Genomic DNA, 57671 nt, shown 5'->3' with positions numbered 1-57671 from the left:
GAACGCGTCGCGGTGTCGAGCAACGCCGAAGCGGCCAAACGGGTCAAGGGTGAGTGGAATTCGGCAGCGATCGCTGGCGACATGGCGGCAGGGCTATATGGCCTGACGCGTCTGGCCGAGAAGATCGAAGATCGCCCGGACAACTCGACCCGCTTCCTGATGATCGGTAATCAGGAAGTGCCGCCGACCGGCGACGACAAGACCTCGATCATCGTGTCGATGAGCAACAAGCCCGGCGCGCTCCATGAGCTGCTGGTGCCGTTCCACGACAATGGCATCGACCTGACCCGCATCGAAACCCGTCCGTCGCGCAGCGGCAAATGGACCTACGTGTTCTTCATCGACTTTGTCGGCCACCACCGTGATCCGTTGATCAAAGGTGTGCTGGAAAAGATCAGTCAGGAAGCAGTAGCACTCAAAGTGCTGGGTTCCTACCCGAAAGCAGTTCTCTAAGGGGCGGTAGCAAATGAGTGGCAACTTCCTCGCTCTGGCACAGCCGGGCGTGCAACAACTTTCGCCGTACGTTCCGGGCAAGCCTGTGGACGAACTGGCGCGCGAGCTGGATCTGGATCCGGCAAAGATCGTCAAACTGGCGAGCAACGAAAACCCATTGGGCGCCAGCCCGAAGGCATTGGCGGCGATCCGCGAAGAGCTGGCCGAGCTGACCCGCTACCCGGACGGCAATGGTTTCGCCCTGAAGTCTCTGCTTGCCGAGCAGTGCCGTGTCGACCTGAATCAGGTCACGCTGGGCAACGGCTCCAACGACATTCTTGAGCTGGTCGCCCGTGCCTATCTGGCGCCGGGCCTGAACGCGGTATTCAGCGAACATGCATTCGCTGTGTATCCGATTGCTACCCAAGCTGTCGGTGCGCAGGCCAAAGTCGTTCCAGCCAAAGACTGGGGCCATGACCTGCCGGCGATGCTTGCGGCCATCGATGCCAACACCCGCGTGGTGTTCATCGCCAACCCGAACAACCCGACCGGTACCTGGTTCGGCGCCGAAGCGCTGGACGAATTCCTGCAGGACGTTCCCGAGCATGTGCTGGTAGTCCTCGACGAGGCTTACATCGAGTACGCCGAAGGCAGCGATTTGCCGGACGGTCTCGACTTCCTCGCGGCGTACCCGAACCTGCTGGTGTCGCGCACCTTCTCCAAGGCCTATGGTCTGGCCGCGCTGCGCGTCGGTTATGGCTTGTCGACGCCTGTGGTGGCAGACGTGCTGAACCGCGTTCGCCAGCCGTTCAATGTCAACAGCCTCGCCTTGGCGGCGGCGTGTGCGGCGCTGAAGGACGAGGAATATCTGGCGCAAAGCCGTCAGCTCAACGAAGCCGGCATGCAGCAGTTGCAGGCGGGTTTTCGTGAGCTGGGGCTGAGCTGGATCGAGTCCAAAGGCAACTTCATTTGTGTCGATCTCGGCCAGGTCGCGGCGCCGATTTTCCAGGGCTTGCTGCGCGAAGGCGTGATCGTGCGTCCGGTGGCCAATTACGGCATGCCGAACCACCTGCGGGTGACCATCGGTCTGCCGGCCGAAAACAGCCGTTTCCTCGAGGCGCTGCGCAAGGTTCTGGCTCGTGGTTGATGTCACTGCGCTGCAACCTGCTGCACCTATGATCGGTCGCCTTGTGGTGGTCGGTCTGGGGTTGATCGGTGGTTCGTTTGCCAAGGGTTTGCGTGAAAGCGGCCTGTGCCGTGAAGTGGTCGGCGTCGATCTGGATCCGCAATCGCGCAAGCTCGCGGTCGAATTGGGTGTGGTTGATCGCTGCGAAGACGATTTGGCGGCGGCTTGCGTCGGTGCCGATGTGATTCAGCTGGCGGTGCCGATTCTGGCCATGGAAAAGCTGCTCGCGCGTCTGGCTGTCATGGATCTGGGGCAGGCGATTCTCACGGATGTCGGCAGTGCCAAAGGCAACGTGGTGCGCGCCGCGACTGAAGCGTTCGGCGGCATGCCGGCGCGCTTCGTCCCGGGGCACCCGATTGCCGGTTCCGAGCAGAGCGGGGTGGAAGCTTCGAATGCCGAGCTGTTCCGTCGGCACAAGGTGATCCTGACGCCGCTCGAGCAGACCGATCCTGCCGCACTGGCGCTGGTTGATCGGCTCTGGCGCGAACTGGGCGCCGATGTCGAGCACATGCAGGTCGAGCGTCACGACGAAGTGCTGGCCGCGACCAGCCATCTGCCGCACCTGCTGGCCTTCGGTCTGGTCGATTCGTTGGCCAAGCGCAATGAAAATCTGGAGATCTTCCGTTACGCTGCCGGTGGTTTTCGCGATTTCACAAGAATCGCCGGAAGCGACCCGGTGATGTGGCACGACATCTTCCTCGTCAACCGCGAGGCTGTCCTGCGCACACTCGATACATTTCGCAGCGACCTCGACGCCTTGCGCGACGCGGTCGATGCAGGGGATGGGCACCAATTGTTGGGCGTTTTCACGCGCGCCCGGGTTGCCCGCGAGCATTTCAGTAAAATCCTGGCCCGCAGGGCCTATGTGGACGCTATGAACTCCAACGATCTGATCTTCCTGGCTCAACCTGGTGGCCGCCTGTCCGGTCGGATTCGCGTACCGGGTGACAAATCGATTTCCCACCGTTCGATCATGCTCGGCTCGCTGGCCGAAGGCGTCACCGAAGTCGAAGGCTTCCTTGAGGGCGAAGACGCCCTGGCGACCTTGCAGGCATTCCGCGACATGGGCGTGGTCATCGAAGGCCCGCACCACGGCCGCGTTACCATCCACGGTGTCGGCCTGCACGGCCTGAAACCTGCGCCGGGCCCGATCTATCTGGGCAACTCTGGCACCTCGATGCGTCTGCTCTCTGGCCTGCTGGCGGCGCAGAACTTCGACAGCACCTTGACCGGCGACGCTTCGCTGTCCAAGCGTCCGATGAATCGCGTGGCTAATCCTTTGCGAGAAATGGGCGCCGTGATCGAAACCGCTGCCGAAGGTCGTCCACCGATGACCATTCGCGGTGGCCATAAGCTCAAGGGCCTGACCTACACCATGCCGATGGCCAGTGCCCAGGTGAAATCCTGCCTGCTGCTTGCCGGTCTCTATGCTGAAGGCAAGACCACGGTGACCGAGCCGGCACCGACCCGCGATCACACCGAGCGCATGCTGCGTGGCTTCGGCTACCCGGTCAGCGTTGACGGCGCCACGGCTTCGGTCGAGTCCGGCGGCAAGCTCACCGCGACTCACATCGAAGTGCCGGGCGATATCTCGTCGTCGGCGTTCTTCCTGGTCGCAGCCTCGATCGCCGAGGGTTCCGAACTGGTGCTCGAGCACGTGGGCATCAACCCGACCCGTACTGGCGTGATCGATATCCTGCGGCTGATGGGTGCCGATATCACTCTGGAAAACCAGCGTGAAGTGGGCGGCGAGCCAGTGGCTGATTTGCGCGTGCGGGCAGCTAAACTCAAAGGTATCGAGATTCCGGAGGCGCTGGTGCCGCTGGCGATCGACGAATTCCCGGTCCTGTTCGTTGCTGCCGCGTGCGCCGAAGGGCGTACCGTGCTCACCGGCGCAGAAGAGCTGCGGGTCAAGGAATCCGACCGGATTCAGGTCATGGCGGACGGTTTGCTGGCGCTGGGCGTCAAGTGCGAACCGACCCCGGACGGCATCATCATCGACGGCGGCCAGATCGGCGGCGGTGAAGTGCACGGTCACGGCGACCACCGTATCGCCATGGCCTTCAGCGTTGCCTCGTTGCGCGCTACCGCACCGATCCGCATCCATGATTGCGCCAACGTCGCGACCTCGTTCCCCAACTTCCTCGCGCTGTGCGGGCAAGTCGGCATTCGTGTGGCACAAGAGGCTCAGTCGTGAAAAACATTGCACCGGTCATCACCATCGATGGGCCAAGCGGCTCCGGCAAAGGCACGGTCGCCGGGATTCTGGCCAAGCGTCTGGGCTGGAACCTGCTGGATTCCGGTGCGCTTTATCGCTTGCTCGCGTTTGCTGCGCATAACCATGGCGTCGACCTGACCAATGAAGAGCTGCTGAAGACATTGGCCGCTCATCTGGATGTGCAGTTCATCGCCGCGACCGAAGGTCAGCTGCAGCGGATTATTCTCGAAGGCGACGAAGTCAGCGATGTCATTCGCACCGAAAGCGTCGGTTCCGGGGCCTCGCAAGTGGCTGCGCTGCCCGCCGTACGCGAGGCGCTGCTGCAGCGCCAGCGTGCGTTTCAGGAAGCGCCGGGTCTGGTGGCGGACGGTCGCGACATGGGCACGGTGGTATTTCCGGGTGCACCGCTGAAGATTTTCCTCACCGCCAGTGCCGAGGAGCGGGCGCGCCGTCGATATTTGCAGTTGAAGGGCAAAGTCGAGGGTGTTAGTCTGTCGAGTCTGCTAGATGAGATCCGTGCACGCGATGAGCGTGACACCCAGCGCGCAGTAGCCCCGCTCAAGCCGGCGGCCGACGCGATTCAGCTGGATTCAACGGAGCTTTCCATCGATCAGGTGCTTGAACGCATCATGAGCGAGATCGCCATTCGCGATATCGCCGGGTGACCAAGAAGGCCGCAGGGGACCAGTCATAGTCCTGCGGTGCTTCTTTTAAATGAAACTAACCCACACCGTCTGGGGTGTGGAGATGGGCGTTTACTTCGCCCTCATCTACAGGAATTAAAATGAGCGAAAGCTTTGCGGAACTCTTTGAAGAAAGCCTGAAAACCCTGAACCTTCAGGCAGGCTCCATCATCACCGGTGTTATCGTTGATATCGATTACCAGGCTCGCTGGGTAACCGTTCACGCTGGTCTGAAGTCTGAAGCACTCATCCCGCTTGAGCAGTTCTACAACGATGCTGGCGAACTGAACATCAACGTTGGTGATGAAGTTCACGTTGCTCTGGATTCGGTTGAAGACGGCTTTGGCGAAACCAAGCTGTCCCGTGAAAAAGCCAAGCGCGCTGAATGCTGGATCGTTCTGGAAGCAGCCTTCGCAGCCGAGGAAGTGGTCAAGGGCGTTATCAACGGTAAGGTTAAAGGCGGCTTCACTGTCGACGTTAACGGCATCCGTGCGTTCCTGCCAGGTTCCCTGGTTGACGTCCGTCCAGTGCGCGACACCACGCACCTGGAAGGCAAAGAGCTGGAATTCAAGGTCATCAAGCTGGACCAGAAGCGCAACAACGTTGTCGTTTCCCGTCGCAGCGTCCTCGAAGCCGAGAACTCCGCCGAGCGTGAAGCTCTGCTGGAATCCCTGCAGGAAGGCCAGCAAGTCAAAGGTATCGTCAAAAACCTCACCGATTACGGCGCATTCGTCGATCTGGGTGGCGTGGACGGCCTGCTGCACATCACCGACATGGCCTGGAAGCGCATCAAGCATCCTTCCGAGATCGTCAACGTTGGTGACGAAATCGACGTCAAGGTTCTGAAATACGATCGCGAACGCAACCGTGTTTCCCTGGGCCTGAAGCAACTGGGCGAAGATCCATGGGTTGCTATCAAAGCCCGTTACCCAGAAGGCACTCGCGTTACCGCTCGTGTTACCAACCTGACCGACTACGGCTGCTTCGCTGAGCTGGAAGAAGGCGTTGAAGGTCTGGTACACGTTTCGGAAATGGACTGGACCAACAAGAACATCCACCCTTCGAAAGTCGTACAAGTCGGCGACGAAGTGGAAGTCATGGTCCTGGACATCGACGAAGAGCGTCGTCGTATCTCCCTGGGCATCAAGCAGTGCAAGTCGAACCCATGGGAAGACTTCTCTGGCCAGTTCAACAAGGGCGACAAGATCTCCGGCACCATCAAGTCGATCACCGATTTCGGTATCTTCATTGGTCTGGACGGCGGCATCGACGGTCTGGTTCACCTGTCCGACATCTCCTGGAACGAAGTGGGCGAAGAAGCCGTACGTCGTTTCAAGAAGGGCGACGAGCTGGACACTGTCATCCTGTCGGTTGACCCAGAGCGCGAGCGCATCTCCCTGGGCATCAAGCAACTGGAAAGCGATCCGTTCTCCGAGTACGTCTCGGTTAACGACAAGGGCGCTATCGTGACCGGTACCGTGAAAGAAGTTGACGCCAAAGGCGCCATCATCGTTCTGGCCGACGACATCGAAGCTACCCTGAAAGCCTCCGAAATCAGCCGTGACCGCGTTGAAGACGCGCGCAACGTTCTGAAAGAAGGCCAGGAAGTTGAAGCCAAGATCATCAGCGTTGATCGCAAGAGCCGCGTAATCCAGCTCTCGATCAAGTCGAAAGACGATGCTGAAGAGAAAGAAGCCATCCAGAGCCTGAAAGCAGCTCCGGAAGGTGAAGCAGCTGACACCACTATGGCGGCACTGCTGCGTCAAGCAATGGCCAAACAGAACTAAGTTCTGCTTGATCATTAAAAAGGGCGACTTCGGTCGCCCTTTTTTGTGCCTGCGATTTGGCTCTTGTACGTCCGTGCATGAAACCAATGGCTTCGCCTGTGGGTCTGTTTCTTTAATCGGATCAATCGCCTATTCGCGACTAAGCTTGATCTTGAGTATTAGTCGTCAGGCTTGCCTGGCATAAGGAAGTGGATGAACAAGTTATTTGTTGTTGCGGTGGTCCTGGCGCTGGCAGGTTGCACCACCAGCGCGAAAACCCATGCGGTGCGCGGCGTCAGTGGTATCGAGGTCGATTGCTCCGGGTTGGGTTCCGGTTGGGAAAAGTGCCAGAAGCGTGCAGCGAAGGAGTGCAAAGGTAAGGGCTACAAGGTCATCACCCGCTCTGATGATGCGAAAGATGAAGATGAATACCCGTTTGGCTTCAATCCCGCAGGCTTTGTAACCCGGACCATGCTGGTGATGTGTCGTTAAGTGAGCAGCGATCCGACTCGCTAGGAAATGCCCTGAAAATGGGCGTTTTGACCGCGGGAGATATATGTCAATCCCTGGGCTGTTCAAATTCTTCCGGGCATGCTAAAACCTTTCAAGCGCTGATCTAGCTGCTTGAAAAAGAAGGGAAAAATATGACGAAGTCGGAGTTGATCGAACGAATTGTCACCCATCAAGGGCTACTCTCATCCAAGGATGTGGAGCTGGCCATCAAGACCATGCTTGAACAAATGTCTCAGTGCCTCGCCACCGGTGATCGTATCGAGATCCGTGGTTTCGGCAGCTTCTCCCTGCACTACCGCGCGCCGCGCGTCGGCCGCAACCCGAAAACCGGCCAGTCGGTAAGTCTGGACGGTAAATTCGTGCCGCATTTCAAGCCGGGCAAGGAATTGCGTGATCGCGTGAACGAGGAAGAGGAGGAGGGCGCTTGATCTTCGCTATTCAAATTCGAGGGCGCGTGAATGCGTAATCTGAAACGCATACTGCTTGGCGTTTTTCTTCTGCTGATGGTTCTGGTTGTTCTAGCGTTTGTGCTGGAGAATCAGCAATCTGTTTCGCTTTTGTTTCTGGGTTTTTCCGGCCCGCAGTTGCCGGTGTCGGTTGTTGCAGTGCTAGCGTTGCTGATCGGTATGCTCATCGGTCCTGTATTGGGCTGGTTTCTAGGGCGTACATCGAGAGCGGCTCGTAAACGTCTGGTCTAAAAGCGACAGGCGCACGGCATCTGTCGAAATTGCGCCTCAGCCTGTCTTTATCCATTAGTAAAAGCATCATTAAGCTGTAAAATGCGTCCCTTGTTCGATCGTGCCTTAATGCATGTCGATTCAGACTGACTCTGACGGATGCCAACTGGTAGTGGCCTCTGCATTCATGGATTAGACCGCGCTCGCTGGCAGCGCTGTCCGCAGCTCAAGGGTATCGTTTCGCGTGAAAATTCTAGTTACCGGCGGCGCCGGCTTCATTGGCTCGGCAGTCATCCGTCACATCATCTCTAGCACTGCCGATGCGGTCGTCAACGTCGATAAGTTGACTTACGCCGGCAATCTGGAGTCGCTGGCGGAAGTCAGTCAGAGTTCTCGCTATGCCTTTGAACGCGTCGATATCTGCGATCGTGATCAGATCGACCGCGTTCTGCGTGAACATCAACCGGATGCAATCATGCACCTGGCCGCTGAATCCCACGTTGACCGCTCGATCTCCGGCCCGTCCGAGTTCATCCAGACCAACATTATTGGCACTTACACACTCCTAGAAGCTGCGCGCCATTACTGGGCTGCTCTGGATGACACCCGCAAAGCCAATTTCCGCTTCCACCACATCTCGACTGACGAAGTTTACGGAGATCTCGAAGGTCCGGAAGACCTCTTCACCGAAACCACGCCTTACCAGCCAAGCTCGCCATATTCGGCTAGTAAAGCCAGCTCCGACCACCTGGTTCGTGCCTGGGCCCGCACTTACGGCCTGCCGACACTGGTTACCAACTGCTCGAACAACTACGGCCCATGCCATTTTCCTGAGAAGCTGATCCCGCTGATCATTCTCAATGCGCTGGAAGGCAAACCCCTGCCGGTGTACGGCAAAGGCAACCAGGTTCGTGACTGGCTGTATGTCGAAGATCACGCGCGCGCGCTTTATAAAGTCGTCACTGAAGGCGTCATCGGCGAGACCTACAACATCGGCGGTCATAACGAAAAACAAAACATTGAGGTAGTGCATACCCTGTGTGCGTTGCTCGATGAGTTGCGTCCTGATTCTGCCCATCGTCCGCATGCCAGCCTGATTACTTATGTTCAGGATCGTCCTGGACATGACGTGCGTTATGCAATCGATGCGAGCAAGATTCAGCGTGAGCTGGCTTGGACTCCGAAAGAGACTTTCGAGACTGGCATTCGCAAGACTGTCGAGTGGTATCTGACTAACACCGAGTGGGTTGAGCATGTGAAGAGCGGCAGCTACCAGCAGTGGATTGATCAGAACTATACGGATCGCTCGAATAAAGCATGAAGATCCTACTCCTAGGAAAGAACGGTCAGGTGGGCTGGGAGCTGCAACGTTCCCTGGCTCCGCTAGGTGAACTGGTCGCTCTTGATCGTCACCTTGTTGATGGCCTCTGCGGTGATCTGTCGAATCTTGAATCCTTGCGTGCAACGATTCGTCAGATAAAGCCCGACGTTATTGTTAATGCTGCTGCTTATACGGCGGTTGATAAAGCTGAGTCGGAAACCGAATTGGCAGATCGCGTAAACGGACTCGCGAGCGGCGTCATGGCGGAAGAAGCCGCAGCGTCGGGCGCATGGCTGGTTCACTACTCAACGGATTACGTCTTCAGTGGCCAAGGCGTCACGCCATGGCAGGAAACAGACGCTGTTGCGCCAGTGAACCATTACGGCGCCAGCAAGCTCGCCGGCGAGCAGGCAATTATCGCGGCGGGTTGTAAGTATCTGATCTTTCGTACTAGCTGGGTTTACGGAGCTGGCGGCAACAACTTTGCGAAGACCATGCTGCGCTTGGCCAAGAATCGCGAAACATTAAATGTGATTGCGGATCAGATTGGTGCTCCAACCGGTGCTGATCTGATTGCTGACGTTTCGGCGTTGGCTATTCAGCGAGTTATCAGTCGTCCAGAGTTGGCTGGCCTCTATCACTTGGCCGCTGCGGGCGAAGTGTCTTGGCATGGGTATGCCAGTCACGTCATAGACTTCGCTAAAGCCCAAGGTGAGGAGTTAGCTGTAACGGCGGTCAACCCGATTGAAACCACAGCCTATCCTACACCTGCACGTCGCCCTCTGAACTCACGATTGAATACTCAGAAGCTGCGCGACAATTTTTCTCTACACTTGCCGGATTGGCAAAGTGGTGTAACCCGAATGCTTAGGGAAGTTCTGAACAAATGACCACGACAAATCGTAAAGGCATCATCCTCGCTGGTGGTTCGGGCACGCGCCTGCACCCGCTGACTCTTGGTGTTTCCAAGCAAATGTTGCCTATTTACGACAAGCCGATGATTTTTTATCCGCTGTCCGTTTTGATGCTGGCGGGTATGCGAGAAATCCTAATTATTTCCACGCCGGAAGATTTGCCGTGCTTCCGTAAACTGCTGGGTAATGGAAGCGTGTACGGGATCAAGCTTACTTATGCCGAGCAGCCTAGTCCGGACGGCCTGGCCCAGGCGTTCATTATTGGTGAAGAGTTCATCGGTCAGGATCCATGCTGTCTGATTCTGGGGGACAACATCTTCTACGGTCAGCATTTCTCGGACAACTTGCGCTCCGCCAGTACCCAACAAAAGGGAGCTACCGTATTTGGCTACCACGTCTCCGATCCTGAACGCTTTGGTGTCGTCGAGTTTGATAAAAGTGGCAAGGCTTTGAGTATCGAAGAGAAGCCGCTGAAGCCAAAATCGAACTATGCGGTCACCGGTCTGTATTTCTATGATAACGATGTGGTCGAGATCGCCAAGAACATCAAGCCCTCCGAGCGTGGCGAGCTGGAAATCACCGACGTCAACCGTGCGTATCTGGAGCGCCAGACCCTGAGCGTGGAAATGCTCGGTCGCGGGTTTGCCTGGCTGGATACCGGTACTCACGACTCTCTGCTTGAAGCCAGTCACTTCGTTCACACGATCGAACAGCGTCAGGGTCTGAAAGTGGCGTGTCTGGAAGAGATCGCCTATCACAATGGCTGGATTTCTGCCGAGCAGCTTAACGCACAAGCGCAAGCACTGAAGAAGACGGGTTACGGTCAATACCTTCAGAAGTTGCTGGACTCGCCGTCTGCCTGATCGAAAGTTCTGACTTTCGCAATGCTATGTTTAACGCTGCAAGCAGGAATGGCATGCCAGTAGAACATCCCAAGGTTGCGATTTTGCTGGCCGCCTACAATGGCATGCAGTGGATCGAGGAGCAGTTGGCCTCGATCCTCGGTCAGACAGCTGTCGACGTAACCGTTTATATAAGTATTGATCCCTCCACTGACGGTACTGAGGCATGGTGCGCCGATTATGCTGCACAGCATCCGAACGTAATCGTCCTGCCCGACGCCGGTGCGTTTGGTGGGGCCTCCCGCAACTTCTTCCGTTTGCTTCGAGATGTTGATCTTGAAGGCTACGATTTCATCGCGTTCGCTGATCAGGATGACGTCTGGTATCTGGACAAGATCGAGCGCGCTATCCGGTCGATCAAATCTCTTGGCGTGGATGCTTACTCGAGTAACGTAGTTGCGTTCTGGCCTGATGGTCGTAACCAGGTACTGGACAAGGCCCAGCCGCAAACCCGCTGGGACTTTCTCTTTGAGGCTGCCGGACCGGGCTGTACGTATGTCATGAGCCAAAGGATGATGCAGTTGCTGAAGGTCTCATTGTTGAAACATTGGGATGCCTTGCAACAGGTCAGTCTGCATGACTGGTATTGCTATGCGTTCGCACGCAGTCGTGGTGTACGCTGGTTCATTGATCCGCAGCCATCCATGTGTTATCGCCAGCACGAAAGTAATCAGGTCGGGGCCAATTCAGGTATAAATTCACTGATTGCGCGTTATAAAATTATCCATGACGGTTGGTGGTTTTCTCAGATTCGAATGATTGCGCAGTTGGTGGGTCTCGCCGATGATCCATTCGTCCGGCAATGGTTACCTTTGGGGCGTCGACAATTATTGCGGCTGTCGTTAAAAGCCGGTGAATGTCGTCGTCGAACCAGGGACAAGCTGTTCTTTTTCTTTATTTGTTGCGCGACTGCCGTGATCGGGAAGAAAAACAAATGAAAGGTGCTCGGGTATTGGTGACCGGGGCGACGGGGTTTGTCGGCGAGGCCGTGGTGTTCCGCCTGCTTCTCGACAAGATCTACACACCAGTTGCGGCTGCACGTAGCGAAACTCGGTTGAGTGGTTTGTGTGATGTCGTGCCTTTTGATTTGGATGAGCGCGTTTTATTGCCGCCATTGAATAATATCCAGACGGTGATTCATTGTGCGGCCAGGGTTCATGTAATGAACGAGTGTGAGGCTGATCCGCTTGCCATGTTTCGGCAAATGAATGTGCAGGGCACTGCGCGGCTGGCCCGTCATGCGGCAGCGTCCGGGGTAAAGCGCTTCATCTTTGTCAGTTCGATCAAGGTCAATGGCGAAGAGTCACCCGCCGGGAGACCCTTTACCGCAGCCGATATTCCCGCGCCTGTTGATCCTTACGGTATTTCCAAGTGCGAGGCAGAGGAAGTCGTGCGTCAAATAGCACTGGAAACCGCAATGGAGCTGGTAATTATTCGACCGCCCCTGGTTTACGGGCCGGGCGTCAAAGCTAACTTCCTAAATATGATGCGCTGGTTGCAAAAAGGATTGCCACTGCCATTGGGCGCATTGGGCAATCGCCGCAGCTTGGTGGCAATCAGTAATCTGGTGGATCTTTTGGTGACCTGCATCGATCATCCACAAGCAGCCAATCAAACTTTTCTGGTAAGTGATGGCGAAGATCTTTCGACCACTCAATTGCTTCAAAGGATGTCGAGCGCCCTGACTGTGCGAGCGCGATTGTTGCCCGTGCCTCCGTTTGTTCTGCGCCTTGGGGCAGCTTTATTGGGTAGGAGAGCCTTAGCTCAGCGACTCTGCGGCTCGTTACAGGTCGACATGGAAAAGACGCGCACAATACTGGAGTGGACGCCGCCCATCAGCGTGAGCCAGGCACTTCAGGCCACTGCCAACCATCTCCGGGAGCGCTAAATGTGTCAGTATTCTTTATGGATGTCACTTTTTCGCTAAGGCTTGCTCGATAAAGCACAGCAATTGATCTGACCCTCGATGGATTGGCAGATTGCCACCCTTTTGCCAATTAGGGCGCCTTGATACCCTACGCAGCCCAAATCCGTACGCCTTGGCAGGATTTTTCCGGCTCAAGGCAACATTCTGATTACTCTTTTCATACCATGACCACCGCCTTGTGCTGTTGAAGGTGGTGATGTTACTGGGCTATCAAATTGGTATGACTTATAATGGCAAATTTTTCGCTGTCGGGAGCGGTCCATGAGAGGGGCATGTAATTTTCATGCTGCCAAGGCTGTACCTCTTGATGTTGAGCGAAACGACATCGTCATTATTTTTTCTTCAATGCAATGGAGTGCTCGGTGGTAGCCCCTCTTCCACAATTTGATCAGACAGGCGAGCAGCCTGGCGGCGATTCTGACTTTAGTATTCAAGGTCATGAAACGCAATCGGCCCGCGTAACGATTCTGATGTGTACCTACAACGGTGAACGCTTTCTCGCACAACAACTGGATTCGATAGCTCGCCAGAGTTATCGCGAATGGACCGTCGTTGTTTCTGATGACGGTTCTACCGACGCGACACTGGATATTCTGCGCCAGTACAGCGCGATCTGGGGAGAAGGCCGGTTGACCATTCTGCAAGGGCCCAAGCGAGGGTTCGCGGCTAACTTCATGTCCGTTGCCTGCGATGCGCCCGTGCAATCGCAATTTTATGCGTGGGCCGACCAGGACGATATCTGGCAAGCCAATAAACTTGAGTCTGCCGTAAAGGTATTGGAGGCGCTGCCGTCCGGTCTTCCTGCTTTGTATTGCGGCCGGACCGAGTTGATTGGTGACTCGGGAACGGTCATCGGTCGCTCGCCACTATTTTCTCGCCCCGCCAGTTTTGGCAATGCACTGGTACAAAGTCTGGCCGGGGGGAATACTATGGTATTCAATCATTTGGCTCGGGACGTACTCTGTCATGCTGGCGGCCAAGTGGATATCGTTTCCCATGACTGGTGGGCCTATCTACTGATTACCGGGGTGGGTGGCGAGGTCGTCTATGACGCCTCGCCTTCCATTCTGTACAGGCAGCATGAAGCGAATCTGATTGGCGCCAACTCAGGAGTGCGCGCACGGATCATGCGCTTGCGGATGATGTCTACGGGTCGCTTTCGTGACTGGAATGACAAAAATATCGCTGCACTTGAAACGGTTCGCTCAAGCTTGAGTGCAGACAGCTTGCAGACCTTTGAGCAATTCAAGAAAGCCCGTGATTCAAAAGGATTCGGCCGTTTCGTCTGGCTTTACCGCGCGAAGGTCTATCGGCAGACGTGTTTGGGTAATCTTGGGCTGCTGCTGGCCGCGGTGCTCAACAGAATTTGATGCCCTCATCGTGCAAGGCAGGACGTGAAATTGCTCCGTGGCGTCCTCCCGGTATCTCAACAAGAGAGTTTTTGTATGAAGTCTGTCTCCCTCGATTTATCTCAGGTGTGTGCATAATGCTTAATTTTTCCACGTCGCCAAAGGAAATGGTCAACAGTTTCTGGCGTAATCGGAGCCTGATCGCGGCGCTTGTACAGCGAGAAGTCGTTGGGCGTTATCGTGGATCGTTCATGGGAATTCTCTGGTCGTTTTTTAACCCCGTGTTCATGTTGGTTGTCTACACCTTTGTCTTTAGCGTCGTTTTCAAGGCACGCTGGAGCGGCGGAAGTGACTCGAAAACCGAGTTTGCACTTATTCTGTTTGCGGGACTTATCGTCTTCAACTTCTTTGCGGAGTGTTTCAATCGAAGCCCGACGCTGATTCTCTCGAACGCCAACTATGTGAAGAAAGTCGTGTTTCCATTGGAGATCCTTCCTTGGATCACAGTCGGTTCGGCGCTCTTTCACATGGTGATCAGCCTGACTGTGTGGTTGCTGGCCTATTTGATACTGTTTGGCACGCCGCACCTGACCGTCCTGTTGTTCCCGTTGATTATCCTGCCGTTGATGCTGATGATCATGGGTTTGACGTGGGCCTTGGCGTCGCTCGGCGTTTACTTAAGAGATGTCGCGCAATTCATCGGCATCCTGACCACAGTCCTGATGTTTCTGTCGCCTATTTTTTACCCTGCCAGTGCGCTACCTGAGAAGTATCAACATCTACTGATGCTCAATCCGCTGACGCCTGCAATCGAGTACGCCCGGGACATTCTGTTTTGGGGAAAACTGCCTGACTTTACCGTATTGGGCATTTATCTCGCCGGCTCGGCGTTGATTGCATGGCTTGGATTCGCCTGGTTTCAGAAAACACGAAAAGGATTCGCCGATGTCATCTGAGGTCGCTATCAAGGTTCAAAATCTCAGTAAGTGCTATGAGATTTACGACAAACCGCGCGACAGACTGCTTCAGATGCTCAGTCGCGGGAAGAAAAAATATTGCCGTGAGTTCTGGGCGCTACGCGACGTTTCCTTCGAAATTCGCAAAGGCGAGACGGTCGGTATCGTTGGCCGCAACGGCAGTGGCAAGTCCACCTTGCTGCAAATTCTTTGCGGTACGTTGAATCCAACCAGTGGTACGGTTGAAACCCATGGCCGGATCGCTGCATTGCTCGAACTGGGCTCCGGATTCAATCCCGAGTTTACTGGACGCGAGAACGTCTACCTGAACGCCTCGATTCTGGGTTTGAGCAAAGAAGAAATCGACGCACGATATGATGCGATCATCGAATTCGCGGACATTGGCGATTTCATCAATCAACCGGTCAAGACATATTCGAGCGGTATGTTGGTGCGACTGGCGTTTTCCGTTCAGGCGCAAGTCGAGCCCGATATTCTTATTGTCGATGAAGCGCTGGCAGTGGGGGACGCAAAATTTCAGGCCCGTTGCTTTGATCGGTTGAAAAAGCTCAAGGAAAACGGCACGAGCATTCTGCTGGTAACGCACTCCAGCGAACAAATCGTTACGCACTGTGACCACGCCTTTCTTTTGAACAACGGTGTGCAGCTCGCTGAAGGCGAGCCGCGCATGGTCGTCAACCGTTACCTTGATTTGTTGTTCGGCAAGACTCAGCAATCGGCCTCTGTCGAAAGTGCAGAAGCGTCTGACCAGTTGGCAGCGTATCAAACGCCTGAAGGCGGCCTCGATGTATTTGAAACGCATCCGAACTACAACCCGAACGAATATCGTTGGGGTGACAGATCGGCCACTATCATCGACTTCCACCTGAGCGCAGAAGGGCTTGAGTACCCGATTGCCCTAGACACTGGCGTGCAGATCAAACTATCGGTATTTGTACGGTTTGATACTGATCTGGTGTGTCCGATTCTCGGGATGACGATCAAGACCAAAGAGGGCGTTACCCTCTATGGCGTGAATAGTGAAACGCTGGATTGCCTGGAATTTAGAACGTGCGGGCGCAAGGGCGAGATCGTCGAAGTTGAGGTACTTATATCTTGTGATCTGGCCCCAGGTGACTACTTCATTTCTGTCGGAGTGTCGACCAAAGATGGCGAAGAGGTTACTCCCCGTGACAGGCGTTATGATTCGATCCACTTCCAGGTTCGTCCGACTGACAAATTTTTTGGGCTTGTAAATCTGGACTCCAGCATTCGTGCCAAGAAGGTTTCAAATTGAATATTTTATTGAAACAAGCGGGCTATCAGCTTAATGACGAGCTCAACATCTGGTCGAGGCCGGATTATTCGAGCATCAACTACAGCGATGGTGATAGCACCGAACTGCGCATAAAATTCTTGATCGATCAGGCCAGTGACGTCAGTGTTTTTTCTGATGAGCTGCGAAGATCGTGCACCGATTGGCCATCGCTTTATTACCTCTCAAGTACCCGTTCGAACTTGTTGCGGGTTTTCGATGCCGATCTGCGTGGCGATGTGCTCGAGATCGGCGCCGGTTGTGGTGCAATTACCCGGTATTTAGGTGAGCAGGGCGGCAGGGTGCTGGCGCTGGAAGGTAGCTCGCGTCGCGCCAGCATCGCCCGTGCACGCACCCGAGACTTGCCAAACGTCTCGGTTCTGGCTGAGTCGTTCGAGAAGTTCAGCATTGATACCCAATTCGATGTCATCACCCTGATCGGCGTTTTTGAATATGCCAACCTGTTCGTAGCCGGTGATAACCCGGGTGCGAGAATGCTTGAGAAAGTTCGCTCACTGCTTAAGCCTGACGGTTTGCTCATCATCGCGATCGAAAACCAGCTCGGCTTGAAATATTTTGCTGGAGCGCCTGAAGATCACGTGACGACGCCGATGTACGGTGTCGAGGGGCGCTATAACAGCGCTACCGTGCAGACCTACGGGAAAAAAGCTCTCGCGTCGTTGTTGGCGACAGCCGGGTTTACCTCGAGTGAGTTCTTTGCGCCGTTTCCCGATTACAAGTTGCCCGTTTCGATCATCACCGAAGAGGGGTTCAAAGATCCTGATTTCGATGCCAGTGCATTCGCATCACAAAGTGTACAGAGAGATCCGCAATTGCCGGATCTGTGCACCTTCTCACTGGAATTAGCCTGGTCGCAGATTTTCAGGAACGGCTTGGGCATGGATATGGCCAACTCCTTTCTTGTAGGTGCTTCGACGGTCTCGCGCAGCGCAGTCGACCCGCAGACCCTGGCGTATCATTACAGCTGCGATCGACGCTCGACGTATTGCAAACGTTCGGAATTTCGTCGCGATTTCGAAGATGCGATCAATGTGCATTACCAAAAACTCGGGAAGACTATCGATGAGGGTGAAGGGCAATCGCTCGTCACTTTTAATCTTGCTGCGTCCGAGCCTTACATCAATGGTTATGTGCTTGGCACTAAGCTGATCGATATAGTCAACGCCGAGGGCTGGACTTACGCAGGTATCGGCGCCTTCCTCAAAAATTACCTGAGCATGCTAAACGTGCTCTGTGATAACGCCGAGAGCCAGCCGGGTGAGGTGTCGGGAGCGTTGATCGATGCGGTCCCGCAAAATATTGTGATTGATCTGGACGGCCGTCCGCAGTTGATCGACAAAGAGTGGACGCTCAACACGAATGTTCGCTACGAGTACCTGCTGTTCAAAGCGCTAACGCAGTTGCTGGGTTCGATTACACGTATCAGCAAGGGCGCAGAGGCTGGCCCGGTTACACGCAAAGACTTTGTATTCCGAGCTTGCGAAGCCGCCGGGTACCCACTTTGCGAAAAAGATGTGGAAGAGTTTCTGGCCATCGAGGCGCAGATACAGAATGCGATTAACGGCCGAAGCCCGAGTGAATTTACGGCGTGGGGCGAAGATCGATTGATTGTCGAAGACAATCTGTTTTCTGCTTTCAGCAGTTCGCAGATTGCATTGGCTCAAACCCGTGAAGCGCTTGCAAGCGCTGTCACTGACGCCAGGCAGAAAATCGAAACGCTGAGTGCAAAACTGGACCAGCGTGAAGCTGACTATAATCAAGTCATTAACTCCAACTCTTGGTTCATCACGAAACCTGTACGCTTCCTTGTGCGCTCGTTGCGGCAGGGAAAAGGCGTGTTGCGCAGCAAAGTGGAGACTTCCAAGCAGGCGCTGACGGCCTATCTGCGCGGCCAGGAAGCCAATCTGCCACAGCCGGTTGACGACGTAATTGAAGCGCCTGTCGCGCGCACTCGCTCGGTCAGCGTCATTCTGCCAATCTATAAAGATGTCGAAATGACTCGTCGCTGCATCCTTGCCGCGATGCCAGGGATTATTGCTTTCGACTCCAAACTGGTCGCGATCAATGATGCGAGCCCAGATGCAGGCATGCAGGCCATGTTGATCGAATTGCAAATGCAATGGCCGCAGGTGATGACCGTTCTCGAAAACGAAGTCAATCTTGGCTTTGTCAAAACCGTCAATCGCGGCATGCGCCATGCCAGCCAGGACGATATCGTTTTCCTTAACAGTGATGTCATCGTGCCTGTTGACTGGCTGGAGCGGCTGACCGCTGAGGCGTACATCGCGCCAAACATCGGTACCGTTACACCGTTTTCCAACAACGCGACTATTTGTAGCTTCCCGGCGTTTCTTTACGAAAACCAGCCAGCCTTTGGTTTAAGCGTCGAGCAGATCGATGCTGTGTTTTCCGGCCCGCGTTTGCCGGTCAGCCAGGCACCGACAGGTGTAGGTTTCTGCATGTACATTCGCCGCGATTGTCTGGATGTCGTGGGGCTGCTGAACGAGGACAAGTTCGGCAAAGGTTATGGTGAAGAGAACGATCTGTGCCAGCGCGGGCTAAAAGCCGGTTGGCTCAACATCGTGACCCCTAACCTGTATGCATTTCATGAGGGCGGGGTCAGCTTCTCCTCTTCCAAGCAGGCGTTGACCGAGCATGCAACCAAGGCCATCACCGAGCTGCATCCGGATTATCACTTGGATATCCAGAGGTTCATCGCAGCTGATCCGCTGAAAGCATTACGGGTAAAACGTCTTGCGCAATTGATCGCATCGTTGGACCGGCCAAAGGTCTTGCACATTTCGCATGAGGCTGGAGGCGGTGTGCAGCAGCATCTGGACGAGTTGGCAGACGCTCTTGAGTCCGATGTTTGCTGCCTGTTCCTGGCGCCTCGTCGTGGCCAGTCCGCCGTTACTTTGCGGATGGGGAGTTTCCCGGGGGCTGACGAGCTTCTTTTCCAGTTGCCGGAAGAGCACAACCTTTTGGTCGAGTTCTTGAAGGGCTGTGGTGTCGGCTTCGTGCACTTCCATCACACGCTCGGTCTGAATTCGCAACTGGTTCAATTGCCCGCTGAGTTGGGCACTGAATATGCATTGACGGTTCATGATTATTACTGGCTATGCGGCAACCCTACACTGACCGATGCGCAGGGCGTTTATCCGGGCAGTTATGCCGACGACATCGTCAATCCTGACTTCCCTCTGCCGGATGGTGTATCGCCGGCACAATGGCGTGAGCAATTGCGCGGCTTTATCGACGGGGCGAAAGCGGTAATTTTCCCTTCGGCGTACACCCTCGCCAATTATCGACTCAACTTCGAGTTACGTAACGCTGTCGTTGCAGGTCACGTAGAGCACAAACGCAATATTGGGCAGGGTGTCGCGGCTGTCGCGCAAAAGATCCGCTACAACGTGGGTGTTATTGGTGCTCTTGGTAAAGAAAAGGGTGCCGATTATCTGGAACAAGTGGCGGAGGCGGCAGCGACGGTCAATGCACCAATCAACTTCCGGCTGGTCGGTTTCGGCTACAGAGAGTTGGGCGGTGTCCTGACTACAGGTCGTTACGATGCCAGTGAGCTGTCTTCCCTAATGGCCGCAAATGAGTTTGATGTCGTCCTGTTTCCAAGTCTGTGCCCGGAAACCTACAGCTATACCCTCAGCTATGCGCTGGAAGCCGGGTTGCCAATTATTGCGCCAAACATTGGGGCATTCCCGGAACGATTGTCCGGACGTGAAAACACTCTTGTTTATGATTATGGGCTCGAGCCAGCCGAGTTGATGCGGCGAATCAGCGACTTTGTGAAAAGGCTCGCTGCCGGTGAGCAGTTGACTGCGCCTGTCGTGGACACCCACCTGCAGCAGCCAGCGTTTTATAGCGTTGATTACCCGGCCTTATGCGGCGTGGGCAGTGATAAGCACAGCAAACCAAAAAACGGTTTCGAACTGCCGAAATTCTCGGCCCCGACAACTGTGTATGAGGCGCCGCTGACGACCAAGGAAATCGCGCTATTGGCCATCTGGACGCTTTACCGTCATCCACGCATGGAGCGCATCAGCCATGCGGTGCCTTACTCACTACGGCAAAAAATCAAACGCGTGCTGAGCAAGCGTCCGCTGCATGAGATCGTGGATGTGAACAAAAACTGATGCAGTGCGCCCGCCTGGCTTATCGAACCCCTTGATCGGCCAGGCGGGTGCAATGGTTTTTGTTTGCCAGTGACGAATGCTGGCTTTTATTTGGAGCTACTGCCGCGATGAATTTCAGCTGGTTTGTGCTGATCGCTTTAATTATTTCGTTCCTTCTGACTGCTGTTTTGCGCCGGTATGCCCTTGCCAGAAGTCTGATGGATATTCCCAATGCCCGTAGTTCGCATACGGTCCCCACGCCAAGGGGAGGGGGGGGTGCGATCGTCGTGACGTTCCTTATCGCCATGTGCTCGCTGTATGCTGCTGACTTGATCGCATTCAGAGATTTCGCTGCGATCGTCGGTGCTGGCAGCCTGGTGGCGATCATCGGATTCATGGATGATCATGGCCATATTGCTGCGCGCTGGCGTTTACTTGGGCACTTTTGCGCGGCGATCTGGGCGTTGGCCTGGTTGGGTGGCCTACCGCCCGTCAGTGTGTTCGGACAGGTCTTCGATCTGGGCTGGGGCGGGTTTGTATTGGCTAGCCTCTACCTCGTCTGGATGCTCAATCTCTACAATTTTATGGACGGTATCGACGGGATTGCCGGGGTCGAGGCGGTAACTGCGTGTGTCGGGGCGTGCGTGCTGTACGCCCTGGACGGGTATGTCGGGCTGATGGGGCCGGCCCTGCTACTGGCTGGTTGTGCGGGAGGATTCCTGTTGTGGAACTTTCCGCCAGCGAAGATTTTCATGGGCGATGCGGGCAGCGGCTTTCTGGGTATCGTCTTGGGCATTTTGTCGATACAGGCCGCCAATGCCTCATTTGAGTACTTCTGGGGTTGGTTGATCCTGCTCGGGGTGTTCATCGTCGACGCAACTTTCACCTTGTTGCGTCGATTGCTGCGCGGCGAGAAAGTGTATGAAGCGCATCGCAGTCATGCTTACCAATTCGCCTCGCGCCGTTATGGCAAGCACCTGCCGGTGACCCTTGTCGTGGGCTTGATCAATGTGTTTTGGCTCCTGCCGATTGCAGTGGCTGTCACGCACTTCAAGCTGAATGGCTTTGTCGGTGCCGTGGTGGCTTACGTGCCACTATTCATTCTGGCGTTGCGGTTCAGCGCGGGAAAATCCGAAAAGGATGTTGCGGCATGAACATCGAGGCGGGATCAGCCTGATTGCGCTGATAGCGTTCAGCAATTAAAAAAGGCAGACGGATTATTCCGTCTGCCTTTTTTAGCGAGTAATCGCTCCGGGTTTGACGAATACCAGCTTCGTCAATACGTATGTAAGTGGTAGCGACAGAATGATCGCCGCCAGTGGAGCCAGGTATTCAGGCAGCGACAGCTGTTTGACCCAGAACCAGACGACAAACATCCCCAATACGTATTGCGCGACGTAGACGAGTGGGAACAGCAGGATCGATTTGATCCCCTGGTGTTCTTTGAAGACAAGGAACCGGCTCATCACGAACGCGAAAACAATCCCGCAAACATAGCTGATCGAATAAGCCCATGTGTAGGGAAGTACACTGAGCAATATAAGATACAGCGCATACGTAATTCCGGTGTTCAGCCCGCCTGTCAGGAGGAACCGGAAAAACCTGATTTCCATCAGTTCGGAAATTTTCACGGCTATTAACCAATCTGCGCTTTTTTCTCGATCAGGAATTGATCGTAATCGCGGATGTAGTCGTCAGCAGCGTAATGCTCGGAAGCGAAAACCAGCAGAACCGCGTCCGCCGAGTACTTGTACTGGATACCCCAGGTCATTGCTGGCAGGAACAGGCCCAGTGTGTGGTGGTCCAGAACAAACTCCTGGCGGTGCTTTCCATTGTCGGCAACTACGTGAACGGTGCCTTTGACCGCTACCAGAAACTGGTGGCATTCGCGGTGAGCATGTTCACCACGTGTTTCAGCAGTCGGAACGTTGGTTACCAGGAAGTAACGCTTCACTTCGAACGGAACGTCCTTGCCGCATTCGCCAACGCTCAGGCTGCCGCGCATATCGACGGCTTCCATCATGCGGTGCAGCGTAACGCCACAAGGATGGACATCTGATTGGCCGACTTTTACCGGGTTGTCTACGACTGTGCCTTCGGTAGGCTTGGCATCGACGTAGCCGATGATCTTCGCCGGGTTACCGACCACGATAGCATTCGGTGGAACGGATTTGGTGACGACCGCGCCTGCGCCGACCATTGCCGAGGTGCCAATGGTAATTCCGGGCAGGATCGTCGAATTGGCGCCCAGAGATGCACCTTTGCGGATGATGGTGCGAGAAAACGCTTCCGGATAGATTTTGCTGCGTGGAAACTTGTCATTGGTGAACGTGACGTTCGGTCCCACGAAAACATCGTCTTCTATGGTGATGCCGTCCCAAACCTGAACGCCGCATTTGAGTGTTACCCGGTCACCAATGATGACGTCGTTCTCGACAAACACGTTGTCGCACACGTTGCACTCGGCGCCGATACGAGCGTTCGGTAATACGTGTGCAAACGCCCAGATACGCGAGCCTTTACCGATAGTGGACGATTCACAAATCGCACGGTCATGAACAAAAAAATCGCGCGAATCAATCATTTATTGGCTCCAAACTCAGAAACTTTCATAGGGATCGCCAAAGGGCGCCCTTTGGTATTTTCATATGTACGCCAGGCGTACGAACCGATCACGCCGAGCCCCAGCAGATTGAGGCTGCCCAGCAGGGTAATGGTAAACAGTGTCATGGCATAACCAGGGACATCGATCAGGCCGCCTATCTTCGCGAGGATTACACTGACGCCGTATAACGCCGAGAGTGCTGAGCCGGCTGCACCTACACGAATAAGCAGGCGAATGGGCAAGTCCGTGAACGAGAAGACACTGTCCATCAGATAGTTCACTTTCTTTCGCAATGTCCACGCCGACTTGCCGTGTTCCCGGGCAACTCGAGTGTAACTGACTACCTGTCGGCGGAAACCCAGCCAGAAAATCTGCGCGATCAAAGAGCTGTGGCGTTCTTCGAGTTTGAGCAGGTTGTCGCGAAACTCCAGGTTGCAGCCGAACATGTCGACGCCGCCGTCAGGCATTTCCGGGATAACGTAACGTTTGTACAGACCCCAGAAGGTTTTCGATGCCAGTTTCGACAGGAATGGGTCGTCACGACCCTCGCGGACACCGACTACTACATCCACCGGCTCGGTATTCAACACCCGGTTCATGGTCAGCACCAGGCTTGGCGGCTCTTGCAGGTCGGCGGCCATTACGGCAAACGTGCGACCCTTGCCATGCTGCAAACCTGTACGTATCGCCATGAAAGAACCGAAGTTCTTCGACAGTAGAATCAGCTGGGAGGCAAAACGTTGCTCGGGCAGGCGGTCTCGCAGGATCTCGTAACAGCGATCCGGGCTGCCATCGACCACGAAAACCACCTCAAGCGCGCCTTGAAGCTCGACGTTCAAATCATCGACGGCTTTGAGCAATGACGGCAGCGATTCCTCGTTACGGTAAACCGGAATAACCAGCGAAAGCACCCTAAATCTCCTGCTTGAAGTAGGCGCAAACCACTTCAATGACACGATCGACTTGCTGATCGGTCAGCCCAGGGAAGCAAGGTAAGGAGACCAGTCGGGTGCATGCTGACTCGGTCACCGGAAGATTGAATGTTTCGCGCGGTGTGTACGCTGTTTGCCAGTGGTCTGGAACTGGATAGTGAATGTCGGTACTGACGCCATACTCTTTTAGGTAGGCAGTGAACGCTTCACGATTTTCGACACGCATTACAAACAGGTGGGCAACGAAGTCGTCGCCCAGACTTGCAGGCAATTTGACTGGCAGTTGGCTGAAGGCTGCACAGTAGCGGCTGGCAATCGAGCGGCGCTGCTCGTTCCATTGGTCGAGTAGAGGCAGTTTGACCCGCAGGATTGCAGCCTGCATTTCATCGAGTCTGCTGTTACGTCCGTGCGGAACGGTAACGTGATATTTGGTCGACCAGCCGTATTGGCGAAGCGTGAGCAGGCGGGCGGCAATCTCGGAGGATGAAGTTACGATCGCGCCACCGTCGCCCAGTGCGCCGAGGTTTTTGGTGGGGTAAAAGCTGAAGCAGGCCAGGTCGCCGAACGATCCACAAAGCCGATTATCAGAGCGCGCACCGTGGGACTGGGCGCAATCTTCGAGCACGACCGCCCCGGCCGAGCGAGAAATGGCTGCCAGAGTTTCGATGTCTGCCAACTGTCCGTAAAGGTGCGTGACAATCACGACCTTCGCCGGTTGGGCCAGCGCCTTCTCCAGTGATTTCGGGCACATGGTCAAGGTGCTCTCATCGACATCGACATATACCGGCTCGGCGCCGACAGCGTGGATGGCGGTGCTGCTATAAAACCCGGCGTTGGCAACGGTGACAACACGATCACCCGGGCCCACACCCATGCCCAACAAGGCGATTTCCAGTGCTTCCGAGCCGTTCGCGACCGAGATGCAATGTTCTGCGCCGACATAGTTGGCGAACTCTCGTTCGAAGTCCTTTACTTCTTCACCCAAAATGTACCAGTGCCGATTAACGACGCGCATAAGCGGTTCGGAAAAATCAATACCGGAATTCGCCGCCACTGCAGAAAACAAAGGAATTTGATGATTTGCGTCCATGATCCATCCAGAATTTTTGACTGCGCACATGATAATGGCCGCAATTTTACTACACATTCAGACAGTGATGTCGGCTCAATCTGGCAGGTCTGAGCCGACGTAATCCGCCGATTTAGGGGTGGTTGGCCGTGTCAGCCACCATGCAGCCATGAAGATCATGCACGCAATCGCAGTGATCAGGTACGTCGAATGCGACATCCATGGTCCCTGACGCCCAAAGTACAGCTGCCACAATGGATCACTCATGGGTAAGCCCGATGCAAAGGCGCTGGCTATGGACTTGGCCAGCCAGAATAATGGGGTCGCCATCAGCAGGGAAAAATAAAGAATCAGCTTCGTGGTTTTATCCGAAACTCCGGATTGCGCAACGTACGCTACCAGAAATGGAAGAATGGCGATCCATTGGCGGCTTTCGGAACCGACGACCAACAGTGGCAAGAATCCCAATATGGCAATTTGTACGGCGCGCACCGTGCGCGCGCTTCGATTGCTGGTCCACACTAGCTGCAAGGCAATAAGCAAGCATGGGCCAAAATAACTAAAGTGCGAGAGGATGGGTTTGAATGGCGTATTCAAACCTTGATAAAACATGTTCTGCACTAAGTCCGGGCCTCGGAATCCCTGGCTCCAGTCCAGTCCGAAGTAGAGAATGGCATGGCCGCACGCCGTCGCAATGGCGGCCAGGAAAAACCACTTGATGGACAATACTGGCAACGCACCATCACGCCCCAGAAGTCGACTCCAAAGCCAGGCAACGCCAATCAGGGCCAGAATCAAGTAAGTGGAGCTAAGCCATCTGAGTCCAGGAATGCCCGAGGCAAGTGTAGAACCGACATGTAATAGTTCGCTGTCTTCGATACGTGTGAACCACAGGCACGCATAACCTACCATGGCGGCAGCCAGACCTAGAAAAACCAGCATCCTGACTTTCATGCCGAAAGTCAGACGGTTGATGAAGGAAGCTTGCGTTTCTGGCTGTGAGAAGGTGAGAAGCGTCAGCGGCAGGAGAAACAAGCCTGGCATGATCAATGGTGCTATCAGGCAGGTTGCCAGTAGCCATTTGAAGTGTTTGTGCGAAAAGCACCACAAGCTCCAGCACGACAGCACTATTGCCAAATGGTCGCTTAAAAGGGGGTAGTAAGTCGACATGACCAGGATTGGCCACGTCAAAAGTAAGGCAGTTGTGTAGTGCACTGCCCGCCTGGTCGGGATGCCGGACTTCATCAAGTAGTCAGTAAATAGCCCGGCGGCTGCGCTGATACCGAGCACATTGAAAGACATCTGTACATATAAAAGCTGTTGTCTGGTCAGATCTAGCAGGAACTCTGCTACTACTGTTGGAAAAAAGCCGGTGAGGCGACTGATACGGTAGGGATCCGTGACAGGAATATGCCCGGAATTTTTCCAGTCGAACAGAAGATTCAAATAGGCGTTGCCGTCCCAGCCCGCACCATCGCCCACAGCAATAAGTCCGGTTAATTGATATACGGCTATCAAAAGAAGCGCCGCCAATACCGACATGCGATAGGCGATGCTTTCGTCGAAAATTATTTTCCCGAGGATGAACAGCGTGCAGCTCAGGATCAGCCAATAAGCGAAAGTCAGCAGCGCTGCGCTATAAGCTATTTCCTTGAACCTGACCGACTCGCTGATTTCGAACTTGATTTGCGGGTCGTCATTATCAAACGTCAATGTGACCGAAGACGCTTCGGTCGACAATGACGTTGGTGCATTGGCAGGAGCCAGAACGCTTAGCGGCAGCGCTTGCCGCAGCCCCCAAAAGTTTATTTCGCCTTGGCTGACACGCATCTCGGACGCAACGTTGTTAGGATCCCAGCGCAGGAAGCGCTGACCTGTCGCGACCGAGAAGCAAACACGCTGAGTACCGGCGTCGATTCTGTGCGAATCCGATTGTGATTCACTGAAAGCGCCAGATTCGCTGGGCCAGAACAGTTGCGTCACGCCTTTGGATGACGAATCAATGCTCAAGCAAATGTTGTGTCTGGTGGCGTCGAACGTACCGGTTGCCTTGGCGAGATAAAGGGACGCAAGTGCTGCCAGCAAAGACAGCCCGGCAAGCGCAAGGTAGGCGAAAAAGGGTCGCATGCCTGCCTTGTTAATCATTGCGACTCGACTCGCTTGTACTGTGCGTGCGTCGGGTCGGCAACTTCGCTCAACTTGACAAGATAAACGCCGTTTTCATATCGCACGGAGCCTTCTGCCGGCCATACCGGCATGTTGTCAAAGTGCGGCGTCAACGGAATACGCAGCGCGTTGCCCATGGCATAAACATTCGAGAAACCGATCAGGCGCATGTATTCCAGCATGCGATAGACGTTGCCTTGGTCCCAATCGAAAAACGAAGAACTCATGGTCGAGGTTTCCGGGCCTGGATAGCGGCTCGCGAATGGCATTCGCCCATAAACATCGACCATGATGCGTTCATTCTTGTCAAATTCGGGGTTGGCCTTGCTGATTCGATCGTAAAGCGCCTCGGCGGTGAATCGGTCGTGGGTCGTGGCCATCATTGTGCTTGCCGAGTATTGACCATTTACCGAAATCATCTGGAATAGCAGTGTGACTGCGAGCACAGCGCCGAGGATCCGCAACAGCCCCTGTTTTTCCAGAACGATGATCGTGGTGAACCACGCAACAAAGGAAATGGCCAGCATGGCGCGCAGAGGCAAATAAATACCTCCGGCGACGAAGTTCAGCAGGAATGGGGAGATCAACAATGCTCCGATGAGGAGAGTCATCCACAAAGCAGCTTTCCAAGTATTCTGTGTGACTAGGAAGAGGGCTGCAAATCCCAATGCGACGGCCGCACTGAAGAATGAAACGCCGTAGCTCAGAGGGGAGCCTGAGTAAAGTTTCCACGCTTCTAACAAAACCAGTTTGGTAATTAGAACAGGATCCGCGATCAGTTCGTTGATACGTAGAAAATTATCGATGTAACCACGGTCGGAAGGGTAAGCCAGTTGGGCAAGTTTGTTTATGATGACATAGAAAGCAACGCCGCCAACGAGGGTGCCGAGCAACAAGGCTGCACGCTGGATTGTCGGATAAATTGATAGTACGGCTGTCGGGTTGTCTTTTCGGAAGTTGAAAAGAACGACACCGAGACCGGCAACAATATAGAACATGACCAGTGATTGGTAGGCGCCGATTGCCACGGACAGCAATACGCTGGAAAGCAACGCCAAGCGGGCAGTTTTGCCTTTCAAGTCGTCGCCGATACGGCATTTTGAAAATACAAAGATGCCGATCGACAGTGCCAGTACGCCTACACCGATCGAAGGAATGTTGGAGTAGAACTCGCCAATGAACCACCAAATCGGGTGCGCAATGAAAATGCAGTAGGCCAGGGCGGCAATCCAGCCGAATGTAAGACGGTGTGCCCTGATCAGGAACATGTACGCCAGCGCTACGCAGGCGTAAAAGAAAAGATTAGGAACGAAAGGCATTACTGGCTGAGGGAAGATAAACTTCTCTACCAGATAGGCTGTCCATCGGCCATCGGCGATCCAGATGGATGGGTCGGTACGGAAGGCGCCCCGTTCATCATCAACAGACAAAAAGAAATTGACGACCGGGATTATATTAAGAAAAACCCCGATGCCGAGTAACTTTGTGAATTCGTTAAGACTGAAGTTTTCTTGTCTGAAGAATGATTTCAATTGTGCGGTACAACCGCGATCACCCTGCAGGAAGTCTAGGATCCGTGAATGCCATTTGATCCAGGAAAGAATGGCAAATGCGCTGGCCAGTCCGAGCAAGAGCGCGAAAACGTAGCGCACTTTGTCGAGTAGCTTGTAGTTAAGGTGAATGTTTATCTGTGGGTCAGTCGCACCCGACGGCGTTGTGAATTTGACAATTGTCGTTTCGCGGGCGGACGCCTCAATCTGTGCCATCGGCGTCAGGTTGTCGAGTTCAATAGAGCGGGTATAAACCAGCACGCTGATTGTCACAGCCTTGACATAGAAGGAACCGGATTTTTCCAATGGGTCCCAGCGCAGATTCTCATCGTACTTTGGCAACGCAAAGCTAAAGGTATGGTTCTCCATATCCAGTTTGCTGATTTTGGAATTTCTTTCCTTATAGTCATCCATGCGTTTGTAAAACAACTGGGACTGCGTCGCAGGGAATTGGCTGGTGCTAATACTGACGACAGGATCCAGTGCAGGGCTTTTCAACAGAATAAAAGCGATGACCAACGTCATGAAAATGCAGGGAAGGACCCATTTGACAATGTTTTTCAAGTTAATGCCGCGCCCTGTTGTCGTCACTTGCTTTCACTTCCTTTTCGTCATTCTGATTGTAATGTCTTCACTTTCGCTGTTACTGGCCGTACACCAGCGAGCAGTCGCGTCAACAACAAAGCCTTTTCGTGCCCGGGGCATTGGAAAAATCATCCCAGGTCGGGTTTTCTTTTTTGATCCCGAATTCGCGGTGGCGAGGTGCAGGAAATTTGCTGCGCAGTATACTCACTCGATCATGATGTCGCAGCACAGACATCGCATGGTGCAGGTGACGGGTGATAAACGAATGGGGGCGGTGAGATCACCGTAAGATTCAGTGATGGCGGCTCGTTAGGGGCCACGTCCTCATCACATTCTTTTTTCTGTAACGAAGTTCACTACCTCCGTACAATGTACCCGCCGATTAACCAAAGGGAGCAGGCCAGATTGGTACAGGGGAATATGGACAGAATGCGCGAGTTCTTGCTGGGTTTACCGCGCCGCCAGAAGCGATTGATTCAGGTGCTTACAGATGTTTTGCTCGTCTGGGTAGCCTTGTGGTTGGCGTTTATCGTCCGTCTGGGTATCGACGAGATGGTCAATCCGTTGAAAGTGCACTTGTGGTTGTTTGTCTGTGCTCCGCTCGTCGCCATTCCTCTATTCATACGGTTCGGCATGTACCGGGCAGTGATGCGTTATTTCGGTAATGACGCGCTGGTGGTGATCATTAAAGCAGTCAGTCTGTCCTCGCTGATCCTGGCTTTGGTGGTCTATTGGTACAGTAATCACGAAGCCATCGTGCCGCGCTCGATCATCTTCAATTATTGGTGGCTCAGCCTTGTGATCATCGGCGGGCTTCGTCTCTGCATGCGCCAGTACTTCATGGGGGACTGGTTCACCGCCGCTCAGCACGTTCCTTTTGCCAATCGTGATGATGGTCTGACCAAAGTGGCGATCTACGGGGCGGGCGTAGCTGGCAATCAGCTTGTCGCTGCGTTGCGCATGGGAAGGGCGATGCGTCCCGTAGCCTTTATCGATGATGACTCAGGAATCTCGGACCGCTCAATCTCCGGTCTCCAAGTCTATAAACCCAAACATATTCAACAAATGATCGACGTCACCGGTGCGCAAGAAATTTTGCTGGCACTGCCGTCTTCGACCCGTGCTCGACGCAGGGAAATCCTCAATATGCTGGAGGGTTTTCCTTTGCACGTGCGCAGTGTTCCTAATTTTACCGACCTGGCCAGCGGTCGCGTGAAGGTCGATGACATTCAGGAAGTCGATATTGCGGACTTGCTCGGGCGGGACGCGGTCCCGGCGCAGCATGATTTGCTTGAGCGCTGCATTAAGGGCAAAACGGTGATGGTGACTGGGGCGGGGGGATCAATAGGTTCCGAGTTGTGCCGGCAGATCTTTTCACTGGGGCCAAAATCGCTTTTGCTGTTCGAGCACAGCGAATTTAACCTTTACAGCATTCTTTCCGAGTTGGAGCAGCGTGCGGATCGTGAGTCGGTATCGACAAAGTTGCTGCCCATTCTGGGTTCGATTCGCCACCCGGAAAAAATACTGGATGTCATGAAGACCTGGAGCGTGGACACGGTCTACCACGCTGCGGCTTACAAGCATGTGCCGATGGTGGAGCACAACATTGCCGAAGGCGTGCTGAACAATGTGATGGGAACACTTAATACGGCTCAAGCCGCATTGCAGGCCGGTGTTTCGAACTTTGTGCTGATTTCGACCGACAAGGCTGTCCGGCCCACCAACGTGATGGGCAGCACCAAGCGTTTGGCCGAATTGATCCTTCAAGCCTTGAGTCACGAAATCGCCCCTGTCCTGTTTGGCGACAAGGCCAATATTTCCCGGGTCAACAAAACCCGCTTCACCATGGTCCGTTTCGGCAACGTACTGGGCTCGTCCGGCTCGGTGATCCCGCTGTTTCACAGTCAAATTAAGTCCGGCGGTCCGCTGACGGTTACCCACCCGAAAATCACTCGCTACTTCATGACGATTCCGGAAGCTGCGCAACTGGTGATTCAGGCAGGATCCATGGGGCAGGGCGGTGATGTGTTCGTGCTGGACATGGGCGAACCGGTGAGAATCGTGGAACTGGCCGAGAAAATGATTCATCTGTCCGGGTTGAGTATTCGTTCCGAGCGAAACCCTCAGGGCGATATTTCCATCGAGTTCACAGGGTTGCGTCCCGGAGAGAAACTCTACGAGGAACTGCTGATCGGCGACAATGTTGCAGCCACGCCGCATCCGATGATCATGACCGCCAATGAGGATCATCTGCCATGGGATGTTCTGAAGTCACGTTTGGGTGAGCTGCTCGCGGCTGTCGACGTGGATGACTACTCCCGCGTCCGCCAGGTTCTGCGCGAAACGGTGAGCGGCTACACCCCGGACGGCGAGATTGTCGACTGGATCTACCAGCAACGCCGCCTCGAACCCTGATTATTTCACATCCTGTAACGCTCGCATTTTTGACTTCCCTCCATCATGACCTACGTTTGGAGAGCAGCTTGGGAAAAGCTGCTCTCTAAAACGATGATGGAGCGTCACTTATGCGTACCGGTTATTTCTACTCGCTGATTTTTGCTTTCCTCACCAGCGCCTCGATTGCTGCGATTGCTGCCCCTGTAGCGCCTTCGGAGACGACGAAGGCGCCTTTGCTGATGGATGCCGCGGCGCCTTCTCAGACTGCCAAGGTCGATCTCAACGGTGCGGATGCGGCGACGTTGCAGAAGGAGTTGGCGGGTGTGGGTGAGGCGAAGGCGCAGGCGATTGTTGCGTATCGCGATACTAATGGGCCGTTCGCGTCGGTGGATGAGTTGCTGGAGGTGAAGGGGATTGGCAAGGCGATTCTGGATCGCAACCGTGAAAAGCTGGAAGTGAACTAAGCTGACAGTTCAACGCCGAGAGGCCGGTCATTGACCGGCCTTTTTATTTGGTGCCGATCGGGTGGATGCCTGAGCGCTTAAAATTACGGGTGTCATATTGCGCCTTGATTATGCCTATAATAATTTCGCTCGGGACTGATTCAGCAGTCGAATCGCAGCACACCGGTGCATGTCGAATTTTGAATTGATAAGGGGTAACCACGGTATGAACCAACGTCGAGTCGTCGTCACGGGCATGGGCCTGGTTTCACCCTTGGGCAGTGATGTTGAAATTGTCTGGCAGCGTTTGCTGGCCGGTCGTTCCGGGTTGCGCAACTTGCCCGATGCGGTTGTGGCTGATCTGCCGACCCGGGTCGGCGGGAGTGTGCCGACGGTGGAGGAGGATGCCGAGGCCGGGTTTGATCCGGATCGTGCGACGCCGCCCAAGGAACAGAAGAAAATGGATCGCTTCATCATGTTTGCCATGGAAGCGGCGCGGCAGGCGCTGGAGCAGGCCGGCTGGCATCCGGGGGACGCTGAAAGCCAGGAGCGCACTGCAACAATCATCGGCTCGGGTGTCGGTGGTTTCGGTGCGATTGCCGATGCGGTGCGTACCACCGACAGCCGTGGTCCTCGGCGTTTGTCGCCGTTCACCATTCCATCGTTTCTGGTCAATCTCGCGGCGGGTCATGTCTCGATCCAGCATGGCCTCAAAGGGCCGTTGGGCGCTCCGGTTACCGCATGTGCCGCCGGGGTTCAGGCGATCGGCGATGCAGCGCGGTTGATCAGGGCGGGGGAGGCGGACATCGCTGTATGTGGCGGTGCGGAGGCGTCGATCGATCGCGTCAGTCTCGCCGGTTTCGCGGCGGCGCGGGCGTTGTCCAGCGGCTACAACGACACCCCGGAAAAAGCTTCGCGTCCCTTCGACAGTGGGCGTGATGGTTTCGTGATGGGCGAGGGCGCTGGTTTGTTGGTGATCGAATCGCTCGAGCATGCGCTGGCACGCGGTGCGACGCCGTTGGCCGAACTGGTCGGCTATGGCACCACGGCCGATGCCTACCACCTGACCGCCGGACCTGAGGACGGCAGTGGCGCTCGCCGGGCGATGCAATTGGCACTGGCTCAGGGCGGTGTAACGCCGGAGCAGGTGCAGCATCTCAACGCACATGCGACGTCGACGCCGGTCGGTGATCTGGGCGAGTTGGCGGCGATCAAGGCGTTGTTTGGCACGCAGAACAAGATCGCCGTGACTTCGACCAAATCTGCTACCGGTCATTTGCTCGGCGCGGCGGGTGGGCTGGAGGCGATTTTCACGCTGCTGGCGATTCGTGATCAGGTGGTGCCACCAACGCTCAACTTCGAAAACCCGGATCCGGCGAGCGAAGGGGTAGACATCGTGCATGGCGAGGCGCGCTCCATGTCAATCGAATATGCCTTGTCCAACGGCTTTGGTTTTGGCGGGGTCAATGCGAGCGTGTTGTTCAAACGCTGGGAAGGTTAATCGCTCGATTGCTTGAGATGTTCGCGGGTGACGTCGAGGATGCGCTGAGCGAAGTCGGCATCCGCGACGCTGCGTGACAGCAGCAATGCGCCAGCCAGGGTGGCCATGATGACAATGCTGCGATCGGCGCTATTCTCGCCTTCGAGCGTGCCTTGAATTTGTTCGAGGCGAGCATTGAGGACTTCGTCGCTGGTGGGGCTTGGCTGGCCGCGCAGGCCCAGCTCCGAGGAAATGGTCAGCAGCGGGCAGCCTTCGTCGGGCGAGGTCTGATGCCACTCTGACAGGTAGGTGTCGATGAACACTTGCAGAGGGTTTTCCTGCGCGAAGATTTCTTCGCACAGGCCCGCGACTTGCTCGCCGGCCTCTTGCAGGGCTTTTTCGACCAGCTCTTCCTTGGATTTGAAGTGCGAGTAGAAACCGCCATGGGTCAAGCCCAGGGCTTTCATCAAAGGCTGCAGGCCGGTGCCGCCGATACCGTCCTTGCGAAATCGGGCGGAAGCCTCCTTGATGATGCGTTGATGGGTCTGGGCTTTGTGATCTGGCGAGTAACGCATGTGGAGCTCTCCGCGACGATGCTGCCATCTTAACCACGGAAGATTAAATGGTGACTGTACTTCTAAAATCTAAACAGCCTGCGGGTAAGTCCGATTGTGCTGAAAAAACTAACCCCGCCATTGCGGCGGGGCTCGTATCAGCGGTCTTGCGCATCCTTGGCATCCGCTTCGGCATTGCGCTGTGCGACGCGCTTGCGTTCTTCATCGGTCAGTTCGACCTTGTTGGCGGTGTCGCGCAACATCATCAATCCGCCGACAATCGAGCCGATCGCAACGACCAGAATCAACCAGGCATACCAGGGCATAACGGCTCTCCTTAATGGCAGCTCGACGGGCGAGGACTTCGCCGTGCGATGCTGCATACCACCTTTGAGCGAAACGACTTCGCAGTGGTTCCATTCTAGGCCGCTTGCACCCGGTGCATCCGAAATTCCTGTAGGAGCTGCCGAAGGCTGCGATCTTTTGATCTTGAAAAGCAAAGATCGCAGCCTCGTTTCACTCGTCAGCTCCTACAGGGGACGAGTCGTTACAGGCCTGTGAGCATGGCATCCGCCGGCGCATCGGCGCGCAGTTGCCCGGTGAGCATGAAGTAGCAGAACCCCACCGCCATGAAACCGAGGAAAATCAGCCCGATCAGTGTGTTGAACCACGCCATCGCCACCAGGCAAACCACCGCCAGCACCAGCGCGATCAGCGGAACCAGCGGATAGCACGGCGCGCGGAAAGTACGCTCCAGATTCGGTTCTGATTTACGCAGTTTGAACAGGCTGAGCATGCTCATGATGTACATCACGATGGCGCCGAACACGGCCATGGTGATCATCGCGGCGGTGAGTGTCATGCCGCCGAGGTTGATCAGTCCGTCGCTGTAGATCGCCGCGATGCCGATCAGGCCGCCAGCGATGATTGCGCGGTGCGGGGTCTGGAAGCGCGAAAGTTTTGCCAATGAGGCGGGCAGGTAACCGGCGCGGGCGAGGGCGAAGAATTGCCGCGAATAACCAAGGATGATGCCGTGGAAACTGGCGACCAGGCCGAACAGGCCGATCCAGACCAGCATGTGCAGCCAGCCGGAGTTGTCGCCGACCACGGTTTTCATCGCCTGCGGCAGTGGGTCGTTGATGTTGGACAAGGTGCGCCAGTCGCCGACGCCGCCCGCGAAGAACATCACGCCCATTGCCAGCAGCACCAAGGTCAGGATGCCGCTGATGTAGGCTTTCGGGATCGTGCGTTTCGGGTCCTTGGCTTCTTCGGCGGCCATGGCGGCGCCTTCGATGGCGAGGAAGAACCAGATCGCAAATGGAATCGCTGCGAACATCCCGGCAATCGCCGGCGCGCCGAAGACGTCGGAACCGGCCCAGCCATTCAGCGCGAAGTTGCTGAAGCTGAACGCCGGCGCGACCACACCCATGAACACCAGCAACTCAGCCACCGCCAGCACGCAGACGATCAGCTCGAACGTCGCGGCCAGTTTCACCCCGAGAATGTTCAGGCCCATGAACACGACGTACGCGCCGACCGCCGCGTGTTTCGGGTCCAGTGCCGGAAATTGCACATTCAAGTAAGCGCCAATCGCCAGAGCAATTGCTGGCGGGGCGAAGACGAATTCGATCAGTGTGGCCAGTCCGGCGATCAATCCGCCTTTTTCGCCAAACGCGCGGCGGCTGTAGGCAAACGGCCCGCCAGCATGGGGAATCGCGGTGGTCAGTTCGGTAAAGCTGAAGATAAAGCAGGTGTACATGGTCGCGACCATGAATGAGGTCACCAGAAAACCCAGCGTACCGGCCACGCCCCAGCCGTAACTCCAGCCGAAATATTCCCCGGAAATCACCAGCCCCACGGCAATGCCCCACAGGTGCAACGTGCCCAGCGTGGGTTTGAGTTGTGTGTTCATGCGCTTGCTCCCTGAAGGATTGGAAAGCTTCGGGAAGGGCGTGTGCAGTGGGCGTGCCACTACGCTGAAACAAGTCGTAATGAGTTCAAAGCTGTCGCAGCGGGGATGATTGGCGCTGGATGTGCGGGTTTTGTGCGCCAGTTGGGAGCAGCGGAGTCTGTTATGCCGCCTTCGCGGGCAAGCCCGCTCCCACAGGTTTCTGCGTCGTCCGCTGAATTTGATTCCACCGCATAACCTGTGAGAGTCGGGCTTGCCCGCGATGAGGCCCGACCTGACGCTGCAAAAACCTGCTGTAACGCCGGCATAAACCCACTCTTTACGCTTTCTTTATGACCCACGCCGCGCCTCGCTCTCGTTCCTTTACAGCCTCCTTCCCGACAATCGCTGCACACACGGCAATACGCCGTTACACGGAGATCTTCCATGAGCGTTCTGGACGGGGTGTCACTGCTGTTGGCAGTGGGGCTGTTCATTTATCTGTTGGTTGCGCTGTTGCGCGCGGACCGGAACTAGGAGCGGCTATGCACAGTTATGACTATTGGCTGATCCTCGGGTTTTTTGCGCTGGTCCTGCTGCCGGCGCCGTTCCTTGGGCGCTTCTATTACAAGGTCATGGAGGGCCAGCGCACCTGGCTGACGCCGATTCTCGGCCCGGTAGAGCGCGGTTGCTATCGTCTTGCCGGGGTCGATGCGCAGGCGGAGCAGAGCTGGCAGAAGTACACGCTGGCGCTGCTGGCGTTCAACCTCGCTGGCTTCTTGTTGCTGTTTGCGATTCTGCTGTTCCAGGATCATCTGCCGCTGAACCCGCAAAACCTGCCCGGCCAGGAATGGACCCAGGCGTTCAACACCGCGGTCAGTTTCATGACCAACACCAACTGGCAGTCCTACAGCGGTGAAGCGACCCTCAGCTATCTGAGCCAGATGGTCGGTCTCACCGTGCAGAACTTCGTCAGCGCCGCCACCGGCCTCGCCGTACTGGTCGCGCTGTGCCGTGGCATCGGCCATAAGTCGGCGCAGACCCTCGGCAACTTCTGGGTCGACATGACCCGCGCCACGCTCTATGGCCTGCTGCCGCTGTGCCTGCTGCTGGCGCTGTATCTGGTCTGGCAGGGCGTGCCACAAACCTTCGCCCAGTATGTAAATGCCGTGACGCTGCAGGGTGTTGATCAGGTAATTCCGCTCGGCCCGGCGGCCAGCCAGATTGCGATCAAGCAGCTGGGCACCAACGGTGGCGGTTTCTTCGGGGTCAACTCGGCGCATCCGTTCGAGAACCCGACCGCGTGGAGCAACCTGTTCGAAGTCGCCTCGATCATTCTGATCCCGGTGGCGCTGGTGTTCACCTTCGGCCACTACGTCAAGGATCTGCGTCAGAGCCGCGCGATCATCGCCTGCATGCTGGCGTTGTTCCTGATCGGCGGTGCGACGTCGTTGTGGGCCGAGTATCAGCCGAATCCGACCCTGAACAATGCCGCCGTCGAGCAGACCGCGCCGCTGGAAGGCAAGGAAGCGCGCTTCGGTACTACCGCGACGGTGCTGTGGTCGGTGACTACCACGGCGGCGTCGAACGGCTCGGTGAACGGCATGCACGATAGCCTCAACCCGCTGAGCGGCATGGTCGCGCTGGTCAACATGATGGTCGGCGAAGTGATCTTCGGCGGTGTCGGTGCCGGGCTCTACGGCATGTTGCTCAACGTGCTGATCGCGGTGTTCCTCGCCGGGCTGATGATCGGTCGTACGCCGGAATACCTCGGCAAGAAGCTTCAAGCGCGTGAGGTGCAATTGCTGGTCGTAACCTTGTTGGTGATGCCGGTCGGCGTGCTGGTGCTCGGCGCGATTGCCGCCACGGTTCCCAGCGCTGCGGCAACCATCAGCAACCCCGGTCCGCATGGCTTCAGTCAGTTGCTCTACGCCTACACCTCGGCGAGCGCCAACAACGGCTCGGCGTTCGGTGGCCTGGGCGCGAACACGCCGTTCCACAACCTGATGCTCGGCCTGGGCATGTTGATCGGCCGCTTCGGCTACATCCTGCCGGTGCTGGCACTGGCCGGTAGCCTGGCGATGAAGAAAAGCGCACCGGTCGGCCAGAACAGCTTTCCGACTCACGGCCCGCTGTTCGTGACCCTGTTGACCGTGACCATTTTGCTGGTGGGCGGCCTTACGTTCTTGCCGACGCTGGCGCTCGGTCCTGTCGCCGAACATTTAAGTATGGGCTTCTAAGGAATCCATCATGAATATGCCTGCAATCAAACCCGCCGCCGTCAAGGCGCCGGAACAAGCCAAAACCGCGATCTCGGCCCTGTGGCGTCCGGCGCTGGTGCAAGCCTTCGTCAAGCTCGACCCTCGGCAATTGGCGCGTTCGCCAGTGATGCTGGTGGTCGAACTGACGGCGATTTTCACCACCGTGCTGTGCTTCCTTCCGGACGCTGATGTGCCGACCTTCGTCGCCGCGCAAATCGCCCTGTGGCTGTGGTTCACCGTGCTGTTCGCCAACTTCGCCGAGGCCTTGGCCGAAGGTCGTGGCAAGGCTCGCGCCGACAGCCTCAAGGCCGGCAGTGAAGGCCTCAGCGCCCGTTGCCGCCAGGCTGATGGCAGCTTCAAGATCGTGCCGGCTGCCAATCTGCGCAAGGGCGACGTGGTGCGAGTCGAAGCCGGGGAGATGATCCCCGGTGACGGCGAAGTCATCGAAGGTATTGCGGCGGTCAACGAAGCGGCGATCACTGGCGAATCGGCGCCGGTGATCCGCGAGTCCGGCGGCGACCGTTCCGCCGTCACCGGCAACACGCGGCTGGTGTCCGACTGGCTGCTGGTGAAGATCACCACCAACCCTGGTGAATCGACCCTCGACCGCATGATCGCCCTGGTCGAAGGCGCCAAGCGTCAGAAGACCCCGAACGAAGTCGCGCTGGATATCCTGCTGATCGGCCTGACCCTGATCTTTCTGCTGGTGGTCGTCACCCTGCAACCGTTCGCGCACTTTGCCAATGGCAGCCTGCCGCTGGTGTTCCTCGTGGCGTTATTGGTCACGCTGATTCCGACCACCATCGGCGGTCTGCTGTCGGCCATCGGTATCGCCGGGATGGATCGGCTGGTGCGCCTGAATGTGATCGCCAAATCCGGCCGCGCTGTGGAAGCGGCGGGTGACGTGCACGTGCTGTTGCTCGACAAGACCGGCACCATCACCTTCGGCAACCGTCGTTGCAGCGCGGTGTATGCCGCGCCGGGTGTGACCGGCCGTGAACTGGCCGAAGGCGCGCTGTTCGCCTCGCTGGCCGACGAAACCGCTGAAGGCAAGTCGATCGTCGAGTTCCTCCGTGGCCTGCATCCACAACCGGAGCCGGCCCCGGAAACCCTGACCGCCGTGCCGTTCAGCGCGGAAACCCGCTTGTCTGGCGTCGATTATCAGGGCCGCGTGTATCGCAAAGGGGCGGTGGATTCGCTGCTGGCGTTTCTCGGTCAGCAGCGCACCGATCTGGCCCCGGCGCTGGCGCGGGAAATCGACAAGATCGCCCAAAGTGGCGGCACGCCGTTGCTGGTCTGCGCTGACGGCAAATTGCTTGGCGCGATCCATCTCAAGGACGTGGTCAAGCCAGGCATCCGTGAGCGTTTTGCCGAGTTGCGCAAACTGGGAATTCGTACGGTGATGGTCACCGGCGACAACCCGCTGACCGCTGCTGCGATCGCCGCTGAAGCAGGCGTCGATGATGTGCTCGCCGAAGCCACGCCGGAGAAGAAACTCGCGCGCATTCGTCACGAGCAGAACGACGGTCGCCTGGTCGCCATGTGCGGCGACGGCGCCAACGACGCCCCGGCGCTGGCCCAGGCAGACGTCGGCATGGCCATGAACGACGGCACACAAGCGGCACGCGAAGCGGCGAACATGGTCGATCTCGATAGCGACCCGACCAAGCTGCTCGACGTGGTGCAGATCGGTAAGGAATTGCTGGTGACCCGTGGCGCGCTGACGACCTTTTCCATCGCCAACGACATCGCCAAATACTTCGCGATTCTGCCGGCGCTGTTCGCCTCGATTTACCCGCAGCTGGGTGTGCTGAACATCATGCATCTGAGCAGTCCGCAGAGCGCGATTCTCTCGGCCATCGTCTTCAACGCTTTGATCATCGTTGTGCTGATTCCACTGGCATTGCGCGGCGTGCGTGTGCAAGCAGCGAGTGCGGCGGCGTTGCTGCGGCGCAATCTGCTGATCTATGGCGTCGGCGGGATTGTCGTGCCGTTCTTGGGGATCAAGGTGATCGACATGCTGCTTACGGCGTTGCATCTGGTGTAAGGCTGAAAAGAGCCCCTCACCCTAACCGTCTCCCGGGGGGAGAGGGGACTGACCGAGGTGTTTGTGCGAGGTTCGCCGACCTGAAATTCCGAGCCTAACTCGGGTTTGAACAGCGCAAGGATCGGCTCCCTTTCCCCCTCGCCCCCTTGGGGGAGAGGGCTGGGGTGAGGGGGAAAAATCTCCCTGACACCCCGCAAAAGTTTGCCCAACGAATTCGAGGATTTTGAAATGTCCACAATGATACGCCCGGCCCTGACCCTGTTGGCGCTGATGACCCTGATCACCGGCGTCGCCTATCCACTCGCGGTCACCGGCATTGCCCAGGTCGCTTTCCCGGGTCAGGCCAATGGCAGCCTGATCCACGACGCCGACGGCAAAGTCCGCGGCTCGGCGCTGATTGCGCAGGATTTCAGCGGCGACAACTGGTTCCACCCGCGCCCGTCCGCCGGGGCTTTTGCCACGGTCGCCAGCGGCGCCAGCAACCTCGCGCCGAGCAATCCGGCCCTGGCGACCCGCGTAATCGAAGACGCGCAAAAACAACAAGTCGCTGGGCAGGGGCCGGTGCCATTGGCCTTGCTGACCACCTCCGCCAGCGGCCTCGATCCGCACTTGCCACCGGCGGCAATTGCCTATCAACTGGCGCGTGTCGCAGCAGCGCGTAACCTGCCGGTGTCGACCTTGCAGCAATTGCTCGATAAGCACATCGAACAGCCGCTGGTTGGGCCGCCGGTGGTGAATGTGCTGGAGCTGAATCTGGCACTGCAAAACCTGTAATTCAGTTGATACCGATCGTTCCCACGCTCTGCGTGGGAATGCATCAATAGACGCTCTGCGTCTGCTTTTATGGGACGCAGAGCGTCCCGGGCTGCATTCCCACGCAGAGCGTGGGAACGATCATTCGTAAGAGAGAGCATCAAGCATGAGCGACTCCGGCCGCGCCGACGCACTGTTAGCAGACCTGCCCCGCGATGGCCGTGGCCGGCTCAAGGTTTTCCTCGGCGCGGCGCCCGGGGTCGGCAAGACCTACGCCATGCTCCAGGCTGCCCACACGCAACTGCGCCAGGGCGTGAAGGTCCTCGCCGGCGTGGTCGAAACCCATGGCCGCGCCGAAACCGAAGCCTTGCTCGGTGGCCTGCCGCAGCAGCCGTTGGTGCGCAGCGAATACCGTGGCGTGCTGCTTGAGGAAATGGACCTCGACGGCATTCTCGCCGCCAAGCCGAAGCTTGTGCTGGTCGATGAACTGGCCCACAGCAACGCCCCCGGCAGTCGTCACGCCAAGCGCTGGCAAGACATTCAGGAACTGCTCGCCGCCGGCATCGACGTGTACACCACGGTCAACGTCCAGCACCTGGAAAGCCTCAACGATCAGGTGCGCGGCATCACCGGCGTACAGGTGCGCGAAACCCTGCCGGACTGGGTCCTGCAGGAAGCCTTCGAGCTGCTGCTGATCGACCTGCCGCCGCGTGAATTGCTCGAGCGTCTGCGCGAAGGCAAGGTCTACGTGCCGGAACAGGCCCGCGCTGCGATCGACGCGTTTTTCACCCAGACCAACCTTACCGCCCTGCGTGAACTGGCGATGCAGACCGCCGCCGCGCAGGTCGACAACGATCTCGCCCAAGGCTATCGCCAACTCGGGCAGGCCGCGCCGGCGGTGCGCGGGCGTTTGCTGGTCGGTATCGATGGCGATGCGCAGGCCGAACGGCTGGTGCGTCACGCCAGCCGCGTCGCCCAGCGCCGGCATCTGCCGTGGAGTCTGGTGCATGTCGACAACGGCAGTGCGCGGGATGAGCAATCGCGTTTGCGTTTGCAAAGCGCCCAGCAACTGGCCGAACGCCTCGGTGGCGAAGTGGTGCTGTTGCGGGCCGGCGAAGTGGCGAAAACCCTGATTCAACACGCCGCCGAACGCCGCGCCAGTCTGTTGCTGGTCGGCCAGTCGGGGCCACGTCTGCGCCGTCGACTGTTCGGCGGTGGTCTGGCGGCGCGCCTGCTGCGTCAGGCGCACGGTCTGGAAATCAACGTGCTCGACAGTGACCACGAGCAGCGCCAACCGCGCCCGCGCAATTCAGTCACGCTGGTGTGGTTCGACTACGCGCTGGCGCTGGTCGCGACGTTGTTGGCCACGGCCCTGGCCTGGGCGGTGTCGAGTGTGTTGCCGCTGCCGAACATCTCGCTGGTTTTTCTCGCGGCGGTGTTGCTGGTGGCGGTGCGCAGCAGCCTCGGCCCGGCGCTGGCCTGTGCGGCGTTGTCGTTTCTGACCTACGATTTTCTGTTCATTCCACCGAATTTCTCCTTCAGCATTCAGCGCGAAGAAGACGTGCTGACGCTGCTGTTCTTCCTGTTGATGGCGGCGCTCACCGGCAACCTCGCGGCGCGCCAGCGGCGGCAGTTGCAGGCCTTGCGCGATACGCAGGAAGAGACCAGCGAACTGCTCGACCTGTCGCGCAAACTCACCGCCGCGACGGATCGCCAAGCCGTGATCAGCGCTGCCGCGCAACACCTCGAAGGCTGGAGCGATGTGCAATTGTGCTTGCTCAACCGCGACGGCCAGGGCGGCTGGAAAGTCGAAACCGGCGGGCCGCTGCAATTCACCGAGGCCGAACGCGCCGCCGCCGATTGGGCCTGGCAACACGATCAACCGGCGGGCAAGGGCACCGGCACCTTGCCGCTGGGGCGTTGGTGGTGGTGGCCGTTGTCGGTCGAGGACGGGCCGCTGGCGTTGCTTGGTGTTTGCGCCAAGGAAGGCCAGAGCTTGAGCGGTCAGCGCCGACGTTTGCTCACTGCGCTGAGCCAGCCGCTGGCGCAAGCCCTCGCCCGCGCGCAATTGGCCGATGACCTCGAAGCGGCGCGTCTGCACGGCGAAACCGAACAATTGCGCAGCGCTTTGCTGGCCTCGGTGTCCCACGATTTGCGCACGCCGCTGACGGCCATGCGCGGCAGCATCGACAGCCTGTTGGCCCTCGGCGAAGCGATCCCGCTGGAGGATCGCCGCGAGTTGCTCGAAGGCACCCGCGATGAGGCCGAACGCCTCGACCGCTACATCCAGAACCTGCTCGACATGACCCGCCTCGGCCACGGCGCCTTGAAGCTGGCGCGCGACTGGGTGTCGCCAGCCGATATCGTCGGCAGTTCACTCAACCGCCTGCGCGCGGTGCTGGCGCCGTTGCAGGTCAGCACCGAAGTGCCGGCCGAGTTGCCGCTGCTGTATGTGCACGCGGCGTTGATCGAGCAGGCGCTGGTCAATGTGCTGGAGAACGCCGCGCGTTTTTCCCCCAGCCACGGTCGCCTGCAACTGCGCGCCGGTGCCGATGAGCAGGAGATTTTCTTTTCGGTCAGCGATGAAGGCCCGGGGATCCCTGAAGAGGACCGAGCGAAGATTTTCGACATGTTCTACACCGCCGCGCGCGGTGATCGCGGCGGGCAGGGCACGGGGTTGGGACTGGCGATCTGTCAGGGCATGGTCGGCGCGCACGGCGGGCGTATTTCCGTGGCTGAGGGCATCGACGGGCGCGGCACCTGCATCACCTTGCACCTGCCGTTGCAGGCACAACCGGGGATGGACGGTGAAGCTTGAAGTCGACTGCGCTACTCTCTTGCCAATCTATTGTGTTGATGTGAATTCATGAGCCAGACCGCGACCATTTTGGTCATCGACGACGAACCGCAGATCCGCAAATTCCTGCGCATCAGCCTCGCTTCACAAGGCTACAAAGTGCTCGAAGCCGGCACCGGCGCTGAAGGCCTGGCACAAGCCGCGCTGAGCAAACCTGACCTGGTGGTGCTCGACCTCGGGTTGCCGGACATGGACGGTCAGCAGGTCCTGCGCGAGTTGCGCGAATGGGCGACCACGCCGGTACTGGTGCTGTCGGTGCGCGCCAGTGAAGGGCAAAAGGTCGAAGCGCTGGATGGCGGCGCGAACGACTACGTGACCAAACCGTTCGGCATTCAGGAATTTCTCGCCCGGGTTCGCGCGTTGTTGCGCCAGGCACCGGCGGGGGAGGCGCAGCCAGCGGCGCTGAGTTTCGGCCCTCTGACCGTGGATCTGGCCTATCGACGGGTGCTGCTCGATGGCGCCGAAGTCGCCCTGACCCGCAAGGAATATGCGGTGCTGGCGCAACTGGCGCGGCATCCGGGGCGGGTGATCACCCAGCAGCAGTTGCTCAAGGATATCTGGGGGCCGACGCACACCGAGGACAGTCATTATCTGCGCATCGTGGTCGGGCACCTGCGGCAGAAACTGGCGGATGACCCGACCCGGCCGCGGTTTATCGTGACTGAGGCGGGGGTGGGGTATCGGTTGTTGAGTGCTGATGGGTTGTAGTTTTGTGTTGTATGGTCGGGCGCCATCGCGGGCAAGCCCGCTCCCACAGTGAGCTATGTATCACCCAGATTTCATTCCCGCCGAGAACCCTGTGGGAGCGGGCTTGCCCGCGATGAGGCCGGAACATTCACCCACAGCCTTCAGGTAATCAACCCTGCTCCTGCTCATACCGATCCAGCGTATCACTGGCAATCTCCCGCCCCAGCGCGATCAACTCCGGCGCTTTGTAGAACTCGAAAAACCGGCACACCCGCTTCGGCACGTTGATCAGGATATCCGGCGGATACCCGGCAATCTTGTACTGCGCCAGTGAGGTCTGCATCACCTCGAAACTCTGGTTGATCAAATCCAGCAGCGACGCCGGCCCGACGTTATCGATGATGAACGAACCGGTAGCGGATTTCGGTGCGCCTTCGCGTTCCGGGGCGGCCGCCGGTTGCTGGCTTTCCGGTTCGACGCCCTCGAGCCACGGATTGATCTCCGCCGCCTCGGCGCGCAAGGCTTCCTGTTCCAGCTTCAACAATTGCTCGGCCTGTTTACGGCGGAACGGCAACTTCGAACCCATGGATTTGATCAGACTGTCGAAGCGCGAACGGAACGCCGCCGGCCGCTCGATCACCGGCAACTTGTACTGGCGCTGATTGGTGGCGTTGAGGTTGACCGCGATGATCAGGTCGCAATGGCTCGACACCACCGGAACGATCGGCAACGGATTGAGAATGCCGCCGTCGACCAGCATGCGGTTGCCCTGCATCACCGGGGTAAACAGGCTGGGAATCGCCGCCGAGGCGCGCATGGCCTGATGCAGGCAGCCTTCCTGAAACCAGATTTCCTGCTGATTGGTCAGGTCGGCGGCGACGGCGGTGTAGGGAATGCGCAGGTCTTCGATGTTGATCTCGCCGACGATCTTGCGAATCTGCCCGAAGACCTTTTCGCCGCGAATCGCGCCGAGACGGAAACTCACATCGACCAGACGCAGCACGTCGAGGTAATCGAGGCTTTCGATCCAGCGGCGGTACTCATCCAGTTTGCCGGCGGCATAGATCCCGCCGACCACCGCGCCCATCGAACAACCGGCAATGCAGGCGATGTCGTAGCCGCGTCTTTCAATTTCTTCGATAACGCCGATATGGGCATAGCCCCGGGCGCCACCGGAGCCCAGTACCAGTGCGACACGCTTTTTCATCAAACTTCCTCCGGACAAGCCTGCACAATGCACGCATCGGCCAAGCGGCTCAATCGCCAAGGTCGTTGCGCGAAGCGGTGACGTCGTTTTTCGTTCGCGGCGCACGCTTGCGCGCTATGCTCTGCGCCACGTGGTTTGACCGATCAGCGAGGCACTTTTTCACCGCTTGACCGTCTTACCTGCACGACTGTTGACCTACCTTGAGGTGTGAGTGATGAAAGCCTGGATCTGTGTACCGTTGATGGCTCTGGTTCTGGCCGGTTGCGCCGGCAAAACCGCGTACCGCGACAGTTGCGGCAGCCAACTCGATGCGGCCTGGCACGAACTGGACCTGGCCAAGGCTGAAGGCTTCGCCGGCACCGTCAGCTATTCCAAAGCGCTGTCGCTGCTGACCGCCGCCAAGACCCAGCAACAATTCGAAGGCTTCGAAGGCTGCAGCAAGAAAGCCGAGAAAGCCCGCTTCTACATTCGCGAATCCCGCGCAGGACGTTAACAGCAGCTGCAAGTTTCTAGCTGCAAGCCGCAAGCTTTGAAGCAATCACATTCAGCTTGAAGCTTGTAGCTAGAAGCTTGTAGCTGTCTACGGAGTAGACCCCATGATCGATCGCTTGGTGGCTCATGTGTTGAGCCTGGATGTGCGGCTACTGGCATGTCAGGCGCGCCTGACTGCGCGCACTGATCCCGAGGCGTTGCATGATTTGCGCACCACGGTGCGGCGCTTGCGCAGTCTGTTGCGGCCGTTGCGCGGCTTGCCGGGTGTCGAGCAACTGGAGGCGGCGGCGTCTGCGGTGGGCGAGTTGACCACACCGTGGCGTGATCGCGAAGTGCTCGCGGCGTATCTGCTCGAGCATGATCAGCCCGAGGCTGCGCAGCGGCGTCTGGCGCAAATGGCCGAGGCGTATCCGGCGCTGGCGGCGAGTGCGGAATTGGCTTCGTTGCTGATGATTCTCGACGCCTTTCCACGGTTTCTGCGCGCGTCCGAGCGTCAGGGCTTGCTCAAAGATCTGGATAAACGCATTGAAAAACGCCTGGGCAAACAATGGCAGAAACTCGACGAAGCGCTGCACGATCCCGCCCATGACCGCCATCGCCTGCGCCTGCTGATCAAGCGTGTGCGCTATGGCATCGAAGCCTATCCCGAGCTCGATCGCTTGCCGAAGCCGGCCTACAAACGCCTGAAATCCGCGCAAGGCGCACTGGGCGACTGGCACGATTGCTGGCAATGGCTGGCGCGCGCCGAACAGGAGGCTGATCTGCAGCCGTGCGTGGCCACCTGGCAGGCCGGGTTGATCAAGGCAGAGCTGAAGGCCGATCAAGTGCTGGAAAAGCTCAGCGCTACGTGTTTCAAATCCTGAAGCTTGCGCATCCCCTGTAGGAGCTGCCGAAGGCTGCGATCTTTTGATTTTGATTTGCAAACAGATCAAAAGATCGCAGCCTCGTTTCACTCGACAGCTCCTACAAGGGTTTTGCGGCGAAATCGAAAAGTGCCAAGGCCTATCTGTCAGCCCATTTGACCGGAATAGACGCTGCGCCGCCGCCCGGGGCTGGGTAAGATCCGCGCATTCCTTTCTCGTTTTCCGAGGTTGCCATGCGCTTTTGCGATCTGCTCGATGCTGTCCGCCAACAACCTGAAGTAATCATCCCCGCCGAATGGGGGCAGGGCCGCGCCAGTTTTGGCGGACTGGTGGCCGCGCTGCAATTTGAAGCCATGCGCGCCAGGGTGCCGACGGAGCGCCCGGTGCGTTCGCTGGCGATTACCTTTGTCGGCCCGGTCGAGCCGGAAGTGCCGGTGAGTTTCGAAGTCGATGTGCTGCGTGAAGGCAAAGCCGTCAGCCAGGTGTTGGGCCGCGCCATGCAGAATGGTCAGGTGGTGACGATCATTCAGGGCAGCTTCGGTGCCTCGCGGCCCTCGGAAGTCGCTGTCGAAGCCTACCCGGCGCCGACCATGAAACACTGGGACGAATGCCAGGAGCTGCTCTACATCAAAGGCGTGACCCCGGAATTCATGCGCCATCTGGCGATGCGCTGGAGCGTCGGCGGTATTCCGTTTTCCGGCACGGCATCGCGCTTGATGGGCGGCTGGGTGCGGTTGCGTGGGGATGTCAAAGAGGAGCCGGTCAACGAGGCACATCTGCTGGCACTGGTGGATGCCTGGCCGCCGGCGCTGTTGCCGTATCTGAAGAAGCCGGCGCCGGGTAGCACGCTGACCTGGACCATCGAATTCGTGCAGCCGTTACACGATTTGAGCACGCTGGACTGGTGCCAATACCTGGCCGACATCGAATACGCGGCCGACGGTTACGGCCATGTCGCCGCGAAGTTGTGGAGCGCGAAAGGGGAGTTGATTGCCATGAGTCGGCAGACCGTGACGATCTTCGCCTGACTCAATGCCGACGGTGGCGCTCACGCCAGGCGCGCCACCAGCCACCGCTGAGAAAGAACCGCGGAAAGGTCAGAAACTGCTCGACCAGCAAACGTGACACGGCATCTTTGCGATCACTGAACGGCTCGGAGGCTTGCGCCTCCAGGCCGTGGCCGTGGCGCTGCAGACCCAGCGCCGCGATGATACCGATCACGCCGATGGCGACGCTGGCCAGGCTCAGACTGAACACTCCCGACACGATCAACAGAAACGCCACGATGAACAGCGGCACGGCAATCAAGTGCAGGACCAGATTGGTCGGATGCTGATGATTGCCCGGGTAGGCGCGCCATTGCCATGCGGGAAGGTTGGGGTGACGTTTGCCCATGTTTGCTACTCCTCGATCCATGTTGAACTTCATGGTTGAAGAATAGGCCCGGGCGCGGAGCGCGGCGAATCAAGGTTGGCTATTGAGCTGATAGCGGCGATGGCAAAATTTGATGTCGCCTGAGCGGACGGCATCGCGGGCGAGCCCGCTCCCACAGTGTGCTCGGTGTACGCACAATTGTTGATTGTCGAAAATCCCTGTGGGAGCGGGCTTGCCCGCGAAGAGGCCATCAGAGTTTCAACTGACCTATCGCCTTGTTCAGCGCCCCGGCCAACGTCGCCAGCTCATTACTGGTCGTCGCCGAATCCACCGTCTGCTGCACGGTGTTCTCGGTCACGTCACGAATACTCACCACCGCGCGATTCATCTCCTCGGCAACCTGACTCTGCTGTTCCGCCGCCACGGCAATCTGCGTGTTGCTTTCGCGCATCTGCGCCACCGCTCCGGTGATTTCCGCCAGCGCCGCGCCAGCCTCCTGCGCCTGCTGCACGCAGTCGTCGGCTTTGTACGAACTCTCCTGCATGAAATCCACCGCATCGCGGGTGCCGGCCTGCAACGCGGCGATCATGCCGGTGATCTCGTCGGTGGAAGCCTGCACGCGCTTGGCGAGATTGCGCACTTCATCGGCGACCACGGCAAAGCCGCGACCCATCTCCCCGGCGCGGGCCGCTTCGATCGCCGCATTCAGCGCGAGCAGATTGGTCTGTTCGGCAATGCTGTGAATCACGCTGACCACGCCGTTGATCTTCTGGCTGTCCTCGGCCAGGCGTTGAATCATTTCTGCCGTCTGCTGCACGCCGTTGGACAACCCGGCAATCGATTGCTGCACCCGCGCCACCACCTGCTGACCGCTGCCGGCGAGGCCATCGGCGGTTTTCGACAGATCGCGGGTGGCGCCGGCGTGTTGCGCGATGTGATAAACGGTGGCGGTCATTTCGTTGATCGCGGTGGCAGCTTGGTCGGTTTCGCTCTGCTGGCCGAGCATGCCGCGGCGCACATCATTCATGCTCGAGGCCAGCCGCGCAGCACCGTCATCCAGTTGGCGCGCGGTATTGGCAACGGTGCTCACGACGCGTTGATAACCGGCCTGCATGGCGTTGAAGGCATTGGCCATCTGCCCGACTTCGTCCTTGCCCACCAGCGGCACACGAGCAGAAAGATCGCCGGTTTTTTCAACGTGCAGCATCACGTCTTTCAACGTGTTGAGCTGGCTGAGCAGAAAACGGATCAACAGTTGCGAGGCGCCGAGCATCGCCAGCATCAGGACGAAGACCGCCACGGCATAGTTGGCGAAACGCTCGCTGAACACCTGGCTCAGGCTCGGGGCATAGGCGATGACCGCCACTTGCTCGCCGTCGGCACGGCTGAACACTTCGGCGCCGATCAACGGATTCTCGCCAAACAGCGGCATTTCATTGATGGCGTTCCAGCCGTTGCTGCCGGTGATTTCCAGCAGCGGTTGATCATTGAGACGCGGCGCTTCACTGCGCTTGAATGTCAGCACTTGGGCGGACTTGGGCAACGGTTGCCCGAGCGGCCAGGCCTTGAGCAACTGCGCCTGCGCTTGCGCGGATGCCTGCGCGGCGTGGCTGCGGGCCTGCTGTTCGAGATGTACGGCGTACAGTACGAGCAGCAGAGTGGTGACAAAGGCGACCGCGTTGACCGCCCAGAATTTGTATTTCAGCGAGATGTTGCTAAGCCAGGCACCCATGGAGGTCTTCTCTGATAGCGGAAACAGTTTTGGCAAGGTGCCATTATTGTGCCGCTATGCAGATTCGGGAGTTTTGATATGAATCAACAGATGCCGAGATCTATTGTGGGAGCGAGCCTGCTCGCGAAAGCGTTGCGTCCTTCAGCCCATTTGTAGCTGATCCACCGCCTTCGCGAGCAGGCTCGCTCCCACAGGGGAAGTGTGCAGTCAGATGAGAATGGGGAGTTTAAAAAACGCCCGGGCACATGCGGTGCTATGCGCGGCCAGCGCTTCCTCGGTCTCGCCGCGATGCAACGCCACCTCGCGCAGCACTTCGCTCAGATACGCCGGCTCATTGCGGCCGTTTTTCGGCTTCGGCCGCAACGTGCGCGGCAGCAGATATGGCGCATCGCTTTCCAGCATCAGCCGTCCCGCTTTGATCTCTTTGACCAGTGGATGCAGATGCGTGCCCCGGCGTTCGTCGCAGATCCAGCCGGTGATGCCGATGTGCAGATCCAGATCGAGGTAGCTGAACAAAGCCTTTTGCTCGCCAGTGAAGCAGTGCACCACCGCCGCCGGCAGTTGATCGCGGAAGTCCTTGAGGATTTCCAGCAGGCGCTGGCTGGCATCGCGCTCATGCAGGAATACCGGCAATTGCAGTTCGACGGCCAGCGCCAGGTGTTCTTCGAGAACCTTTTCCTGTTGCGGGCGCGGGGAGAAGTCGCGGTTGAAATCCAGCCCGCATTCGCCCACCGCGACGACGTTGGATTCGTTCAACAGACTGCGCAGACGACGGGCGCTGTCAGCGTTCCAGTCGCTGGCCGAATGGGGGTGAATACCGGCGGTGGCGAACAGCCGTTGGCCGCTTTCATCCAGTTGCCGGCACAGTTCCAGCGCCTGCTCGCTACCCTCGACGCTGGTGCCGGTCAGTACCAGTTGGCAGACGCCGGCGGCATAGGCACGGTCGAGCACGGCCTGGTGTTTGTCGGCGAAACTGGGGTTGGTCAGGTTGACGCCGATATCGATGAGTTGCATGGTGCTACCTCGGGCCGAAGGCCGGAAAGCATATCAGAGCTGTAGATTTATAAGAAAAGCCAAGAACTACAACGACTTATGGCTGTCTGTTGAGGCCGCGAAGGACTCCGGGGTGGCGACGATGCCATCACTGTGCCAGTCTCTCGCACTTTATCAGCGCGCAAAGCGCTCTGTTTTCGTCGGTGATGTCGTCTTTTTTGCGACGAATCGCCCGGTATTCTTTTCGGAGAGTGGATGCATCGTCCCTCGGTTCTGCTGCTGTTGTGTGCTGCGTTGCTGCTGCCGATGACGGCGGTCGCGCGCCTGCCCGGGCCGCTGCAAGCCGTGCCGGCGAGCAAGGTTCGCGACCTCTCCGAAATTCGCAGCAGCCGCGTGTTGCGGGTGTTAGTCAATCAGAGCCGCAACAGCTCCGGCGAAGTCCAGGGTCAGGCCATCGGTGTCGAGTACCACCGACTGCGCGCGTTCGAGCAATACCTCAACGGCCACGCTCGCGACGGCCAGGAAGTCACCCTCAAAATCATTCCCAAAGCCAAGGATCAATTGCTCGGCGCCTTGCAGCGCGGCGAAGGCGATATGGTCGCGCCCGGTGAATTGCTCGATCTGCCTTCTGGCTACGCGGTCGCCAGCAGTGAGCCGATTGCCAGCAACGTGCCGCTGGTGCTGGTCGGGATCAAGGGCCAACGCCGTTACACCAAGGTCGAGCAACTGTCCGGCAAGACCCTGGCCTTGCCCACCGGTAGTGCGGCGGGGGAGGTGGTCAGTCAGCTCAACCAGAAACTGGCGCTGCACAAACTCGCGCCGATCAATATCGAGTGGGTCGATCCGACGCTGGCGGTCGAAGATGTGCTGGAGATGGTCCAGGGCGGGATTTTCCACCTGACCATTGTCGAGCAACCGATTGCCGAGCGTTGGGGCAAGATCCTGCCGAAGCTGCGTCTCGATCGGCAGCTGAGCCTCGGCGAGCCGGGCGAAGAACATTGGTTCGTGCGCCGCGATGCGTCGATGTTGCGCGCGAGCATTGATCGCTTCCTCACCGGTTACAAGAGACCGTCGGATGAAGACGCCGCTTTCCTGCGCATCTATCGACGCCTGTATCAGGTGCACAATCCGCTGGCCAAGGCCGATCGCCAGCGTCTGGAAAAACTCCGTCCAACCCTGCAGAAGCACGCCGATGCGCAGAACATGGACTGGCTTAACCTGGCGGCGCTGGCGTTCAAGGAATCGCGTCTGCAGCCCAACGCTCGCAGCGGCAGCGGCCCGACCGGGCTGATGCAGATCACTCCGTCCGCCGCGCAACGGGTCGGCGTGAACAATATCCAGAATCTCGATGCGAATGTGCAGGCCGGCGCCAAGTACCTGGCGATGATCCGCCGCAAGTTCTTCAGCAGCCCGAAACTCAACGAGCGTGAGCGCATGGCGTTCACCCTCGCCGCGTACAACATCGGCCCCGAGCGCGTGCAGGGCATGCGCGCGGAAGCCCGCCGCCGTGGCCTCAATCCCAACCAGTGGTTCTTCCAGGTCGAGCGCATTGCCATGGAGCAGGTGGGGATGGGCGCCGTCAGCTATGTTAATAGCGTGAACAAGTATTACCTGGCATTCGACCGGGAGCGAGAGTCGCTCGAGCCCCGGCAGCAGAAAGTGGTCACACGGAAATAATCTAACAATTCGATTGTTATGGCGAAATTTTTGCGCTTTAAACATGAAATAAACTGATTAATATAGAGACCAACCCAAACACACAAACACTCTGCACAACAAGGAATGCACCATGAGCTCTCTGATCAACAAGGTTCTGTTCACCCGCGCCGGTTACGGCCTGACTGTCCTGCGCATTGCTGTCGGCGTGATCTTCGCCGCCCACGGTTCGCAGAAACTCTTTGGTCTGTTCGGTGGTTACGGCTTGGCCGGCACCGCACAATGGATGGAAAGCATTGGCCTGACCCCCGGCTACCTGATGGCCTCGCTGGCTGGCGGTACCGAGTTCTTCGCCGGTCTGGCGCTGATCATCGGCCTGCTGGCACGCCCGGCGGCACTCGGTCTGGCGTTCCTCTCGCTGGTGGCGATCTTCTCGGTGCACATCGGTAACGGTCTGTTCATGGCCAACAACGGTTATGAGTTCGCTCTGGCTCTGCTGGCCGGCAGCATCGCGGTACTGATCGAAGGTGCCGGCAGGCTCTCGGCGGATCGCGCCATCGCCGGTTGAAGGCTCTGGCTCAAGGCAAAGGCCCGCATTGCGCGGGCCTTTTTTGTTGCTGGCGATTCTTGACACTGATCGGTCACGTTCTCTAGGATGTTGCCCATGCGCCGATTTAAACAGCTACTTGCGGGGCGCCAGGTGACTTCTACAGTTACCGTCAGAAGCCGGAACAGGGCTTCGAAATACCGCTAAAGCGCTGGTTCGGTGTTGCCTCTCACCTGCCATGCAGACTTTTGAGGCAGAGACACGACACGATGAACGCACTACGCCCTCCAGCACGTCCCGCGCCGATCACGGCACATGTCACCCAGCGCAACCCGAAAATCCTTCTTGGCGGCAAACACCAGCCGACGCTGTTGCGTTATCTCGATGGCTGGCCACGTCGCAGCGGCGGTCCTGCCGCGTTCCTGATCCAGTTTGTCGATGACGGCGAGTCGCTGGCGCGTTTCGCCACCGACAGCTTTGATCTGGCGGTGATTCAGGCGCCGAGCGCAGAAGATGCGCCGGACATGATCAAGCAACTGACCCGCGTAGCGCGGCAGGGCCTGATCACTCGGCGCTGATCAGTCTTACGGGTATTCAATCGCAACGATGTAAACGAACTGCTCGCCGGTCGGCGTTTGCACCCGCACTTCCGCGTCGAGTGCCTTGCCGATCAGCGCGCGGGCCAGCGGCGAGTCGATGCTGATCAAACCTTGTTTGAGGTCCAGTTCATCGGGGCCGACAATGCGGTAGCGCGACTGCTTGCCGTCTTCGTCTTCGATGGTCACCCAGGCGCCGAAATACACCTTGTTTGGATCGCTGGGTTTTTCGCTGACTACCTTGAGCGCTTCCAGGCGTTTAGTGAGAAAACGCACGCGACTGTCGATTTCGCGCAGCATCTTCTTGCCGTAGGTGTATTCGGCGTTTTCCGAACGATCACCCTGCGCCGCCGCTTCACTCACAGCCTGGGTGACCTGCGGGCGACGCACATGCCACAACTCATGGAATTCGGCGCGCATCCGCGCTTCACCCTCGGGGGTGATCAGCGCGGTGCCGGCGGTGCGGGGAGGGCGATAACGACTCATGGCGACTTCTTGTGATTAAGACCGCTTGAGTCTATCAACCCTCGCGCAGCACTGTCAGCGGGCTGGCATTCAGAGCGCGACGCGTGCCGAACACACCGGCGCCCCCAATCAGCGCGGCGCCAATCAGCGGCAGCACCAGCAGCCATGGATGCGGATGCCATGGCAGATCAAAAGCGAAGCGGTACAGCACCAGACTGACCACCTCCGAACCGATCGCCGCGAGCAGACCGCTGACCGCACCCAACAAACCGAATTCGATACGCCGCGCCTTGATCAGCAATTGCCGCTCGGCACCCAGCGCGCGTAACAGCGCACCCTGGCGGATGCGTTCATCCAGCGTCGCTTGCAGGCCGGAGAACAGCACCGCCATCCCCGCAGCCAGAACAAACAACAATACATATTCCACCGCCAGAGTGACCTGAGCGAGGATGCTACGCAGCTGTTCGAGCAACGCTTCGACCTGCAGGATGGTCACCGCCGGGAAGGTCCGCGACAACTCGACGATCTGCTGATCATGCCCCGGAGCCAGATAGAAACTGGTCAGGTAAGTCGCCGGCAGATCCTTCAAGGTACCGGGCTGGAAGATCATGAAGAAGTTCGGCTGGAAGTTGTCCCAGTTGATCTCGCGCAGGCTGGTGACCTTCGCTTCGCGATTGACGCCGCCGACGCTGAATACCATGTGATCGCCGAGTTTGAGTTTCAGGCTTTCGGCAACCTTGCCTTCCACCGAGACCCCCGGCACATCATCGGACGGCTGGCCGCTCCACCACGAGCCGGCGGTGAGCTTGTTGCCGGCCGGCAGATCCGCCGCCCAGGTCAGGCTCAGGTCACGCTGAATGGCGCGGTCACCGGCCGAGTCCTTGCTGACGATCTGTTGTACCGCTTCGCCATTGATGCTGATCAACCGACCCGGCACCACCGGATACAACGGCGCCGCTTGCGCGGACACCTTGATCAGGTGATCGGCGAAAGCCTTTTTGTCCGCCGGGAGGATATTCAGCGCGAAGTAGTTCGGCGCATTTTTCGGTAGCTGGTTCTGCCAGGTGTCGAGCAATTCGCCGCGCAGCAGTGCGATCAGCGCCATCGACAACAGGATCAGACCGAACGCCAGCGACTGCCCGGCCGCCGCCAATGGATGCCGCAACAACTGGCCAAGGCCCAGACGCCAAGGCAACGAGGCGCGGGCCAGCATGCGGCGCAGGCTTTGCAGCAGCAACAACAGCAGGCCGCCCAGCACCAGCGCGGCGACTACGCCACCGCCAAGCAGGGCGAAGGTCAGCAGCAGATCCAGACTCAGACGCCACATGATCAGGCCCAGCGCACCCAACGCCGCGCCGTACACTATCCATGTGCTCGAGGGGATCGGCAGCATGTCGCGGCGCAACACCCGCAGCGGCGGCACGCGACCCAGTGCAGCCAAAGGCGGCAAGGCAAAACCGGCCAGCGCCACCAGCCCGGTGCCAATCCCGGCCATCGCCGGAAACAGGCCGCCCGGCGGTACGTCACTTGGCAGCAAATCATGCAGCAACGCGAACAGCCCCAGTTGCGCCAGCCAGCCGAGCAGGGCGCCACTGATGGCGGCAATCAGGCCGAGCACGGTCAGTTGCAGGCTGAACAGCACCATGGTTTCCCGGCGTGACAAGCCGAGGCAGCGCAGCAAGGCACTGGCGTCGAAACGCCGACTGGCGAAACGATTGGCCGACAGCGCCACGGCCACGCCAGCCAACAACACCGCGACCAGACTGGCCATGTTCAGATAGCGCTCGGCCTTGCCCAGCGCACCGCCAATCTGCCGGTTACCGTCACGGGCATCCTGGATTCGCTGGTTTGCAGCGAGGCCCGGTTTGATCAGCTCGCGATAAGTTTCCAGCGCCTGCGGTTCGCCGCGCCACAGTTCGCGATAACTCACCCGGCTGCCCGGTTGCACCACGCCGGTGGCGGCGAGGTCCTCAAAATTGATCAACACCCGTGGCGTCAGGCTGTAGAAGTTGCCGGCGCGATCCGGCTCGTAGGTCAGCACGCGGGTCAGCTTGAGCGTCTTCATGCCGACGTCGATGCTGTCGCCGATCTTCAGATCCAGCGCGGTCAGCAGACGCGCCTCGACCCAGGCTTCACCGGGTTGCGGTTCGCCGCCGACTTCTTCATTGGCAAATGGCGCGGGCGCGCTTTTCAGCTCGCCGCGCAAAGGATACGCGCGGTCGACGGCTTTGATGCTGGATAACTGAATGCCATTGTCAGTGGCGATGACGCTGGAGAACTCCACCACTTGCGCATGATTCAGGCGCAGTTCGGTGCCGCTGCGGATTTGCTCCTCGCGGGCCGGCGAGCTGCCTTCAAGGACCAGATCGGCACCGAGAAACTCGGTAGCGCGCAGCATCATTGCGCCATTGAGGCGGGCGCCGAAGTAGCCGATCGCGGTGCTCGCCGCGACGGCCACCACCAGCGCGAAGAACAACACGCGCAATTCTCCGGCGCGGGCATCGCGCATGAGCTGGCGCAGGGCAAGGCTGAACAGACGCAACAGCGGCAGACGTGCCATCAAGGCTCCAGAGGGGCGACCAGCAGCCCGGCTTCAAGACGGATCAGGCGCCGGCAGCGATGGGCCAGGCGTTCGTCGTGGGTCACCAGCACCAGGGTGGTGCCGCGTTCCTTGTTCAATTCGAACAGCAAGTCGCTGATGCGCTCGCCGGTGTGGCTGTCGAGGTTGCCGGTCGGCTCGTCGGCGAACAGCACGTCCGGTTCGGCGGCGAAGGCGCGGGCGATGGCCACGCGCTGCTGTTCACCACCTGAGAGCTGGCGCGGCGAGTGGGTCAGGCGCTGGCCGAGGCCGACGCGCTGAAGCAATTGCGTAGCGCGCTCGCGGGCATCTTTGCGGCCATCGAGTTCAAGCGGCAACATGACGTTCTCCAGCGCATTGAGACTGTCGAGCAACTGAAATGACTGGAAGACAAACCCGACATGCTCGGCGCGGATTCGCGCGCGCTGGTCTTCGTCGAGATTGCTCAGGCCCTGGCCGGCGAGGGTGACTTCGCCGCTGCTCGGCAGGTCGAGGCCGGCGAGCAGGCCGAGCAGAGTGGATTTGCCGGAACCGGACGCGCCGACGATGGCCAGGCTGTCGCCCTTGTTCAGTTCCAGGCTGAGTTCGTG

General features: G+C 57.9%; 50 protein-coding genes (2 of these 50 cut by a window edge). 34 read left to right on the top strand and 16 right to left on the bottom strand.

The window, feature by feature from the left end; genetic code table 11:
* The 18 genes from pheA to CKW30_RS24990 form a co-directional block, all read left to right on the top strand.
* A protein-coding gene (pheA, locus tag CKW30_RS25075; RefSeq protein ID WP_016770924.1) for a prephenate dehydratase crosses the window boundary here: on the top strand, window positions 1–453 show its end. It extends 642 nt beyond the left edge of the window; only the last 453 of its 1095 coding nucleotides appear in the window; its start codon lies beyond the left edge, outside the window; its stop codon occupies window positions 451–453.
* 13 nt (window positions 454–466) lie between these two features.
* Window positions 467–1579 carry a histidinol-phosphate transaminase gene (gene hisC, locus CKW30_RS25070; RefSeq protein ID WP_095182241.1) on the top strand — a complete coding sequence of 371 codons (1113 nt, stop codon included), beginning with the start codon at window positions 467–469 and terminating at the stop codon, window positions 1577–1579.
* Window positions 1580–1607: 28 nt separating this feature from the next.
* Complete coding sequence (locus CKW30_RS25065; RefSeq protein ID WP_256584409.1) at window positions 1608–3815, top strand: bifunctional prephenate dehydrogenase/3-phosphoshikimate 1-carboxyvinyltransferase; 2208 nt, start codon at window positions 1608–1610, stop codon at window positions 3813–3815.
* Complete coding sequence (cmk, locus tag CKW30_RS25060; RefSeq protein ID WP_056788351.1) at window positions 3812–4501, top strand: (d)CMP kinase; 690 nt, start codon at window positions 3812–3814, stop codon at window positions 4499–4501. Before CKW30_RS25065 ends, cmk begins: the two co-directional genes overlap by 4 nt.
* 119 nt (window positions 4502–4620) lie before the next feature.
* On the top strand, window positions 4621–6306 hold the full coding sequence (gene rpsA, locus CKW30_RS25055; protein WP_016770920.1) for a 30S ribosomal protein S1: 1686 nt from the start codon (window positions 4621–4623) through the stop codon (window positions 6304–6306).
* Between the two features lie 192 nt (window positions 6307–6498).
* A complete protein-coding gene (locus CKW30_RS25050; protein WP_073472356.1) occupies window positions 6499–6777 on the top strand; it encodes a hypothetical protein in 279 nt (92 codons plus the stop codon).
* A 152-nt stretch (window positions 6778–6929) separates the two neighbouring features.
* The gene (ihfB, locus tag CKW30_RS25045; RefSeq protein ID WP_007950920.1) at window positions 6930–7226 is read left to right on the top strand and encodes an integration host factor subunit beta; all 297 of its coding nucleotides are present in this window, start codon (window positions 6930–6932) and stop codon (window positions 7224–7226) included.
* 30 nt (window positions 7227–7256) lie between these two features.
* Window positions 7257–7496: a LapA family protein gene (locus CKW30_RS25040; protein ID WP_095182239.1), complete on the top strand. Its 240-nt coding sequence runs from the start codon at window positions 7257–7259 to the stop codon at window positions 7494–7496.
* A gap of 223 nt (window positions 7497–7719) precedes the next feature.
* Window positions 7720–8796 (top strand): dTDP-glucose 4,6-dehydratase, encoded by a 1077-nt coding sequence (gene rfbB, locus CKW30_RS25035; protein WP_095182238.1) that lies wholly within the window; start codon window positions 7720–7722, stop codon window positions 8794–8796.
* Window positions 8793–9686: a dTDP-4-dehydrorhamnose reductase gene (rfbD, locus tag CKW30_RS25030; RefSeq protein WP_095182237.1), complete on the top strand. Its 894-nt coding sequence runs from the start codon at window positions 8793–8795 to the stop codon at window positions 9684–9686. Before rfbB ends, rfbD begins: the two co-directional genes overlap by 4 nt.
* On the top strand, window positions 9683–10573 hold the full coding sequence (rfbA, locus tag CKW30_RS25025; protein WP_095182236.1) for a glucose-1-phosphate thymidylyltransferase RfbA: 891 nt from the start codon (window positions 9683–9685) through the stop codon (window positions 10571–10573). The genes rfbD and rfbA overlap by 4 nt, the downstream gene beginning before the upstream one ends.
* Before the next feature lie 53 nt (window positions 10574–10626).
* Complete coding sequence (locus CKW30_RS25020) at window positions 10627–11550, top strand: glycosyltransferase (RefSeq protein ID WP_095182235.1); 924 nt, start codon at window positions 10627–10629, stop codon at window positions 11548–11550.
* Entirely contained in the window at window positions 11547–12500 is a 954-nt protein-coding gene (locus tag CKW30_RS25015; protein ID WP_095182234.1) for an SDR family oxidoreductase, read from the top strand. Before CKW30_RS25020 ends, CKW30_RS25015 begins: the two co-directional genes overlap by 4 nt.
* Before the next feature lie 401 nt (window positions 12501–12901).
* Window positions 12902–13909 carry a glycosyltransferase family 2 protein gene (locus CKW30_RS25010; RefSeq protein WP_256584405.1) on the top strand — a complete coding sequence of 336 codons (1008 nt, stop codon included), beginning with the start codon at window positions 12902–12904 and terminating at the stop codon, window positions 13907–13909.
* A 116-nt stretch (window positions 13910–14025) separates the two neighbouring features.
* Entirely contained in the window at window positions 14026–14844 is an 819-nt protein-coding gene (locus CKW30_RS25005; RefSeq protein ID WP_095182233.1) for an ABC transporter permease, read from the top strand.
* Window positions 14834–16141 (top strand): ABC transporter ATP-binding protein, encoded by a 1308-nt coding sequence (locus CKW30_RS25000; RefSeq protein ID WP_095182232.1) that lies wholly within the window; start codon window positions 14834–14836, stop codon window positions 16139–16141. Before CKW30_RS25005 ends, CKW30_RS25000 begins: the two co-directional genes overlap by 11 nt.
* Window positions 16138–20325, top strand: coding sequence for a methyltransferase (locus CKW30_RS24995; RefSeq protein ID WP_095182231.1), 4188 nt, complete (start codon window positions 16138–16140; stop codon window positions 20323–20325). The genes CKW30_RS25000 and CKW30_RS24995 overlap by 4 nt, the downstream gene beginning before the upstream one ends.
* A 107-nt stretch (window positions 20326–20432) precedes the next feature.
* Complete coding sequence (locus CKW30_RS24990) at window positions 20433–21458, top strand: glycosyltransferase family 4 protein (RefSeq protein WP_095182230.1); 1026 nt, start codon at window positions 20433–20435, stop codon at window positions 21456–21458.
* An 81-nt stretch (window positions 21459–21539) separates the two neighbouring features.
* Here the strand turns inward: CKW30_RS24990 and CKW30_RS24985 are convergent, their stop codons facing one another.
* From CKW30_RS24985 to CKW30_RS24960, 6 genes are all read right to left on the bottom strand, one after another.
* Window positions 21540–21935 (bottom strand): GtrA family protein, encoded by a 396-nt coding sequence (locus CKW30_RS24985; protein ID WP_252876708.1) that lies wholly within the window; start codon window positions 21933–21935, stop codon window positions 21540–21542.
* A gap of 5 nt (window positions 21936–21940) precedes the next feature.
* Window positions 21941–22888 (bottom strand): WxcM-like domain-containing protein, encoded by a 948-nt coding sequence (locus CKW30_RS24980; protein WP_085607208.1) that lies wholly within the window; start codon window positions 22886–22888, stop codon window positions 21941–21943.
* The gene (locus tag CKW30_RS24975) at window positions 22885–23820 is read right to left on the bottom strand and encodes a glycosyltransferase family 2 protein (protein ID WP_095182229.1); all 936 of its coding nucleotides are present in this window, start codon (window positions 23818–23820) and stop codon (window positions 22885–22887) included. The genes CKW30_RS24980 and CKW30_RS24975 overlap by 4 nt, the downstream gene beginning before the upstream one ends.
* Before the next feature lies 1 nt (window position 23821).
* Window positions 23822–24931 (bottom strand): DegT/DnrJ/EryC1/StrS aminotransferase family protein, encoded by a 1110-nt coding sequence (locus tag CKW30_RS24970; RefSeq protein ID WP_095182228.1) that lies wholly within the window; start codon window positions 24929–24931, stop codon window positions 23822–23824.
* Window positions 24932–25006: 75 nt separating this feature from the next.
* Window positions 25007–27055, bottom strand: a complete 2049-nt coding sequence (locus tag CKW30_RS24965) for a hypothetical protein (protein WP_095182227.1) — start codon at window positions 27053–27055, stop codon at window positions 25007–25009.
* Entirely contained in the window at window positions 27052–29151 is a 2100-nt protein-coding gene (locus tag CKW30_RS24960; protein WP_143498033.1) for a glucosyltransferase domain-containing protein, read from the bottom strand. The genes CKW30_RS24965 and CKW30_RS24960 overlap by 4 nt, the downstream gene beginning before the upstream one ends.
* Here CKW30_RS24960 and CKW30_RS27145 point away from each other — a divergent pair.
* From CKW30_RS27145 to fabF, 4 genes are all read left to right on the top strand, one after another.
* Entirely contained in the window at window positions 29138–29500 is a 363-nt protein-coding gene (locus CKW30_RS27145; protein WP_143498031.1) for a hypothetical protein, read from the top strand. The genes CKW30_RS24960 and CKW30_RS27145 overlap by 14 nt on opposite strands.
* A 131-nt stretch (window positions 29501–29631) precedes the next feature.
* On the top strand, window positions 29632–31626 hold the full coding sequence (locus CKW30_RS24955) for a nucleoside-diphosphate sugar epimerase/dehydratase (RefSeq protein WP_095182225.1): 1995 nt from the start codon (window positions 29632–29634) through the stop codon (window positions 31624–31626).
* A gap of 110 nt (window positions 31627–31736) precedes the next feature.
* Window positions 31737–32072, top strand: a complete 336-nt coding sequence (locus CKW30_RS24950) for a helix-hairpin-helix domain-containing protein (RefSeq protein ID WP_095182224.1) — start codon at window positions 31737–31739, stop codon at window positions 32070–32072.
* Between the two features lie 205 nt (window positions 32073–32277).
* Entirely contained in the window at window positions 32278–33552 is a 1275-nt protein-coding gene (gene fabF / locus CKW30_RS24945) for a beta-ketoacyl-ACP synthase II (protein ID WP_056788397.1), read from the top strand.
* Here fabF and CKW30_RS24940 read toward each other — a convergent pair.
* The 3 genes from CKW30_RS24940 to eat all read right to left on the bottom strand — a co-directional run bounded on the left by CKW30_RS24940 (window position 33549) and on the right by eat (window position 35997).
* A complete protein-coding gene (locus CKW30_RS24940; RefSeq protein WP_041478311.1) occupies window positions 33549–34106 on the bottom strand; it encodes a TetR/AcrR family transcriptional regulator in 558 nt (185 codons plus the stop codon). The genes fabF and CKW30_RS24940 overlap by 4 nt on opposite strands.
* Before the next feature lie 137 nt (window positions 34107–34243).
* The gene (locus CKW30_RS24935) at window positions 34244–34411 is read right to left on the bottom strand and encodes a DUF2897 family protein (RefSeq protein WP_016770901.1); all 168 of its coding nucleotides are present in this window, start codon (window positions 34409–34411) and stop codon (window positions 34244–34246) included.
* Between the two features lie 221 nt (window positions 34412–34632).
* On the bottom strand, window positions 34633–35997 hold the full coding sequence (gene eat, locus CKW30_RS24930) for an ethanolamine permease (protein WP_095182223.1): 1365 nt from the start codon (window positions 35995–35997) through the stop codon (window positions 34633–34635).
* 423 nt (window positions 35998–36420) lie between these two features.
* Here eat and kdpF point away from each other — a divergent pair, with 423 nt between their 5' ends.
* From kdpF to CKW30_RS24900, 6 genes are all read left to right on the top strand, one after another.
* Complete coding sequence (gene kdpF, locus CKW30_RS24925) at window positions 36421–36510, top strand: K(+)-transporting ATPase subunit F (protein WP_007899818.1); 90 nt, start codon at window positions 36421–36423, stop codon at window positions 36508–36510.
* 8 nt (window positions 36511–36518) lie between these two features.
* Entirely contained in the window at window positions 36519–38213 is a 1695-nt protein-coding gene (kdpA, locus tag CKW30_RS24920; protein ID WP_095182222.1) for a potassium-transporting ATPase subunit KdpA, read from the top strand.
* Window positions 38214–38223: 10 nt separating this feature from the next.
* Window positions 38224–40281 carry a potassium-transporting ATPase subunit KdpB gene (gene kdpB, locus CKW30_RS24915; protein WP_095182221.1) on the top strand — a complete coding sequence of 686 codons (2058 nt, stop codon included), beginning with the start codon at window positions 38224–38226 and terminating at the stop codon, window positions 40279–40281.
* A 228-nt stretch (window positions 40282–40509) separates the two neighbouring features.
* On the top strand, window positions 40510–41055 hold the full coding sequence (kdpC, locus tag CKW30_RS24910) for a potassium-transporting ATPase subunit KdpC (RefSeq protein ID WP_095182220.1): 546 nt from the start codon (window positions 40510–40512) through the stop codon (window positions 41053–41055).
* 145 nt (window positions 41056–41200) lie between these two features.
* Window positions 41201–43852, top strand: coding sequence for a sensor histidine kinase KdpD (locus CKW30_RS24905; protein WP_095182219.1), 2652 nt, complete (start codon window positions 41201–41203; stop codon window positions 43850–43852).
* 48 nt (window positions 43853–43900) lie between these two features.
* Window positions 43901–44599, top strand: coding sequence for a response regulator (locus CKW30_RS24900; protein WP_056788412.1), 699 nt, complete (start codon window positions 43901–43903; stop codon window positions 44597–44599).
* Window positions 44600–44747: 148 nt separating this feature from the next.
* Here the strand turns inward: CKW30_RS24900 and CKW30_RS24895 are convergent, their stop codons facing one another.
* Window positions 44748–45785, bottom strand: coding sequence for a patatin-like phospholipase family protein (locus CKW30_RS24895; protein WP_041478381.1), 1038 nt, complete (start codon window positions 45783–45785; stop codon window positions 44748–44750).
* Between the two features lie 214 nt (window positions 45786–45999).
* Between CKW30_RS24895 and CKW30_RS24890 the strand changes: the two genes are divergently transcribed.
* The 3 genes from CKW30_RS24890 to CKW30_RS24880 all read left to right on the top strand — a co-directional run bounded on the left by CKW30_RS24890 (window position 46000) and on the right by CKW30_RS24880 (window position 48168).
* Window positions 46000–46278, top strand: a complete 279-nt coding sequence (locus CKW30_RS24890) for a hypothetical protein (protein WP_016770894.1) — start codon at window positions 46000–46002, stop codon at window positions 46276–46278.
* Window positions 46279–46381: 103 nt separating this feature from the next.
* The gene (locus tag CKW30_RS24885) at window positions 46382–47140 is read left to right on the top strand and encodes a CHAD domain-containing protein (RefSeq protein ID WP_056788446.1); all 759 of its coding nucleotides are present in this window, start codon (window positions 46382–46384) and stop codon (window positions 47138–47140) included.
* 233 nt (window positions 47141–47373) lie between these two features.
* Window positions 47374–48168, top strand: coding sequence for an acyl-CoA thioesterase II (locus CKW30_RS24880; protein WP_095182218.1), 795 nt, complete (start codon window positions 47374–47376; stop codon window positions 48166–48168).
* Between the two features lies 1 nt (window position 48169).
* Here the strand turns inward: CKW30_RS24880 and CKW30_RS24875 are convergent, their stop codons facing one another.
* From CKW30_RS24875 to CKW30_RS24865, 3 genes are all read right to left on the bottom strand, one after another.
* Window positions 48170–48535 carry an Mpo1-like protein gene (locus CKW30_RS24875; protein ID WP_016770891.1) on the bottom strand — a complete coding sequence of 122 codons (366 nt, stop codon included), beginning with the start codon at window positions 48533–48535 and terminating at the stop codon, window positions 48170–48172.
* Between the two features lie 229 nt (window positions 48536–48764).
* Window positions 48765–50246, bottom strand: coding sequence for a methyl-accepting chemotaxis protein (locus tag CKW30_RS24870; protein WP_095182217.1), 1482 nt, complete (start codon window positions 50244–50246; stop codon window positions 48765–48767).
* 207 nt (window positions 50247–50453) lie between these two features.
* Window positions 50454–51260: a TatD family hydrolase gene (locus CKW30_RS24865; protein WP_095182216.1), complete on the bottom strand. Its 807-nt coding sequence runs from the start codon at window positions 51258–51260 to the stop codon at window positions 50454–50456.
* 234 nt (window positions 51261–51494) lie between these two features.
* On the opposite strand from CKW30_RS24865, the gene CKW30_RS24860 reads away from it, so the two are divergent.
* From CKW30_RS24860 to CKW30_RS24850, 3 genes are all read left to right on the top strand, one after another.
* A complete protein-coding gene (locus CKW30_RS24860; protein ID WP_095182215.1) occupies window positions 51495–52916 on the top strand; it encodes a transglycosylase SLT domain-containing protein in 1422 nt (473 codons plus the stop codon).
* A 112-nt stretch (window positions 52917–53028) separates the two neighbouring features.
* Window positions 53029–53463 carry a DoxX family protein gene (locus tag CKW30_RS24855; RefSeq protein WP_095182214.1) on the top strand — a complete coding sequence of 145 codons (435 nt, stop codon included), beginning with the start codon at window positions 53029–53031 and terminating at the stop codon, window positions 53461–53463.
* Between the two features lie 248 nt (window positions 53464–53711).
* A complete protein-coding gene (locus CKW30_RS24850; protein ID WP_095182213.1) occupies window positions 53712–54020 on the top strand; it encodes a hypothetical protein in 309 nt (102 codons plus the stop codon).
* Between the two features lie 6 nt (window positions 54021–54026).
* Here CKW30_RS24850 and greB read toward each other — a convergent pair whose 3' ends face one another.
* The 3 genes in view from greB to CKW30_RS24835 are tightly spaced (at most 34 nt apart) and all read right to left on the bottom strand, a layout consistent with a single transcriptional unit that may run on beyond the window.
* On the bottom strand, window positions 54027–54524 hold the full coding sequence (gene greB / locus CKW30_RS24845; protein ID WP_071173132.1) for a transcription elongation factor GreB: 498 nt from the start codon (window positions 54522–54524) through the stop codon (window positions 54027–54029).
* Window positions 54525–54558: 34 nt separating this feature from the next.
* Window positions 54559–57063 carry an ABC transporter permease gene (locus tag CKW30_RS24840; RefSeq protein ID WP_095182212.1) on the bottom strand — a complete coding sequence of 835 codons (2505 nt, stop codon included), beginning with the start codon at window positions 57061–57063 and terminating at the stop codon, window positions 54559–54561.
* Window positions 57063–57671: the 3' portion of an ABC transporter ATP-binding protein gene (locus CKW30_RS24835; protein WP_016770883.1), read on the bottom strand. The gene runs 75 nt beyond the window's last position; the window shows 609 of its 684 coding nt (coding positions 76–684); its start codon lies beyond the right edge, outside the window — the gene reads right to left on this strand; its stop codon occupies window positions 57063–57065. Before CKW30_RS24835 ends, CKW30_RS24840 begins: the two co-directional genes overlap by 1 nt.

The sequence above is a fragment of the Pseudomonas sp. Irchel 3F6 genome, from assembly GCF_900187595.1.
GTDB lineage: Bacteria > Pseudomonadota > Gammaproteobacteria > Pseudomonadales > Pseudomonadaceae > Aquipseudomonas > Aquipseudomonas siliginis.
The sequence above is the reverse complement of the archived record's forward strand: the minus strand, read 5'-3'. Positions and strand labels throughout refer to the sequence as shown.

Coding starts and splice junctions, on each gene's coding strand:
- CKW30_RS24875 (WP_016770891.1), bottom strand. CDS start 48,535: ATGGGCAAACGTCACCCCAACCTTCCCGCATGGCAATGGCGCGCCTAC.
- CKW30_RS24940 (WP_041478311.1), bottom strand. CDS start 34,106: ATGCGTTACTCGCCAGATCACAAAGCCCAGACCCATCAACGCATCATC.
- CKW30_RS24905 (WP_095182219.1), top strand. CDS start 41,201: ATGAGCGACTCCGGCCGCGCCGACGCACTGTTAGCAGACCTGCCCCGC.
- CKW30_RS24870 (WP_095182217.1), bottom strand. CDS start 50,246: ATGGGTGCCTGGCTTAGCAACATCTCGCTGAAATACAAATTCTGGGCG.
- CKW30_RS24880 (WP_095182218.1), top strand. CDS start 47,374: ATGCGCTTTTGCGATCTGCTCGATGCTGTCCGCCAACAACCTGAAGTA.
- rfbA (WP_095182236.1), top strand. CDS start 9,683: ATGACCACGACAAATCGTAAAGGCATCATCCTCGCTGGTGGTTCGGGC.
- CKW30_RS24885 (WP_056788446.1), top strand. CDS start 46,382: ATGATCGATCGCTTGGTGGCTCATGTGTTGAGCCTGGATGTGCGGCTA.
- CKW30_RS24855 (WP_095182214.1), top strand. CDS start 53,029: ATGAGCTCTCTGATCAACAAGGTTCTGTTCACCCGCGCCGGTTACGGC.
- CKW30_RS24970 (WP_095182228.1), bottom strand. CDS start 24,931: ATGGACGCAAATCATCAAATTCCTTTGTTTTCTGCAGTGGCGGCGAAT.
- CKW30_RS24850 (WP_095182213.1), top strand. CDS start 53,712: ATGAACGCACTACGCCCTCCAGCACGTCCCGCGCCGATCACGGCACAT.
- hisC (WP_095182241.1), top strand. CDS start 467: ATGAGTGGCAACTTCCTCGCTCTGGCACAGCCGGGCGTGCAACAACTT.
- CKW30_RS24960 (WP_143498033.1), bottom strand. CDS start 29,151: ATGACGTTGGTCATCGCTTTTATTCTGTTGAAAAGCCCTGCACTGGAT.
- rpsA (WP_016770920.1), top strand. CDS start 4,621: ATGAGCGAAAGCTTTGCGGAACTCTTTGAAGAAAGCCTGAAAACCCTG.
- CKW30_RS24860 (WP_095182215.1), top strand. CDS start 51,495: ATGCATCGTCCCTCGGTTCTGCTGCTGTTGTGTGCTGCGTTGCTGCTG.
- kdpF (WP_007899818.1), top strand. CDS start 36,421: ATGAGCGTTCTGGACGGGGTGTCACTGCTGTTGGCAGTGGGGCTGTTC.
- CKW30_RS24890 (WP_016770894.1), top strand. CDS start 46,000: ATGAAAGCCTGGATCTGTGTACCGTTGATGGCTCTGGTTCTGGCCGGT.
- CKW30_RS25000 (WP_095182232.1), top strand. CDS start 14,834: ATGTCATCTGAGGTCGCTATCAAGGTTCAAAATCTCAGTAAGTGCTAT.
- CKW30_RS24865 (WP_095182216.1), bottom strand. CDS start 51,260: ATGCAACTCATCGATATCGGCGTCAACCTGACCAACCCCAGTTTCGCC.
- CKW30_RS24980 (WP_085607208.1), bottom strand. CDS start 22,888: ATGATTGATTCGCGCGATTTTTTTGTTCATGACCGTGCGATTTGTGAA.
- CKW30_RS25005 (WP_095182233.1), top strand. CDS start 14,026: ATGCTTAATTTTTCCACGTCGCCAAAGGAAATGGTCAACAGTTTCTGG.
- ihfB (WP_007950920.1), top strand. CDS start 6,930: ATGACGAAGTCGGAGTTGATCGAACGAATTGTCACCCATCAAGGGCTA.
- CKW30_RS25015 (WP_095182234.1), top strand. CDS start 11,547: ATGAAAGGTGCTCGGGTATTGGTGACCGGGGCGACGGGGTTTGTCGGC.
- CKW30_RS24840 (WP_095182212.1), bottom strand. CDS start 57,063: ATGGCACGTCTGCCGCTGTTGCGTCTGTTCAGCCTTGCCCTGCGCCAG.
- kdpA (WP_095182222.1), top strand. CDS start 36,519: ATGCACAGTTATGACTATTGGCTGATCCTCGGGTTTTTTGCGCTGGTC.
- kdpB (WP_095182221.1), top strand. CDS start 38,224: ATGAATATGCCTGCAATCAAACCCGCCGCCGTCAAGGCGCCGGAACAA.
- CKW30_RS24955 (WP_095182225.1), top strand. CDS start 29,632: ATGGACAGAATGCGCGAGTTCTTGCTGGGTTTACCGCGCCGCCAGAAG.
- CKW30_RS25020 (WP_095182235.1), top strand. CDS start 10,627: ATGCCAGTAGAACATCCCAAGGTTGCGATTTTGCTGGCCGCCTACAAT.
- rfbD (WP_095182237.1), top strand. CDS start 8,793: ATGAAGATCCTACTCCTAGGAAAGAACGGTCAGGTGGGCTGGGAGCTG.
- CKW30_RS24950 (WP_095182224.1), top strand. CDS start 31,737: ATGCGTACCGGTTATTTCTACTCGCTGATTTTTGCTTTCCTCACCAGC.
- CKW30_RS25065 (WP_256584409.1), top strand. CDS start 1,608: ATGATCGGTCGCCTTGTGGTGGTCGGTCTGGGGTTGATCGGTGGTTCG.
- CKW30_RS24900 (WP_056788412.1), top strand. CDS start 43,901: ATGAGCCAGACCGCGACCATTTTGGTCATCGACGACGAACCGCAGATC.
- eat (WP_095182223.1), bottom strand. CDS start 35,997: ATGAACACACAACTCAAACCCACGCTGGGCACGTTGCACCTGTGGGGC.
- CKW30_RS24965 (WP_095182227.1), bottom strand. CDS start 27,055: ATGATTAACAAGGCAGGCATGCGACCCTTTTTCGCCTACCTTGCGCTT.
- greB (WP_071173132.1), bottom strand. CDS start 54,524: ATGAGTCGTTATCGCCCTCCCCGCACCGCCGGCACCGCGCTGATCACC.
- CKW30_RS25040 (WP_095182239.1), top strand. CDS start 7,257: ATGCGTAATCTGAAACGCATACTGCTTGGCGTTTTTCTTCTGCTGATG.
- CKW30_RS24990 (WP_095182230.1), top strand. CDS start 20,433: ATGAATTTCAGCTGGTTTGTGCTGATCGCTTTAATTATTTCGTTCCTT.
- CKW30_RS27145 (WP_143498031.1), top strand. CDS start 29,138: ATGACCAACGTCATGAAAATGCAGGGAAGGACCCATTTGACAATGTTT.
- CKW30_RS25050 (WP_073472356.1), top strand. CDS start 6,499: ATGAACAAGTTATTTGTTGTTGCGGTGGTCCTGGCGCTGGCAGGTTGC.
- kdpC (WP_095182220.1), top strand. CDS start 40,510: ATGTCCACAATGATACGCCCGGCCCTGACCCTGTTGGCGCTGATGACC.
- fabF (WP_056788397.1), top strand. CDS start 32,278: ATGAACCAACGTCGAGTCGTCGTCACGGGCATGGGCCTGGTTTCACCC.
- CKW30_RS24935 (WP_016770901.1), bottom strand. CDS start 34,411: ATGCCCTGGTATGCCTGGTTGATTCTGGTCGTTGCGATCGGCTCGATT.
- CKW30_RS24895 (WP_041478381.1), bottom strand. CDS start 45,785: ATGAAAAAGCGTGTCGCACTGGTACTGGGCTCCGGTGGCGCCCGGGGC.